Below are 57671 nucleotides of genomic sequence, written 5' to 3' on the forward strand. Positions count from 1 at the left end.
TCACGATCCCCGGCTACAAGCCGGGCGGCTGGAACTACCGGCTCTACACCTCGTCGGGCTTCTACGACCCGGACAAGCCGATCCGCGCGTACACCGAGAAGGAACTGCACGACTTCCTTCACCGGGAGCCGACCCGGATGAAGATCGAGGGCATCAACATGACCTACGAGGGGCTGATCCCCCGGGTCCGTAAGTCGTACCTCGCCAAGGACCGGGCGGCGATGCAGCCGCACATCCGGGCGTTCGTGGACCGGGCGGTCACCTTCACCTCGTGCCCGGAGTGCGACGGCACCCGGCTCAGCGAGGCGGCCCGGTCGTCGCGGATCGACGGGACCAACATCGCCGAGGCCTGCGCGATGCAGATCAGCGACCTGGCCGAGTGGATCCGTGGCATCGAGGAGCCGTCGGCGGCGCCGCTCCTCGCGACCCTGCGGCGGACGCTCGACTCGTTCGTGGAGATCGGGCTGGGCTATCTCTCGCTCGACCGGCCGGCGGGCACGCTGTCGGGCGGCGAGGCCCAGCGCGTCAAGATGATCCGCCATCTCGGCTCCTCGCTCACCGATGTCACCTACGTCTTCGACGAGCCCACCACGGGCCTGCACCCCCATGACATCCAGCGGATGAACGACCTGCTGCTGCGGCTGCGGGACAAGGGCAACACGGTGCTCGTCGTGGAGCACAAGCCGGAGACGATCACGATCGCCGACCATGTCGTCGACCTCGGCCCCGGCGCCGGTACGGCGGGCGGCGCGGTCTGCTTCGAGGGCACCGTCGAGGGGCTGCGGGCGAGCGGCACCCTCACCGGGCGGCACTTCGACGACCGGGCCGCCCTCAAGGAGACCGTACGGACCCCCGCCGGCGTGCTTCCGGTCCGCGGCGCCACCTCCCACAACCTGCGCGACGTCGACGTGGACATCCCGCTCGGCGTGCTCTGCGTCGTCACCGGAGTCGCGGGCTCCGGCAAGAGCTCGCTCGTGCACGGATCGATCCCCTCCGGTGCCGGCGTGATCTCGGTGGACCAGGCGCCGATCCGCGGCTCGCGGCGGAGCAACCCGGCGACGTACACCGGGCTGCTCGACCCGATACGCAAGGCGTTCGGCAAGGCCAACGGCGTGAAGCCGGCGCTGTTCAGCGCGAACTCCGAGGGCGCGTGCCCCAACTGCAACGGCGCCGGTGTCGTCTTCACCGACCTGGCGATGATGGCCGGCGTCGCGACCCCCTGCGAGGAGTGCGAGGGGAAGCGGTTCCAGGCGTCGGTGCTGGACCACCACCTCGGCGGCCGGGACATCAGCGAGGTGCTGGCGATGCCGGTGGCAGAGGCCGAGGAGTTCTTCGCGGCCGGCGAGGCGCGCACCCCGGCCGCGCACAAGATCCTCGGTCGGCTCGTCGACGTCGGGCTCGGCTACCTCACCCTCGGCCAGCCGCTCACCACGCTGTCCGGCGGCGAGCGCCAGCGCCTCAAGCTGGCCACCCACATGGGCGAGAAGGGCGGCGACCGCTCCGTCTACGTACTCGACGAACCGACCGCCGGCCTGCACCTCGCCGACGTCGAGCAGCTGCTCGGCCTGCTCGACCGGCTGGTCGACTCGGGGAAGTCGGTCATCGTCGTCGAGCACCACCAGGCGGTCATGGCCCACGCGGACTGGATCATCGACCTCGGCCCGGGCGCCGGCCACGACGGCGGCCGGATCGTCTTCGAGGGCACCCCCGCCGACCTCGTCGCCGCCCGCTCCACCCTCACCGGCGAGCACCTCGCGGCGTACGTCGGCAGGTGACGCGGGTGCGGTCGGACACCCTCGACCGCCGGCCCCGGCCCCCGGCCGCACTGCTGAGGCCGGGGCCGTAGCGCCACAGGGTCGTAGAGCCGCACGCTGTGGCGGGCCGCACGCCGAGCGGCCCGTACGCCGAATGAGCCGTACGCCGAATGAGCCGTACGCCGAGCGGACCGTACACCGAGCGGGCCGTCCCGGCCGGTCGGACGGCCGGTGCAACGCCGCCTTCGGCAGTCAGCCCTCGCCCCTCCCGTCGGCACCCGGACCCTCGGCACCCGGCCTCTCGACACCGAACCCCTCGGCACCGACCGGATTCAGCAGCGGCTCGATCCCCGCGCGCAGGTACGGCAGCAGCACGCTGTCCGGCGCCGAGGACAGCCCCGGCGACTGAACGGCCAGGCGCAGCAGCGAGATGCCCATCACCCAAGCCGCCAGCAGCTCCGCGCGCACCTGGGCGTCGGGGCCCTCCAGTCGCTGGGCGAAGGTTTCCGAGAAGACGGCCGTGACATCGTCGCGCAGGCGGCCGACCGCCTCCTCCCGGCTGGAGGAACGCAGGATCGTCAGCAGCGGATGCGGCATGTGGTCCTCACCGGGCCCGCTGGACACGAAGTCGCAGACCCACTCCGGGATCCCGTCGAGCTCCAGGCACCGCAGCGGCTCGAACAGGACGCTGCCCTTCGAAACCGCCTCGAACAGCGCTTGCTTTGAGCCGAAGTAGCGGTAGACCAGAGCGGCGTCCACCCCGGCGTCCCTGGCGATGTCCCGGACACTGGTTCCGTCGTAGCCGTATTGGGCGAAACGCCCGAGGGCGGCGCCCAACAGAGCCCGCCGCGTGCCCGCCGCGTCGTATTTGCGGGCCCGTTGGGGACATGCCCCGCCGGACTCGATGTCCTCTGGTTTGTCCATGTGTCACGCCTCCGCCTGTAGCCCCCGCCGGGCCCGTGCCGTACATGCTCACAGTTCAGCCTCTTCAGCCGAAAATCAACGGTCGTTGTCAGCACTTGTTGACGTGCCCTCGGATCATCGCGTTAATTTTGTCAACGAGCGGTGACATTGGCCGCCGCTCCGCAGCTGCTCCGACCGGACGACGGTGTCTGGTCCGTGTTCTGTCCTCGAAAACGGCCGATGGACCGGTCCACGCGCGCCTCGCTTCCGACCCAGCAGAAGTGGTGATCCGCCTTGTCCAACCGATCGTCCGACCGCTCGTCCAACGGCTCCTCCGGCCGCTCCTCCGACCGCTCCTCCGATCCCTCGTCCGGCCATCCTGTCGCGCCCGTTTCACCTGTCGCGCACGCCGCGACCGCCTCACGCGTCACCGTCATCGGAACCGGATACGTGGGACTGACCACCGGCGCCTGCCTGGCCTCCCTCGGCCACCACGTGGTGTGCGCGGACGCCGACCCCCACAAGGTCGACCGGCTCCGACGGGGGGAGGTCGACATCCTGGAGCCCCGCCTGCCGGAACTCGTCCGGGACGGACAGGCGTCCGGCCACCTGGAGTTCACCCAGGACACCAAGGCCTCCGTGGCCGGTGCCGAGGTGGTGTTCTTCTGCCTGCCCACCCCGATGGGGGTCGGCGGAGCCGCCGACCTCGCCGCCGTCGAGGCCGTCTCGGACGAGATCCGTACGGCGCTCCCCCACGGGTGCGTGGTGGTCAACAAGTCCACCGTGCCCGTGGGGACCGCCGAGCGCGTCGCCGCGCTGCTCGGCCGGCCCGACATCACCGTGGTGAGCAATCCGGAGTTCCTCCGGGAGGGCCACGCCGTGCACGACTTCCTCCACCCCGACCGCATCGTCATCGGCGCCGCCGAGCAGGAGGCGGCCCGGCGCGTCGCCGGCCTGTACGCCCCGCTCGACGCACCGGTGGTGCTGACGGACACCGCGAGCGCGGAGATCGCCAAGTACGCGGCGAACTTCTTCCTCGCCATGAAGCTGTCCTTCGTCAACAACCTCGCCACGCTGTGCGAACACTTCACCGCCGACGTGGACGACGTGGTCGCCGCCCTCGGCCACGACCCCCGGATCGGCCCGGCCTTCCTCAAGCCGGGACCGGGCTGGGGCGGTTCCTGCCTGCCCAAGGACACCCACGCGCTCCTGACCGTGTGCGAGGAGTCGGGCGTGGAATTCCCGCTGCTGCGCGCCACGATCGACACCAACGTCGAGCACCAGAGCCGGCTCGTGGAGCGGGTGGTGGCCGAGTGCTCGCCGGGGGCCGGCGCTCCGCACGACGCGCGGCCCGGGACCCTGCCCGGAGCACAGCCAGGGGCGCGGCCCGGCGCCCTGTCCGACGGGTCCGGCGGCCCGGCGCACGGCTCACTGCACGGCGTGACGCTGGCCCTGCTCGGCCTGACCTTCAAGGCCGGCACCTCCGACCTGCGCGACTCACCGGCCCTGGCCATCGCCCGCCGGCTACGCGAACGGGGCGCCGAACTGCGCGCCTACGACCCTGCCCTGAGCAAGACCCGCCCCGACCTCAGCGACCTGCTGACGATCGTCGACACTCCGGAGAAGGCGGTGGAGGGGGCCCGCGCCTGCGTCGTCCTCACCGAGTGGCCGCAGTTCCGCGACCTCGACTGGGAAGCCGTCGCGGGGCTGCTCACGGCCCCGGTCGTCTACGACTTCCGCAACCTCCTCGACCCCGACCGGCTGGCGCGCGCCGGCCTGTCCTGGCAGGGCATCGGCCGTTCCCTGGCCATGGTGAGCTGACCGGTCCGGGCGCCCCCTCCTCACCCGGCAGCCCGAGAACCCACCGACAGAACCGACAGCACCGACAGCACTGACAGCACTGACAGCACTGACAGAAGCGACAGAACTGACAGAGAGGCCCCATCGTGCGGGTACTGATCACCACGCTCGGCAGCCCCTCCCACGGGCGCGCCCAACTGCCCCTGGCCCGGGCGCTCGCGGCGGCCGGCCACGAGGTACGGGTGGCCACCACCCAGAAGCTCGCCCCGGTCTTCGAGCAGGACGACGTCCAGGTGACCACGTGCATAGAGGACTTCGATCCGAGCGAGGCCATCAAGCCCCACCTGGCCGAACTCGCCGAGCTGGCGGACGCGGGCGCCGAGGAGCGGCAGGCGTTCATGACGCGCCTGATCACGCAGGCCGTCTCCGGCCCCATGGCGCGGTCGGTCCTCGACGCCGTACGTCCCGTGGCACGGGAGTTCCGGCCCGACCTCATCCTCCGCGACGGCATGGACGTGAGCGCCATCGTGATCGCCGAACAGCTCGGCGTCCCGTGCCTGACCACCCCGTCCGGCGCCGTCAACGTCCTCGACCCCGCCGCGGTACTGCCCGGCCTCAACGCCCTGCGGGAGGAGAACGGGCTGCCCGCCGACGAGGATCCGCGCTCGGTCGTACGGCACGGCCGCGTCGACTACGTTCCGCCCGCCTTCACCTTCGCCCGGCACCTGCCCGCGTCGCCGCTGGCATACCGTCAGACCGTCGACGTGGACCGCCATTCCGTCCTGCCGGCGTGGGTGGCGGAACTGCCGGCCGACCGGCCCCTCGTGTTCGCGGCCATCGGCACCGCGCTCCCCGTGTTCGGCGCCAAGAAGGACGCCGAGAAGGACAAGGACGCGGCCCCGCCGGTTCCGATCCCCCTGCCGGACCCCGCCGCGACGCTGCGGGACATCATCGGGGCGGCACGACTGCTGGACGAGTGCACGGTCGTCGTGTCGACCTCGGGGGTCGCCGTGGACACCGACGACATACCGGCGCACGTGCACATCACCGAGCACCTGCCGCAGCCCCTGCTGCTGGAGTCCGTCGACCTGTTCCTCACCCACGGCGGTTTCAACAGCATCCGGGAGTCGCTGCGTACGGGTACGCCGCTGGCGGTCCTGCCCCAGTTCGCCGACCAGTACGACAACGCGCGGCGCGCCCAGGAACTCGGGATCGGCCGGGAGATCACCGACCGCACGCCGGAGGGCATCGCCGCGGTCTGCCGTGAGGTGCTGGCCGACCCCCGCAGCCGGGCGAGGGCCCGTCAGGCGCACCTGGCGATGCTGACGCTGCCGGACGTCGACAGCGCGGTGCCCGATCTGGAGAAGATCGCCGGACAGGCGGCGGCGTCGGCGAGCTGACACGCTGAGCGGCGACGTCGCCAGGCCGGTGGCGGGCCGTGACGGGAGCGGGCCTTGACCGGGGCGAGCCGTGACCGGGGCGAGCCGTGACCGGCCTGGCGCCGTCGCCCGCGGCCCGGCGCCGTCGCCGCCCCGAGCCCCGTGTGCCGACTGCCCCGCGGGCGCGGGCCGGGCCCGGTGCTGACCGGGCCCGGCCGGACCGGCCGGCCCGTCCCGACCACCCCCTCCACTGGGTTCCGGCCGCGGCCGACGGGGTAGCCCGAACGGGAGCCGTACGCCCGCGGCCGGGCCCACACGCCACCACCCACCGCGACACCGCGGCATGAGCGGGAGAAACGAAGTGACCTCCTCGGACGCGATCCCACGAGAGTCGGCGGACGGTCCGCGCGACGAGCCGGACGCACCACCCGCACGACTGACGCATCGTCAGGTCGTGACCGTACTGTCCGGGCTCATGCTCGGCATGTTCCTCGCCGCGCTCGACCAGACGGTCGTCTCGTCCGCGCTGCGCACCATCGCCGACGACCTCCACGGACTGACCGCTCAGGCCTGGGTCACGACCGCCTATCTCGTCACCGGCACCATCGCGACCCCGCTGTACGGAAAGCTCTCCGACATCTACGGCCGCCGGCCGGTCTACCTGTGGGCGATCGCGCTGTTCACCGTCGGTTCGCTGCTGTGCGGATTCGCCACGTCGATCCACCAGCTCGCGGCCTTCCGGGCGGTCCAGGGCCTCGGCGGCGGCGGGCTGATGTCCCTCGCCATGACGATCATCGCCGACATCACCTCGCCCCGTGAACGCGGCCGTTACCAGGGCTACATCACGGCGGTCTTCGGTGGTTCCAGCGTGGTCGGCCCCCTCGTCGGCGGCGTCTTCGCGGGCCGGGACAGCCTGCTCGGGATCGACGGCTGGCGGTGGATCTTCCTGGTCAACGTCCCCCTGGCGGCCCTGGCCGTCGTCGTGATCCTGCGCGTGCTGCACGTACCGCACCAGCCCGTGCGGCACCGCCTGGACTTCGGCGGGGCGGCGACGCTCGCGATCAGCATCGTGCCCCTGCTCGTCGTCGCCGAACAGGGGCGGAGCTGGGGCTGGACCTCTCCCCTGGCGCTGGCCATGTACGGCGTCGGGCTGGTCGGGCTGGTCGCCTTCGTCACGCTGGAACGGCGCGTGGGGGACGCCGCCCTGCTGCCGCTCAAGCTGTTCCGGATCAAGGCGTTCCGGCTCGGCACCCTCCTGCACTTCGTCGTCGGCATCGGCATGTTCGGGGCGATGACGACGCTTCCGCTGTACCTGCAACTGGCCAAGGGCATGAGCCCCATGGACGCGGGCCTCGCCACGCTGCCCACCATGGCCGCGAACGTGACGGTGACCCTGGTGGTCGGCCGGCTGATGGCGCGGACGGGGAGGTTCAAGGTCCATCTGGTGGCGGGGATCGGCTCCTTCACCGTGGCCATGGTGGTGTTCTCGACGCTCGATGTGGACAGCCCGCTGTGGTACGTCGCCGTCGGGATGCTGTTCATGGGCGCGGGCCTCGGCGCCTCGATGCAGACCATCACCACGCTGGCCCAGTCCGAGGTGGACCGGCGGGACATGGGCGCGGCGACCGCGTCGGCGAACTTCTTCCGTTCCAACGGCGGCACGGTGGGCGCCGCCGCGTTCCTCTCCATCCTCTTCTCGCTCGCCGGTACGCGGATCACGGACCGGCTGACCGCCGCCTTCGAGGACCAGCCGTTCCGCCGGCTCGCGGAGGAGCCGGCGAACGCGGCCGCGCTGGACGGCGTGCTACGGCCCGACGGCGGCCTGAACCTGGAGGACTCGGCCTTCCTCCAGGCCCTCGATCCACGGGTGGCGCTGCCGTTCCTCGAAGGCTATGTCAGCGCCATGCAGGCGGTGTTCCTCACCGGCGCGGCCGTGAGTCTGCTCGCCTTCGTGATCGCCGCCTGGCGCGTGCCGAACACCAGGCTCTCCGCCGACTGACGCTGATGTCCGGTGGCCGTCGTGACCGGTGACGCGAGTTCGTCCAGGGCGCCGTCGACGGCGCCCGAGTCCCGCCTCAGCCACCGTCGGACGCCGCGGTGTCCGCCTCGGTACGGCGCCGCCCGCGGACCACGAACGCCGCCGCCCCCGCCACGGCGAGCGCGCCCGCCCCGATCGCCGCGTACGTCCACGCGCCGGGCGGGGACGATGACGGCGGGGCCGCCGCGTCGGCCGGGGCCGGGGACGAGCCGTCCGGGCCACCGGTGTCCGCCGCGTCCGCCGTGGCTCCCGGCCGTGCCGGAGTCTTGGCATCGCTGCCGAGGTCGGGCAGGGCCGGCAGCCGCGCGCCCGCGCCGACGACGACGGCGAGGGAGAGGGGATCCATCTCCGTACCGGGGGCGTAGCGGGTGCCGAAGGTCCTGGCGCCCTGTGACGTGAGCTTCGTGGGGACTTCGGTGAGCGCGGTCAGACCGTTCTTCGGGGTGAAGTCCTCCGCCTCGAACGTGACGACGGGCACGGCGTCGCGCGGTGGACTGCCCTCGGCCGAGTCGACCACATCGGCGTACAGCGTGCCCTTGCCGTCCGCCACCTCGACCCTGACCCCGCTCAGGGTCAGGTCGAGGCCGGTGCCGGTGAAGCGGACGCGCCCGGCGAAGCCCGCGTCGAGCGTGGCCTTCCCGACGTCGTACGAGCCCTTGCCCCGAGGGAAACGGAACAGCGCGCCACCGTCCAGCGCGCCGTCGCTCAGCGTCCACCCGCCCTGGGCCACGGGCCCGGTGACGTACTCGCGGTAGGCGCGGCGCACACCCCAGTCGACGGCCGCGTCCCGGATGCCTCCCTCGTCGGCGCGCCGTCCGGAGCCCTGTCGGGAGTCCTGTCGGGAGTCCTGTCCGGAGTCCTGTCCGGGCCGCCCCGAGCGCTCCGGTGTCGCCTCCCGCGGCTTCCCGGGCGCGTCCGGCGCGTCGTCCACCGCCGCGACGTCGACGGACAGGCTGACGGGATCGAGCGGCGTCCCGGCCGGGTAGTACCCCGCGAAGGCGGTGGCGCCCCGCGCCGTGAGGGTCGCCGGAACGCCCGTGAGGGAAACCGGGCCGCCCCCGACCGTCACGTCGGTCCCGGACAGGTCGAGCGTGGCCAGCGGGACCTGGGAGGCCGTCGTGAACGTGCCGGATCCCCTCGTCCTGCTGGTCATGTCGGCGTGGAGGGTGCCGCTGCCGCTGTTGCCGCCGCCGATCCGCACGGTGGGGCGGGCGATGGTCAGGTCCAGTCCATGGCTGCCGTCGGCCTTCCGGTGGCCCACGAAGCGCACCCCGCCGGAGAAGGCGGCCCGGAAGGCTCCTGCCCCCGGGTCGTAGGAACCGGTGGCCGAGTGGAACCGGAACTGGCTGCCCGTCGTGGCCGCGCCCCCGGTCAGCGCCCAGCTCCCCTGCGCGACGGGCCCGGTGACATAGCTCAGGAACGAGGACTTCACGCCCCAGTCGAGCCTGCCGCCCTGCACCGTACGCCCCGCCGCCCGCGCGTCCGGGACGGGCGGCAACAGGGCCGCCGCCAGCGCCACGAGCAGCGCGAGAACGAACGTACGCACAGGTCTGAGGGACAGCATGAGGTCACTCCCGGGGCCGGCCGGCGAGGCTGACCTGTTCTATACCCGGGTTTTCGCCGGAACTCCCGGACGTCCGGCCACCGTCCGCGTCCTCGGCGGGCCACGGAGACCGGCGCGCTCGCCGCCCGGACGTACTCCAGGTGTGGATCCGGTGCCTGTGTCCGGTCCCGGTTCTCGCGCTCTTCCCGGCCCCGGTAGGGTTCGGACGGTCAGTGGCGGTCAAGGAGCAGAAGGCGACCGATGAGCAGGCTGAGAAGGCCGATTCGGGCAGCGGCGGGGCTCGCGACAGCGGTGGCGCTGTCCCTGACGGCGAGCGGATGCGTGACGGTGCACGGCGAGCTGGCGGTCCTCCCGGCGGCGAAACCGAGTGAGGCCGAGAAGGCGCTCGAGGACTTCACCGACGCGTACAACGCGGCGGACAAGGCGTACGACCCGGCGCTCGACGCGGACCGGGTGACCGGCGCGCTGGGCGAGATCAACCAGGCCGGCCTCAAGGCGGGCAGCGTCGTCAGCCCGAACGGCAACACACGCCACCAGCCGCTGGAACTGACGGACGCGAAGTACACGATCCCGAAGAAGGCGGGCTGGCCGCGCTGGTTCATCGCGGACACCACGAGCAACAGGAACCGGCCGGACGGGCCGAAGTTCCGCTGGGTGCTCGCCTTCGTGCGCAACGCGCCGGAGGAGCCGTGGAAATGCGCGTATCTGACGATCCTCCGCCCGGGCGACGTCCCGGAGTTCAAGAAGGACGCGGACGGTTTCGCCGAGTCGGTCGAGCCGGACAGCGAGGCGCTGGCGGTGGCCCCGGGGGATCTGAGCGAGGAGTACGCCTCCTTCCTCAAGAGCGGCAGCCCGGAGCACTTCGCGGACGGACCGCACACGGACAAGTGGCGGGAGAGCCGGGAGGAGAACGGGCGGCTGCCGGGGCTCACCACGCAGTACGTCGACGAGCCGCTGGGCGAAGGGGACTTCGCGCCGCTGGCGATGCGGACGGCGGACGGCGGCGCGATGGCGTTCTTCGCGACGCGGATCTACGAGCGGCAGACGGGCGCGAAGGGTGTGCGGCCGGAGGTGAGCGCGGATGTGAAGGCGCTGATGAAGGGCGAGGTGAAGAACTCGCTCACCAAGAACTGGATCTCCTCCCAGGCCGCCCTGGTCGCGCCGAACGGCGGTGGCGGCGCGGGCGGCGGCGGTACGGACACGCCGGCGGTGGACGTGAAGGGCCGGCTCCAGGGGGTCACGGGGGCGACCGGATCGTAGGCCGACGGGGTTCGTACCCCGATTTACGTCGGCCGGCGCCGATCGCGCCCGCTCTGCACCTCGGGGGCAGGGCCGGGCAACTCAGCACCTCCGCCGGGGCAGGGGCCGGGCGTCGGCCGGACGCCGATCAGCGGCCCAGGGGCCAGGCCACCGCGTGCGGGTCCAGTTCGCCGGTCTCACCCGCGTACCGCGCGCACGCGTCGGTCAGCGTCTCCAGCAGCGTCAGCGGGTCCGGCAGCGGGTACTCGGGGCCGCGCACCCAGCGCACCGTCAGGTCGCCGGGCAACCGGGCGGGGGGCACGAGCACATAGCTGCCCCGGCAGTGCCAGCGCAGCCCCGGGTGCTCGTCCATCGTCTCGGGGTGGCAGTCCAGCTCGCACGGCCACCACTCGTCCTCGTCCTCCGGGGTGCCCCGGGTCGCGGTGAAGAAGAGCATCCGGTCCCCGCCGGACTCGGCCACCGGGCCGACCTCGATGCCCTGCTCCAGCAGGCGCTCCAGCGCGCGGCTGCCCGCTTCGAGGGGCACGTCCAGGACGTCGTGGACCATGCCGGTCGCGGTGATGAAGTTGGCCTGCGGGTCGTTGCGGGCCCAGCGCTCGATCTGCGCGCGGTCGGTCGTGGACTGGGTCTGCCAGGCGAACGAGACGGGGTGCCTGGCCGGGGTCGGACATCCGATGCGTTCACAGGAACATCGGTAGCCGACGGGGTGCGCGGCGGGCGAGACGGGCATACCGGCCTCGGCGACGGCGAGCAACAGGGCCTCTCGGCCGGCCGCGCCCGCTTCGAGCGCGGCGGCACCGGCACTCCTCTTCGGGCGCCTGCGCAGCCACTGGGGAATCCTGCTCTCCGTGCCGCGGTAGCGGCCGAAACTGTCGCCCATCTATCCCCTCACACTTCACGCTCGCCCCTGCGGACTCTCCCATGGTCGCACCATCCTGCTCCTCACGGGACCGGGGTCCCCAACCGGGGTACGGCCACCCAGGGCCTGCCGCACACATCAATGAGGTGATATGAGCCGATATGAGGCCGCGATCGAGGCCCTGTGAACCGGTGGCGTTCACCACATCCGCCCCGTGTGCCTCCACGCGCCCCCACGCGCCCCCCTCTGGCCGCGCGTTCTTCCCCGGTGGCCGAGGGGCCTGGCACTCGGTGCCGCGCGCCGCACGGGACCGCGCCGTGCAGAGCCGCGCCGTGCAGAGCCGCGCCGCACAGGGCCGCGCCGCGCAGGCCCGTTCACGACCGGGCGGTCATTCCGTACAGGGCGTATTCGACGACGGCGTCCGCGTAGTCGTGCGTCAGCGGGAGCGTCCGCAGCAGCCAGCGGTGGGCCAGGGGACCGACCAGCAGTTCCAGGGCGACCCGGAGGTCGAGGCCGTGCCGTAGCGCACCCGCGCCGCCCGCCCCCGCCGACCGCGCCGCGCGCAGGCGCTCCACGTACAGCCTCAGCTGCGGCTCCAGAAGCCTGCGGGTGAACTCGGCACCCAGGGCCGGATCGACGATCCCCTCGGCGGCGAGGGCGCGGTAGGGAATGTCGTAGGCGGGGTTGTTCAGCTCGTCCACCGTGGCGCGCAGCACCGTCTTGAGGTCGGCCTCCAGATCACCGGTGTCGGGGATCTCGTACACCGCCTCCTCGGCGCCCGCCTCCCGGGCCGCCCGCTCGCCGAGGTCGAGGAACGCCTCCAGCAGCACGGCGCCCTTCGAGGGCCACCAGCGATAGATCGTCTGCTTGCCGACCCCGGCGCGGGCCGCGATGCCCTCGATGGTCGTCCGCGCGTAACCCACCTCGCCCACCATGGTGAGGGCGGCGTCGTAGATCGCGCGGCGCGACCGCTCGCTGCGCCGTGCGGAATCGGGGGCCTTGCCGCCGTCTGTGCTCTGAGCCATGGCAGCCAATCTACCCGTCGGACAAGTCGATACGTCTCGTCTCGCGGCGCGGGCAGGGGCGCGCCCCGAGAGGCTCCACACACCGCGCGATCACCCACGATCACCCCTGGTCACCTGCGGTCATCCGCAATCACCCGGACGGATTCCAGCGCGTCTCCGCGCGGAGAAACGGTCGAAGCGGATATTGGCTCTTGCGCCCCGCCGCGCTCGCCGTACGGGACGCGCCTCCCGCACCCGTGCCCGGGTCCGTCGCGGGCCGGCGGTCGACGGTCACCGTCGTCGGCCGTCCGTCGCGGGCGGCGGGTCGTCCGCGGCCGTGTGCCGCCGGCCGACCGCCCGTCCGCACGTCCGCCCGCCCGCGCCGGCCGCCGTGCACACGGTGCGCACCACCGCTCGTGAGGAGCCGACCTTGCCTCGTGACGCATCCCCCCGCAGCTATCTCATGTGCCCGCCGCACCACTTCCGGGTCACCTACTCGATCAACCCCTGGATGGACCCGGCCAAACCCGTGGACCTGCGGCTGGCGCTCGCCCAGTGGGAGGTCCTGCGCGACCGCTACACCGCCCTCGGCCACACCGTCCGGCTGCTGGACCCGCTGCCCGGCCTGCCCGACATGGTCTTCGCCGCGAACGGCGCCACGGTCATCGACGGCCGGGTGCTGGGCGCCCGCTTCGCCCATCCGGAGCGCCACCGGGAGGCGGCGGCGCACCTGGAGTGGTTCCGTGCCCACGGCTACCCGGACGTCCGGGAACCCACCCACGTCAACGAGGGCGAGGGCGACTTCGCCGTCACCGCCTCCTGTCTGCTGGCGGGACGCGGCTTCCGGTCGAGTCCGCTCTCCCACGACGAGGCGCAGGAGTTCTTCGGCCGGCCGGTGATCGGGCTGGACCTGGTCGACCCGCGCTACTACCACCTGGACACGGCCCTGTGCGTCCTGGACGACAGGGCCGACGAGATCATGTACTTCCCGGACGCCTTCTCCCCCGGCAGCCGGTCCGTCCTCGCCCGGCTCTTCCCCGACGCGCTGATCGCGACGGAGACGGACGCGGCGGCGCTCGGCCTGAACGCGGTGAGCGACGGCCGGCACGTCCTGCTCCCCCAGGCCGCGGCCGGCCTGTTCGCACCGCTGCGCGACCGCGGCTTCGAACCGATCGGCATGGATCTGGGCGAGTTGCTCAAGGGCGGCGGCGCGGTGAAGTGCTGCACGCAGGAGCTGCGGGCGTAACCGGTCCCTCCCCGTCAGCCCCGTCAACCCCTGTCCGCCCCGTCAACCGCTGCCCGCCCCGTCAACCGCTGCCCGCCCCGTTCCGGGCCACGCGTCCGGCGGGGGCCAGGCGTCGCCCCACGCCGTGTCCCGGGCCGCCCGGTAGAGGGCGCCGTGGCGCTTGGTGACCGTCTCCCGCGTGAGCCCGTCACCGCTGCCACCGTCGCCGCTGCCGCCGCCGTTCCCGCCGGCGTTCCCGCCGCCGCCCCCGCCGCCCCCGCCCGTCGTGCAGAGGTCGAGCAGCACCTGCCCCTTGCGGATCTGCGGCTTGCGGGTCACCCGGGCGGGTGCCGGGCGGGCGTCGAAGCGCACCGCGGCCACGTACGCGAACTTCTCGTCCTCGTACGGCAGCGAGCCGCCCTTCACCTGCCGGTGCAGCGAGGAACGGCTGACCCGGGCCGCGAAGTGGCACCAGTCGGCGCCCGGGGCGATCGGGCAGGCACCGCTGTGCGGGCAGGGCGCGGCGACGCTCAGCCCCGCCGCGACCAGCCGCTCCCGGGCGTCGATGATCCGCAGGTGGCCGTCGGGGGTGCCCGGCTCCACGACCACCACGGCCCGCGCGGCGCGGGCCGCCTCGGTGACGAGCGCGGCGCGGTCCGGTCCGGTGAGTTCCTTCAGCACGTACGAGACGGTCACCAGGTCGCAGTCGGGGAGGGCCAGCGCGGTGCCGATCCTGGCCTGCCGCCACGCGGCGGCGGTCAGCGCGGGGGCGGCGGAGGCGGCGGCCAGTTCGCGGCCGACGGCGAGCGCGGGTTCGGCCCAGTCCAGGACGGTGGTGGTACGGGTCCCGGTGTCTCCGCCGTCCCCTCCCCGGTCGCCCCAGGTCGCGTCCGCCGCCCACACCGCGGCGCCCGTGCCGCCCCCGACATCGACATGGCTGGCCGGCGCCCAGTCCGGCGCGGCGGCGGCGAGCCCCGCCAGCGCCGCCCGTACGGCCTCGAAGGTCGCGGGCATGCGGTACGCGGCGTAGGCGACGACGTCCGACCGGTCACGGAGGACGGGCGCGTCGGTCGGGGTGGTGCCCCGGTAGTTGGCGATCAGCCGCTCGACGGCCTGCCCGGCCCGGCCCGGCTCCAGCCCGTCCAGCAGTTCCGCGAGCGCCGTCCGCAGTGTGTCCCTGGAATTCACCACCGACATTCTAGGCGCGGTGCCGCCCCGAACGTGCGGCACGGGTGCGGGCGACGGTGCGGCACGCGTGCGGGGCGCATATACGCGACGGACCTACGCCGACCTGGCTCTTCCCGGCTACTCTGCGGTACGGGCGGTGAACTGCAAATCCCATAAACCGAGTTGCTAGGCTGACGGCCCTTGTCATGCGGTGACACTCCTTCCTCGGGGGGACCATGAGACTGCCCTTCAACAGGGTGAGCATGAGACAACCCTTCCGCAGAGTGCCCGGGAGGCAACCCGTACCTCAGGCGTTTCACACGGTCACGGTGCGACAGCGGATCGTGCGCCTCACCCTGGTGGGCGGTCTGACACTGCTGGCGCTGCTGCTCCTGCTCACCACCCTCGATGTGAAGAGGAAGAAGGCGGACACGGCCGAGGAACGGCCGAAGAAGGCCGTGTCGCGCACCGTGCCGTCGGTACCGCGCCTGAACGTCCCCCCGGCGTACGACACGACGCGCGGCTGGGAGATCACCGGCGTCTCGCCCGACCACGCGGTCGCCGTGGACACGGACCGGGTCGCCTACGTGGAGCGGGTCGACGACGAACGCTTCCGGGTCCGGACGCTGGACGCCACGACCGGGGAACGGACGTGGGACGGCGCGCCCTGGTGGCCGCTGTTCCCCGGCGACCGCTACCCCCGCCTGCTCTCGGTCGCCAAGGACGGCGAGGAGTACTTCGTCGCCTGGTCGTACGGCAGGCCCGACACCGAGGAGCGCAAGCCGCCGCAGCCACTGATCTCCCTGGACATCTACAAGGCGGGCGACGGCACCCGGCGGCGGGTCGAACTCCCATGGCCGAACGCACCGGTCGTCCGGGGCTCGGGCCCCGGCATCGTGGTCAGCGACGGCAAGGCCACGAGCGCGGTGGTGGACCCGGCGACCGGCGACGTGGTGAAGGCCGGAACCGGATCGCTCGGTTACCCGAAGGGCTGTGAGAACTGCCGGAAGCTGACCGAGGTCCACGGGCTGACGGACAAGGGCCTGCTGGTCGGCGGGGCGAGGGAGTTCTGGGTACGGGGCGGCTGGTACAGCCGGAAGACCGCGCCGAAGGGCACCGACGCCGCCTCGGGCGTACCGGCCTCGCTGGCGCGCGGCCACCTCCTCGCGAGGTGGCAGCCGAAGAAGGGCGCCAAGGACGCGCGGACGCACCAGGTGTGGGCGCTGCACGACACCGCGAACGGCAAGGCCGTGGCCCAGGTCCGGTGCCGCAAGCCGGCGATCGTGCCGAGCGAGGACCCGCAGCTCGTCGCCTCGCCCAACGGCCGCTACCTGGTCGCGGGGCGGCTCGCCTTCGACCTGGAGGAGAAGAAGGGGTACTGCTTCGAGGAACCGGACGGCACGGATCCGCTCACGCTCACGACGGTGACGAACGACGGGGTGGCGTACGGGGCGACGAGCGCGCGCAACGTGACGGACGCGCTCACACGCGGCGGGGAGCCGGTCCAGGTGGACCTGACGACGGGTGTGCCGGATCCGCTGCCGGACAATGTGCGGCTGGCGAGCGGCGAGGGGACGTCGACGGGACTGTTCCGCTGGACGGACGCGAAGGACGTGCCGCACCTGATCGGGTACGCGCGGCGCGGCGGCGGCTGACCGACCGCCGTACAGACGATCCGTACGCGCGGCGGGCCCGTGCTCGTACCCCGGACGAAGGGGCCGGCCCGGGCCCGCCGCGCCGGCATCGCCGGGGTCGGCGGTGTGCAGATGGGCACCCCGGGCGGGCTGTCCCTCCGAGCCCGCGGTGACGTCGGCTCAGGCCGACGTGTCCGTCCGCCGCCCGCGCTCCGGTGCGCGGTGCGGCTGCCACGGCCGTACGAGGCCCAGGAAGCAGGCCAGCGATCCGAGCGCGCTGACCACCTGCACCAGCGCCATCGGCACCGCCGTCCCCTCGCCCGCGATCCCGACGAGCGGTGAGGCGATCGCGCCGATCAGGAACGACGCCGTACCCACCAGCGCGGACGCCGACCCCGCGGCGTGCGGCGCGCGCAGCAGCGCCGAGGCGTTGGTGTTGGGCATCGCCAGCCCCATCGCGGACATCAGCACGAACAGCGCCACGGCGATCGGGAGGAGCCCCACCCGGCCGAACACCCCGGTCGTCATCAGCAGCAGCGCCACCCCGGCGAGGGTGATGACGCAGAGCCCGAAGCCGAGCACCCGGTCCATGCTGACCCGGCCGACGAGGATCTTGCCGTTGATCTGGCCGACGGCGATCAGACCGATCGAGTTGACGCCGAAGAGCAGGCTGAACGTCTGCGGGGAGGCGCCGTAGATCTCCTGGACGACGAACGGCGACGCCGAGATGTACGCGAACAGCGCGGCGAACGCGAGGCCGCCCGCCAGCAGGTAGCCGGTGAAGACCCGGTCGGCGACCAGTCCGCGCATCGTGCGCAGCGCCTCGCCGACCCCGCCGCTGTGCCGCTCCTCCTCCGGCAGCGTCTCGTGCAGCCACTTCCAGACGACGAACGTCAGGACGGCGCCGATCCCGGTGAGCAGGACGAAGATGCCCCGCCAGTCGGTCAGGCGCAGCACCTGCCCGCCGATCAGGGGCGCGACGACCGGCGCGACGCCGGAGATCAGCATCAGGGTGGAGAAGAAGCGCGCCATCTCCACGCCGTCGTACAGGTCGCGCACCACCGCCCGGGCGATCACGATGCCCGCCGCGCCGGCGAGACCCTGCAGGAGACGGAAGCCGATGAGGAGTTCGGTGGTGGGGGCCAGGGCGCAGAGGGCGGTGGCGGCGACATACACGGCCATGCCGAGCAGCAGCGGCCGGCGCCGTCCCCATCTGTCGCTCATGGGGCCGACCACGATCTGGCCGAGCGCCATGCCGGCGAGACAGGCGGTGAGGGTGATCTGGACGGTCGCGGCCGGTGAGCCGAGCGAGCGGGTGACCTCCGGGAGGGCCGGGAGGTACATGTCCATGGAGAGCGGCGGCAACGCGGTGAGCCCGCCGAGTATGAGTGTGACGAGCAGCCCGGCGCGACGCGCGACGACGACAGCGGCGGGGGCCGGTACAGGAGCGGAAGTGGTGGGCGGTGCTTGGCGCTGTTCGGGAACCGGACCAGCCGTCAGGTCGTGGATACGGCCGGGCGCGAGGCCACGCGTACGGTCGTCCGTCCGGCCTGGTCCCCGCGTGGGCCCCGAGCCGCGCCCTTCGGGCGGTATATGTCCTTTACGTCCTTCGGTGGTCTGGCCGCCGTCCGGCATTCCTGTCTCCATTATTGTCGAATCCTTACCTATGCTCTCAGCTCAGCCGGACTGGTCGACACCGTTTATGGGGGCAGCTATGGCAGCGGGAGCGGTTCAGGGAGCGCACGGCGAGCCCGTCGTGCGCTGGGGCGTGCTGGCGACGGGGGGCATAGCCGCGCGGTTCACGGCCGACGTCAGGGAACTGCCGGACGCCGAGATCGTGGCGGTGGCCTCGCGGAGCGAGGCGGCGGCGCGGGAGTTCGCGGAGCGGTTCCAGATCCCCCGCGCGTACGGCTCCTGGGCCGGACTGTTCGCCGATGCCGAGGTGGACGTGGTGTACGTCGCGACGCCGCACTCCGCGCACCGGGCCGCCGCCGGCGCGGCCCTGGCGGCGGGAAAGCCGGTGCTGTGCGAGAAGGCGTTCACGCTGGACGCCCGGCAGGCCGGGGAGTTGGTGGAACTGGCCCGGGAGCGAGGGCTGTTCCTGATGGAGGCCATGTGGATGTACTGCGATCCGGTCGTCCGGCGGCTGGTGGAGCTGGTGCGGGACGGGGCGATCGGCGACGTCCGCACGGTCCAGGCGGACTTCGGCCTCGAGGGCCCCTTCGACCCGTACCACCGGCTGCGCGACCCGGCGCTCGGGGGCGGTGCGCTGCTGGACCTCGGTGTGTATCCGGTGTCGTTCGCGCATCTGCTGCTGGGCGAGCCCGACCGCGTCCAGGCCGACGCCCTGCTCTCGCCCGAGGGCGTCGACCTGAACACCGGGATCCTGCTGGGCTGGGACTCGGGCGCGACCGCGCTGCTGAGCTGCTCGCTCACGGCCGGTACGCCGAGGACGGCGACGGTGACGGGCACGAAGGGGCGGATCGAGGTGCCGGCGGGCTTCTTCGCCCCGGAACGGTTCACACTGCACCGGGCCGGTGCCGAACCCGAGGAGTTCACGGCGGCCGGGGTCGCGGGCGGGCCGCGGGTCCTGCACGGCTTGCAGCACGAGGCGGCGGAGGCGATGCGCTGCCTGCGGGCCGGCGAGACCCAGTCGCCGCTCGTCCCCCTGGAGGGAACGCTCGCGGTGATGCGCACGCTCGACGCGGTACGGGACCGCGTCGGCGTCCACTACCCCACGGACCGTGACCCCGCGGACCGTCCGGCCGGGTTTCGCCCGTGAGGCGGATGTCGACACCGACGAGGCCCGCACCATCCGCTCCCGGTCTTCGGAGTCAGTCACTCGTTCATCCACGCAGGGCACTTGTTGTGCGGCTGGTTGCGGCAGAAGGCGTTGATGACACCAATCGTCTGCCCGCTGCCGGCGTCATGCCGCTTGTCCTACATCGGAGCGACGCCGCATGTCCGCGCTGCTCACGAGCAACGGCATCGTGAAGTCCCCGTGGCTGCGCGGAGCCCTTGAGACCGTGCCGCGCGAGCAGTTCCTCCATCCCGGCGTCTTCCTCGACGAGGGGCGGGTATGGCGGCCCGTCACCGCCCACGGCACCGCCTAGGCCGAGTGGTTGAAGGTCGCCTACGGCGTCGACACTCTCACCACTCAGCTCGACGGGCACCTCACCGCCGATCAGATCGGTGAACCCGTCGCGGGCGTGCCCACGTCGTCCTCGACCGACCCGACCACGGTCGTCGGCATGATCGAGGACTTGGACCTCAAGGCGGGACACCGCGTCCTCGGGATCGGCACGGGCACCGGCTACTCCACGGCTCTGATGTGCCACTACCTCGGCGAGGACAACGTCACCACCGTGGAGGTGGACCCGGAGGTCGCGGCACGCGCCGATGCGGCCTTGGAGGCCGTCGGCTACTCGACGTGGACGGTGACGGGCGACGGGCCCCTCGGCCATCCGTACCGGGCACCGTACGACAGGGCCATCGCCACCTGCGCGGTGCGTCGCATCCCATACGCGTGGGTTCGGCAGACGAAGACCGGTGGAATCATCCTCGGCACGGTCGGCTCCTGGCCCTGGGGAACCGGTCTCGCCAGGGTCACCGTCGGCGATGACGGTACCGCCGAGGGCGCGAGCATCGGACGCTCCTCTTTCATGCAGGTGCGCGCCCGGGCGGTGACACCCCTCGCGGGAGAGCTCTCCGCACGCACCGCCTCCGCGGAGTCCTGCCGCTACCTCGATTCGCCGGGCCTTCACCATGTGGTGGCAGTGGTGGCGCGAAGCTGCTGTGCAACCCGGTTCCGGCCACGCGATGATTGCCCGTCACCGGCGGACTCCACTACGCTGTGCTTCAGAACGAACACCACTCTGCGACCGGGCTCCGCTCGGCGTGGAACCTCCTATGGCCGTCCCCCAAGGATTTGGGGCCGGCCATAGCTGTTTGTACACCGGGGGGACGGTCTTGCACCTGTGTTATCTCGATGAGTCCGGGACCGGGCAGGTCCTCAACCCCGGTGTTGCCGACTCCGTTCCGGTCATGGTGATCGGCGGATTCACTGTGCCGGAGGCCCAGATCAAGGGCCTCGCCTGGGACTTCATCGCCCTCAAGAAGCGGTTCCGGCCGGAACTGCGCAAGGTGCCCGCCTTGAGTCAGGTCGTCCACCATGAGATCAAGGGCGAGACGATACGCAAGTCCTTCCGTCGGCCGGGGCGCAACCAACGGCGTATGGCGCACGGCTTCCTCGATCATCTTCTGACGATCCTGGAACGTCGCGACTGCAGGGTCATGGCTCGTGTCTGGGTGAAGCAGGACGGCGTCGTCAACGACGACACGGCCATGTACGCGGCTTCCGTGACCGCTCTGTGCGCGAACTTCGAGCACTACCTCGCTGAGCGCTCCAGCAGCGGTATCGCGGTGCTGGACAGCCGCAATCCCAGCGACAACGTCGGCAACGTGCACTGTGTGACAACCCGGAAGTTCGCCAAGGGCGGCGACCCGATGCCCCACCTTCCCGAGTCTCCGGTCTTCGGCCACAGTGACACGCACTTGGGTCTGCAGATCGCCGATCTTCTGGTGAGCGCCGTACTGGCTCCGTCGGCCGCCGTGACCTACGCCGGTGACCTGACCGGCAATGTCCACTGCCACCCGGGGTTCGTCGAGGTACGGGACCGGCACTGCCCCCGCCTCGGAAAGCTCCAGCACCGCTATCAGGCGCCGACGGGCAAGTGGACAGGCGGGATCGTCGTCTCCGATGCGCGCGGACATCGGTCAGCGGGCAAGCTGTTCGCGCCGACGGTCACGGCCGAGACCGCGCCCGTCGTAGGCCTCCCCGGGCAGGGTTCTCCTCTCGACCTGGCCACCGCTGCCACGGCCCCCGCGCCGGCCTCTCCCGCGATGTAGCGTTCATGTGGCGTAGCCGCTGTTCAGTCGGCCATGGTGCTGAACCGGACCGGTTCCTTGAGTACCGCGGCGGCCCCTTCCAGGTCGGCCAGCCTCGCCGCCAGCGTCGCTTCGGCGAGGCGGCGTGGCAAGGCCGTGCTGAACTTGAGTCCCTTCAGGGCCTGTTCATGGACCGCTGGAAGGCAGAGCCGGGATGCGGCGTCAGCCACCGTCTGCTTCCATACCGGCGGAGTCAGGTCCGGGCTCAGTCGGATCCAGCAGTCATTGATGCGTTGAGCCGGGTCCGCGAGGTTTCCGAGCGTTGCGGCCAGGGTCGCGTTCGCGCGGTGGCCGGCCCATGTCCACCAACGAACATCGTCGTTCGGCTCGCGCACGATGAGCGTGCCGGCGGGACGCACGTACTCCAGGAGACGGTGACGTGCCTCGGTGAGGCAGCCTCGTGACCGACCGGTCAGCTGTACCTGCGGATCCGTGCCGAGCAGCACGTCTCGTGCGGCGCGGGTCAATGCGTACGACGTCGGCCGGATGAAGCCCACGCCGCTCCACTTCGCCTTGCCACCGCTGTCCACCGGCTCGACGAAGCAGCGGCGCCTGTTCCAGTCGATGTACGTGACCTGCCAGCTGCGGCCGGCCAGCAGGAGTCTGCGGGGCCCCTGAACGCTCTCGGTCAGCAGACTCGGATCGGTCCTGCCGATCTCGGTCAGTCCGCTCAGGACGGTGAACTCGGGGGCCGCGGTGAACACCGCGGTGAGGTTCATGAAGTGCCGGTGTCCGAAGCGTCGTTCCGCCTCGGGACCGATGAAGAGCATGCCGCCGTCCTGGTCGAGGTAGCCCTCGTCCACCAGGTGCCGCACGATCGGCTCGGCGGACTGCCCGAACGGGGCGAGGCCCGCCCACCATTCCTGCCACAGCCGGTCCCCGACCTGGTGCTCCTGCAGGCACAGCGCGAGGATCTGCTGGGCGACGATGTGCCGGGGTTCGGGCGGTGCCACCACCGGCTCGACCCAGCCGCGTGACCACTGGAGCAACAAGGCGGCAGCGGCCAGCAGTCCGCTTTCGTCGAGAGTGAGGAACAGGCAGTTGCGTGTCGAGCCCGCGCGCCGTCCGGTGCGGCCGAGGCGCTGGAGGAAGGACGCCACCGTGGCGGGAGCGTCGATCTGGATGACCCGGTCGAGGTCGCCGACGTCGATGCCCAGCTCAAGGGTGCTGGTGGACACGATGACGCAGTCCCTGGCTTCGGCGAAGGCTTCCTCGGCCCGGCGCCGTTCGTCCGCCGAGAGCGAGGCGTGCGAGAGGAAGGTCGTGACGCCCTTGGCGCGTAGCTTCTCCCCCAGTTCTTCGACGAGCCGCCGCGACTCGCAGAAGACCAGACGCTTCTCTCCGCGGTGCAGAGCCGCGATCACCGTGGCCGCGTTCTCCAGCGAGCCCACGTAGTCGAGCTGGATGTCGCCGGGGGGCACGGAGGCCGATCCGCTCACCGGCCGGTCACCGAGATGCGGAGCGACCACCCGGGCCGGACGCCTGCCCGCCTCTGCCCCCTGCAGCCAGTGCAGCAGTTCGGCCGGGTTTCCCACCGTTGCGGAGAGGCCGACCCGCTGAATGGGGCGGCCGACGATTCGCCGCATCCGTTCGAGTACGGCAAGCAGGTGCCAGCCTCGGTCGTCACCGGCGAACGCGTGCACCTCGTCCACGACGACGGCCTTGAGTCCGGCGAAGAAGGAGCGGTGGTCGACATTCGCGCTCACCAGCATCGCTTCCAGCGACTCGGGGGTGGTGAGCAGGATGTCCGGGCGCCCGGTGAGGATCCTTTTGCGTGCGGTGGCCTTGATGTCGCCGTGCCACAGCGCCGCCGTGCGACCGAGCCAGCCGGTGTACGTCTCCAGGCGCGGCAGCAGGTTGTTGAGCAGCGCTTTGAGGGGACACACGTACAGCACGGAGGTGCCGCTCCAGCGCTCGGCCGCCATCCTCGACAGCAACGGGAACGAGGCGGCCTCGGTCTTGCCGCCCGCCGTGGGAGCCAGCAGAACCGCGTCCTCTCCGGCGAGCAGGGGATCGATCGCCCGCTCCTGAAGTGGCCGAAGGCCCGGCCAGCCAAGCGTGTTGACGATGTGATGGATCAGAACCGGGTCCAGGTCGTCGATGCCGCTCACGTACGTTCCCGTCCGGAGCCGGTCATGCCGTTCACGGCAGTTCCAGTTCGATGTCGTCGGCATCGCCCGGGGCGGCCGCGGCGTTGCGCTCGACCTCGTTGAGTTCCGTGCCGGAGACGGTCAGCGCGTAGTGCAGACGGGGGTCGAAGTCGGCGAACTCGTCGACCCGGTCCAGGACGTCGGCGACCAGCTTGCGCAGGAACAGCCGTGGCGCCACCCCCACCTTCCCGCCGAGTCCGCCGGTGACGGCGGTGGCCAGTTCGCCGAGGTAGGTGTCGTCCACGCGTTGCGTGATCCGTTCGGGGTGCCGCGCCGCGGCCGCGAACAGGTCGCGTACAGTGCGTCCGAGTTCGCCCAGTCGCTCCAGGTCGAAGCCTGCCAGCCGCAGTTGTACGGCGCGGGGCGAGTCGAAGCGTGGGTCCGTGGTGAAGTCCGTGGCCAGACGCTGGGCCAGCGGGGGCAGGCGCTGGACGCCCTGCTGACCGTCGTAGAAGGCCGGTGTGCCGGTGATGACGAGGAACAGTCCGGGGAAGCGTCCGGTGTCGATCTCGTCGAGGAGTTGTCGCAGCGCGTTGAGTCCCTTTTCCCGTACGTCGCCGCGTACCCGCTGGAGTGTCTCGGTCTCGTCGAGCACGAGCAGCAGCCCGGGGTGCCCGCAGTCGCGCAGCACGGTGAGCAGTCCCTGGAGGAACCCGAGCGCGGCGAAATGGTCGAGGTCTCCGCGTACCCCGGCCGCCCGGCGAGCGGACGCGGCCACCGACTTCTGTCCGCCGATCCAGGCGATGAGGGCTTCGGCCGTGGCGCTGTCGCCCGCCGCGACGGCCTGCCGGTAGCCGCGCAGGGCCGCCGAGAAGGCGGGGGTGGTTCGTGCCACGTCGGCGAGCCGTCGCTCCATCAGTTCGTCGACGGCCTTCGCCAGTGCCTCGGCGTCGCCCTCTGCCACGTTTCCCGCGTCGAGGACCTCGTCCTCCAGGCCGTAGAACCACGAGTCGATGATCGCCCGCAGCGCGCTGGCCTGGTGGGTGGCGGTGGTCAGGCGCTCGGTGAGCCGTCGGTAGACGGTCTCGAGCCGGTGGAGGGGTGTTTCGGTCTCCGAAATCTGTACTTCGGCCGTGGCAAGCCCCGCCCTCTTGGCGCGTTCTGCCAGCCAGCGGGCGAAGAACGTCTTGCCGGAGCCGTATTCGCCGCGAATGGCGTGGAAGGCGGCGCCGCCGCCCTTGACCGTCTCCAGGTCGTCGTCGAGTGCGGCCGTGAACCGGTCGAGTCCTACGGCGAACAGGTCGAGCCCCGCCTGTGGCACGGTACCCCGCCTCAGCGCGTCGACGACTTCTCGACGACGGGCCGCACTCACGGGGGGCTGTGCGCTGATCACGTCCGGCTTCCTTCCACGGTCACGTTCCGTATCCTTCCACGGTCACGTCCGTCTCTTCTCCAGCTGGAACTGCGTACGCAGCAGGTGGACATCGAGCCGGACGGTGTGCCCCGAGTCGATGAGGCCGAGCACCGGGTATCCCTCGACGTTCAGCAGCCGCTGCAGGGTGGCGATGAAGCCGTCCATGTTGCGCCTGACGCGGTCGCCGGCGGACACGGCGGCGGCGAGGGCCGCGGGGGACATGGTCTCGCCTGCCTCGGCGAGTGCGTCGATGACGGCGGCGACGACGGGCCGGTCGGGTTTCCTGCGGACGTACTCGGCCTGTGCCGCGTACACGTCACTGGCCACGACCTGGGCACCCAGCGTCGCGGGGGCCGGCGGGGGCTGGGACGTGGACGGCTCGCGTTCGACCTCGGCCGGGGTGAAGAGGCCCTCACCCGCCTGTGCCGCCCGTTTCCTGGCGGTCCTGGCCTTCGCCACCGGAGCGGGTGCGGAAAGCGTGACGGGCTCCGGCCAGGTCTCCTCCGGTACCCGGCCCTGGACCCACCACGAGGGTGTCGCCCCTTCCCTCGGGAGAACTTCCCAGCCCTTGGGCAGGACATCCAGGGCGGGCAGCAGCACCAGCAGAGGCACTGTCACCTCGGCCAGCGACGCACCGCCGTGGTAGCCGGCCTTCCGCGGCGTGTACCGGATGTCCTCCCGCCAGGGAGCGACGATCGTGCCCCCGCCTTCCAGAACGCGCGGTCCCGAGAGGACGGTCTCCCCGTCCTCGGCGCTGCTCCCGGTGCGCCAGCGGGACGACTCCGCCCCACTCGCCCTGGCGGGTCCGGGACGCGCGCCGCGTTCCAGCACATGGCCGTGATCCGCGACCAGCAGGACAGGACGCCCGTAGCCTTTGGCCGCGGCCAGCAGCTCGCGCATGAAGGTGATGTCGTTGATCCGCCACTGCGTGCGCTCACCCTGCTGTCCATGGTCGAGGGCGTCGTCGATGGTGTTGAGGACGACCCCGACCACCGCGGTCGAGGCGAGGGCGGAGACCAGCTCCTCGGCCAGCCGATGTCCGGACGGGCCGCCTATCGTCGCCTTGTGGAACAGCACGCCGACGGCGCTTCGCTGCTTCCAGAACTCGGCGAAGCCGGCCGTCTCCTTGGACTGCCCACCCGTGTCTGCCTTGCCGGTGAGCAGTGAGGTCCGGCTGATCCTGGTCACCGAGGGCAGCATGGAAACCGCCGCGTCGCGCTGCGCCGACCGCCCGGCGGGCGGGGCCGGCACCGCTTCGATCCACCCCTCGCGCTCCGCCTCTTCCCCGAGTTGCACGGCTGCCGCACTGCTCATGCCGTCGATCAGCAGAATCAGCGGACTCGTCGACCGCGAGTGAAGGCGGGCGGCGCGTTCGGTCAGCACGTTCTCGACGAGCAGGCAGCCGCCCGGGTTCTGCTGGACGGCGGTCCGGGTCCAGCCCGCGAGGCGCTGTGCGAACTGTTCGTCGAGCACGTCCCTGCGGGCACGGGCGGTGTCGTGCAGCGTGCGATACGCCTGGCCCGCTACCACGTCCCCGACCGGGTCACCCGACCACAGGACGTTCAACGCCCGGTCCACCCAGCCCCACTCGGCGAGATGCCGGCGGACCCCGGAGGCGACGGACTCGACGCGGGGCTCTTCGGTGGACAGCCAGCGCGCGACACGTACAGCCATCTCGGCGACGGCGACACGGTCCGCGTTCAGCGCCGCCAACGCGTGTTCGCGCAGGTCGGCGAGGGCCGCTTCGGCCTGCCCGGGAGAGACGGCCAAGGCCGCCGCGAAGGACCGCAGTTGAGCGGTGAAGCTGGTCAGCAGAAAGCGGCTGCCGCGCAATGCCCGGGTCAGGCCGGCTTCCTCGGCGAGACGGTCGGCGCGGTCGATGACGGAGAACACCCGTTGTCCGGCGGCCTCGTTGTGCCGTGCCTCGCCGATCCACCGGGTGAGGGTGCCCGCCACCGCGTCACTGAAGGCGAGAATGTCGGGCCGACGTACCTGGCCGAAGAGCCCGCCGACGGCGAACACGGTGTCCGGCTCGGTGGCCGGGTCGGCCATCGCCGCCGCGAGCAGCCCGCGGGCCATGGCGTCCTGTCCCCGCCCGTCCTCGACGAGTGACATCAGGACGGGCACAGCCGCCCCGGCTGTTTCGCCGAGCCATTCCTTGATCTTTCCCCGCTCCACGGCATCCAGTTCGAGGAACCGGGTGGGCCCGGCCGACGTGCGGGACCAGGCGAGCATGGCGTCGGCGTCGATGGCGAGGCCGGCGGTGCTCTCCCCCTCGACGACGCGGTCCAGCCCGAGGCGCGCGACGACCAGTGCCTTGACCGCCGCGTCCCGGGTGAGCAGGGACCCGGAACGCGGCCAGCCCTCGTGGGGTTCCGCGTCCAACAGCGCTTCGAGCAGCCACGGTTCGCCGTACAGCCGGGAGTCGAGTTCGCGCACGCCGAAGCGCTGCTTCACGATCTCTGCCTTCTCGACCGTGAGGGTGCGCCGTTTCACGGCGTGTCCGCGCACGTCCCAGCCGAGCTGCTCGTCACCGATCCCGGTGGTCACCACGAGTACGTCGGCGTCGCGGGCCCGGTCGGACCGGTGCTGTTGCCAGGCGTCCACGATGCCCAGCACGGATGTCTGGTCGCTGACATGGACCCGGCGGGGCTCGCCGCCGATCTTGGCGGTGAAGACGTCGGGCGCCGTGTCGGGGTAGCGCCCGTGCACCAGCATCAGGCGCCGGTCGCGCAGACCGGCCGCGTACGTGTCGAGGAGTGCCTCGATGGTGAGCCGGTTGACCTGCGGCGGGGGTGTGGACATCAGCGGGCGGCTTCCTCGTCCGCTGTGCCCTGCCCCTCGGCGGGCACGGGCCGCCAGGCGATCTCGATGCGCACGCCGGGATGCGCGGCGGCGTACGAGCGGATCTCGTCCCGCACATCGGCGATCGCGTCGGTCAGCGCCGACTCGAGGCCGGTGGGGCGCGTCGTGTCCACGACGTGCGGCGCGCTCGGGCCGCGTACCGGAGCGACCGCCGGGGAAGCCTCCGGTCCCGGCTCGTCGAATCCCAGCTGGGGCGGCGGGTCGGACGGCACCGCGGGCCGGCCGTGCCGGGTCAGGCTGATGTCCTCCGGACCCGGCTCCGGCTTCGGCGGCAGCACGACGGGCGGGTGGGCGACCGTCGCAAGCCTCGCCGCCTCCGTGACCAGCGCCACCGACTCGTCCTGCAGCCGGCTCAGCACCGGTACGAGCGATCTGGCCTGCTCGTGATCGTTCACGGTGTCGTGGAGCGCGGTGATCAGCCGCTCGGCCTTGTCGCCGACGCCGTCGTTCCGCTCGGCGAAGCCGCGCACGCTCCTCAGCAGAGGCCAGTTGGTGTCGTCGAGCGCCGCCAGCACCGCGGGTGCCTGCTTGATCGCGGCGCTCAACTCCCGGTCGGTCACGTCGTACGCGACCGCCGCGAGTTCCCTGACCAGACAAGTCCCGTCGCCGGTACGGGAGAGCCGGGCGATCAGGTCGGCAGCGGCCCGCATGGAACGCATCCGGTCCGCGTCCGGGCCGGTGACGCCGAGGTCCGCGGCATGCTTGTCCAGAGAGCGTCGGACTCCCACGACGGCCGCCTCATGAGCGGCCGCGACAGCCCGTACCCCGGACTCCAACGAGGCGACGTTGCGGGCGAAGAGCACCGGCTGAGCGGAGACGCCGAAGATCGCCCCGGCTCGGACGCGAGCGGCGGCGAACTCCTCCTCGCTGGGCAGTTCGACCGCGCGCAGTCCGTATCCCGGTCCGATCCGCTCCAGGTCGGGGGCGGGCACGGGAGTCGTCTGGTGCACCCAGGTGCGGTCGTCCAGCAGCGCGTAGGTGGCGATGATCAGGCTGGAGATGTTCTTGTCGAGGCCCTCGAAGCCCAGCTCGGCGATCCAGCGCCGGATCTCCTCGACGGCGAGCTCCGGCCCGGCCTTGGCGTCGGCGGCCTTCTGGTTGATCTTCAGACGCCAGTCGTTGAGAAGGTTCAGCGGTCCGTCGTGCACTTCGCCCAGTCCGAGCGGGTGCACGATCTTCCTGACGACGGCCAGGTGGTGCCGATCGACCACGGCCCGTCGCGAGCCGTCCTTCATCGCGTTACCGATCCACTCCAACGCCGTCTTGAGTTCCCTGGTGGTCACCGCCTTACGGGTCAGCCCGGGGTCGAAGTCCGGATGCTTCGGGTAGAGGGCGGCGAACATGCCGTCGGCGAGCGCGTACAGGTTCTGCTCGAAGCTGAGCCCGGCCTGCGGCCTGGGCCGGGAGTACCTGGGTTCGAGCGACCACACGTGCTGGTTGTCCGGCACCTCGGCACCGACGCTGCCGGGGTCGGGCTTGCTGATCCCGTACAACTGCTGCAGTACGGCGATCAGTTGTGAGGTCAGGTTCTCGCTCTGCGCCTTGAGCTGGTGGCGGATCTGGATCCGCTCGTCCTCGGACTTGGTGGCGGTGTGGTCGTCGAGGCGGTCCCGTTCCAGCAGGTAGTTGATCTTCAGAAGGCGGCCGAGCTGGCCGGACTTCTGCTCGGAGAAGAAGTCGGGCAGCCAGATGACGGTGCGGGCGTACTTGCCCTCCTGCTTCATCTTCTCGATGCGGCGGACATCGTCACTCGGGAAGTGCTTGTCGTCGAAGGGGTAGTCGAGGACGAACCGGATGTTCCCCTCGGTCATCGGCCGGAACTGCTCGTCGGGCAGATGCGGGTCGCAGACGTTGCCGAAGACGAACTCGGCGGTGCGTTTCGTGCCGCGCCAGACGATCTCGCGCTCGCTGACGAAGCCCTGGGCGTCGCCGATCCCCAGCTCCGTCCACAGCTTGTCCTTGATCCACTGCCGTCGCTTGCCGGGGTTGTCCTCGCTGCCGACCTCGTCGAGCAGCGGCTCGATGTCGAGGTCGGACAGGTGGAGGTGGAAGACCGGGTCGGCGCTGCCCTCGCTGCGCAACTCGCCGAACTCTCCCTGGAGTTCCTTGAGCCGCTTGGCCGCCGCGGTGCCGGCCGAGCCGAGCCGCACCTTGATCGACCCGTGGTTGAGCGCGGCGAGCCGCTCTCCGGTGAGCCGGGCCAGGGCGGGGACGTTGGGCGCGAGGGCGGCGAGCAGCAGCGTCTTGATGAGCCGCTCGTCCCCCTTGAACAGAGGGCTGTCGGCCGAGCCGTACTTCTCCGACAGATAGGCCACCACGCGCGCGTGGAAACGTTTGGCGGTCTCGGCCTCCTTGCGCAGGCGCGCGGTGAACGCCTCGCCGGTGCCGTCCAGGATGACGTCCCACAGGTCTCCCAGCGGGATGAGTTCGCCGAGCTTCAGGTCGTCGCGGCGCCGGGACAGAGCCTCCTGGACGAGCTTCAGGCCGGTGCGCTCGCGCTGGAGCGCGCCCGCGAGTTCGACCAGGACATTGAGGAAGGCGGGCGAGAGGGGGTAGACCTCCCGGAAGTCGTCCCACGAGGCCTCGGTACGCCCATGGGCGTCGAGCAGAACCTGCCGCACCTCGTCCTTGGAGGACTCGACCGCCGCGAAAGCCTCGTCGCGCGCGCCTTCCATGCCGGCTCTCGGAGCGAGCACCCGGTGCTTGATGATCTCGATGAGGTTGCTGTCCTCGAGGTCGACGACATCGATGCGGCCGGCGAGGTACTCGACCTGCTGTTCCAGGTTCTGCACCTCGGCCCCGGCCACGTCCGAGCCGATCAGCTGGGAAAGGTCACGCTGGCGGGAGATGAAGGAGATGATCGGCACGGGCCGGTCGCTGTCCCCGGACTCGATCAGCTTGACCAGCTTCTGCACCTGGTCGCGTACGAAGTCCTGCTCCCCCATGTGGGCCTGGAGCCAGAGGATCAGCTCGTCCAGGAACAGCACGATCCCGTCGTACCCGAGCATCCGGGCATGGCGGGAGACGACCGCGAGCCCGTTCTCCAGCGGAACGAAGGCATCCTTGTCGCCCCGCGCCCCGGTGCCGTACGAGGCCATGGGGCCGGAGAGGAGCGCGGAGACCAGGGCGTCGCGATGCGGGTCCCCGGCGGGTGCGGCGAAGGCGCGGTCGAGGTCGGCGGTGGTCCACGTGGCGGGCGATGCCATGCTCGCGGCGGCTTCGAGGCCGCTGGTGTCCAGGTCGCTCGTGTCGAGGTCGTCCTCGTCGTCGGCCGCGGCCACGGCACCACTCGGAGCGACGACCACGTCCCCCGACCCGAGCCATTGCGTGAACTTGCCGTCGTCCGCGAGGAACGCGCGCTGCTTGCGGGCGTCCGCCAGCGCGGCGTCCGCCCGGTAGACGGCGGGCGTCGGCTCGTCGGGGTGCAGCTTGCGTACGGTCGCCACGTACCCGCCGAGCAGCGCCGAGTCCAGGTCTGCCGAACCGACCAGGTGGTAGGGCACCATCAGGAACTTCTTCCGGCGCAGCCAGTCGTCGTGCGGGGCGATGACTTCCTGGAGCCGCTCCTTGCGCCGGGCGGCGGGATGGTTGTTGAGCACCGCGTGCAGCACGGTCAGGAAGTGGCTCTTACCGGCGCCGAACGATCCGTGCAGATAGGCGGCGTGCGAATTGCCGGTGCGGACGGCCGCCCCGACGAGACTGAGCGCCTGCTTGAACGCCTCCTGGAGCTGGTCCGTGACGACGTACTCCGCCACCCGGGCGTCGGTCTCGGTGAAGCCTCCGGAGAGCTCCACCTTGAAGTCGCCGGCATGGACGTCTTCCTTGATGTCGATGACATCCCGCAGGAAGAGATCGCTCGTGGGCATCAGGGCTCTCGTTCCCTCACTCGGCTGCAGTCGGGCCCCGTCCGCACACGGAGCAAGGTCCCATCTTGCCAGTCCAGCGGCGATACGGACCGGGCAGGAGTCAATCTCCGCGACGGCCCGACCACGGTGCGTACACATCCACTTCACCTTCATCACCTTCCGTAACAATTTGCTGGATATGACCGAGTCGCGCCCTACCCGCACGCGCCACCCACTGCTGCACTGGAGCTGACGATGGCCGGATCGGGGGAGGCGGGCGGCATGGGTACGTCCACGCGCTGGGAAGGACCGCGCTGGTCCGGTCTGTACAGCCGCCTCGCGCGTTGGGACCCGGACCGCTCCGACACCGGCGCGACGGCCACCGCCGCGATAGCCGCGCTCCAAGGCGCCTGCCGTGCCGACCCGTCGGCGTTAGGGCTGCGGGATGCCGCGTGTGCGGCCGGGGTGCGGCTGGCCGACGCGATGGAGGCCCTGGGGGCGTCGGGCCCGAGCGGCCTGCTGAACAAGGGTCCGGCTCACGAGGATCTCGGGTCCGAGGAAGAGGGGCCGGTACTCGACTGGCGGGACCCGGCTGACGCGTTCGTCGCCGAGCTCACTCGTCGCGTCGGCGGCGAGGGTGGCACGGTGGTGGACGCGGCCCTGCGCCGTGCCGTCGCCGCGTCGGCTCGGCGACTGCTCACCACGCACCCCGAGATCCGGGAGTCCCTCTCCGCCCCGGACGGGCCGAGCCAGGGCAGGGGCCTGGCAGGCGACCTGCTCTGCCTCCTCTACCGGTGGTTCTTCGCGGACCTCGTCACCGAGTTCCTGCGCGCGGTCATCGCCGAGAAGATCAGACTCACGGTTCCCGTGCTCGACGTCCTCGACTCGGAGGGCCGGATCGCCGACGGTGTCGCCGAGCGGATCATCGCGCTGATCCCCGATCCCTGCGAGGAGGCCGAGGCACAGGCGGCGGACGCCGCGAAGGCCGCCCTGTCCGCGCACGACGCCTCGGCGGACGTGGACGTCCCGCTCTCCGACGTGGCCAGGCGCCTGGTCCCGGGCGTGGTCGGCAAGATCCTCGGCTTCGCCGTCGACGCCCACGGCGAAGAAGGGGTTCCCGTATGACACCGGCTCCCGGTCCGTTCCACTTCTGGTGGCGCTCGTACGACACCGAGTCGCCCGCGGGGCCCGAGTGGCACTCGATCGGTGTCAGCGGCATCCAGGAACGCGAGGAACGCCTCACAGGTCACCATCTCCTGTACGGCCCGGCGCCCGCCTGGGCCGACGACCTGCTGCGCATCTCCCGCGCCGTCTTCCTGGCGGACAAGCACGCCGCCCGGAGCCGGAGCGAGGACCGCTGGACCCGCGCATTCCGGCTCTCGGTGCCCGTCTCGGATCCGGACCTGTGGGCGCCGGCGGCTTCCGGCCCGCTGCCCGCCCTGCTCCAGACGTTGACCGCCGACGTGTGGGACGTGTCCCTCCGCCGGATGCGGGCGGCCCCGCAGCAGGGCGCGTTCCCGGCCGGCGAGGACTGGCGGGCCCGGGAGGTGGCCCTGTTCTCCGGCGGCCTCGACTCGTTGAGCTGGGCGGCGACGCGTGCCGCTGTGCCCGGTCAGGGGATGCTGCTCCTGGTGACGTACGCCGAGAAGAACGTCGAGGACGTACAGCGGGAGGCCTACGCCGCCGTGAAGGAGCTGGGCAAGCGATCCGGCCGCCGACTGTGGCAGATCACCGCCGGCCAGACTTCCGGTGGTCGGGACGGCACGGTGGTGGAACACACCTCCCGTCCACGCGGCCTGCTCTACACGTCCACCGCCGTGCGGTTTGCGGCAGCCGACGGCGTCGCCACCGTCCAGGTCCCGGAGAACGGTCAGATCGCCCTCAACCCGCCGTTGAGCGCGGCGCGTTCAGCGGCGCTGTCCACCCGATCCGTACACCCTCGGACTCTCCATCTCCTCAACAAGGTGATCGAATCCGTGGGTGGCCGGGTCAGGGTCGAGAATCCCCTGGCCGGCCATACGAAGGGCGACGTCTGTCGCGCCGCGATCAAGGCCTGCCTCCCGGAGGCCTCCCTGGAACGCACCCTGAGCTGCGGCGCCTCGCCCCGGCGCCTCCGCGGCCTCCCCCACGTCAACTGCGGCACCTGTTACCCCTGCCTGATACGCCGGGCGGGCCTGCTCAGCGCCATGGACTCGGACGACACTCCGTACGAGACCGCCCCCTGGCGCCCCGGCCTCAGCGATGACCGGATCCGGCACTGGCGCGCGCTTCAGGGTTGGCTGGCCCGGGAGTACTCCGCTCTCGACCTGATCGGTGACCTGCCGCTGCCGCCGGGGAGCCGTACGGGAGAGTGGCTGAGCGTCGTGCAGCGGGGGCGGGTTGAACTGCGCGCGCTGGTCGAGTCGGCGTCAGGGGCGAGGGACGTGGCGTGAGGAGTCCGTCGCGGGCTCGCCCTGGGCGAGCAGATCGGGAGAGCCGGTCAAGTGGGCTGTCGGCAGCGGCACTCCGGTCAAGTGGGCCGCCGACAGCGGCACTTCCGCCCAGATGGTCTTGCCGATACTCCGCTCGGTGATCCCCCACGCCTGTGACAGTGCCTGCACGAGGAGCAGGCCGCGCCCGGACTCCGATTCGGGGGACGGCCGCTCGACCTGTCCGGGCGTGGGTGGCCGGCGTTCGGTGCGGGTGTCGGTGACTTCGATGCGGAGAGTGTCGGCGCTGAGCCGGAGACGCAGTTGGAAGTCCCGCCCTGGTACGTGACCGTGGGTGACGGCGTTGGCGGCCAGCTCGGCAACGACGTGGGCGACGGTGTCGGATACATCACTGCCGTACGGGATTCCCCATGCGTCGAGCTGATGGAGCGCCAGCCGCCGGGCGAGGCGGGCGCCACGCCGGGTAGCCGAGAGGCGTTGGGTGAAGTCACATAGAAGGGTGGAGATTTCGGCGTTCATGTAACAAAGCGTGTCCGAACGACTCTAGGGTGACCAGTAACGACGTCGGTACGCAGCGTGATCTGTCCGGGCGCGGTGACAGCGTGTCCGGGTGGCCGGGCGTGACATGAGCGATGGGGACGTCGTTGGGTACGGGCAGGCGGGCAGGCGTGCGGTCGGAGGTGGCGGACATGACGGTCGGGGCGGGTCAGTCGGGCAGTGGAACCGAGGACCAGGACTGGGAGGTCGACGAGGGCTCTGCGGATGTCCTCAAAATGGTGGGCAAGCAGGTCAAGCTGTGGCGCGAGCGGGCGGGCCGGACGCAGGCCGAGCTGGGCGCGGCCATCGGGTATGGCGAGGAGCAGGTGTCTTCGGTGGAGCGGGGGCGCCGGGTTCCGAAGCCGGAGTTTCTGGACGCGGCAGATGACGTGCTGGGCGCGGGTGGGATGTTGGCCGCGTTCAAGGAAGATGTGGAGCGGGCTCGGTATCCGAAGAAGGTTCGGGACTTGGCCAGGCTGGAGGCGGATGCGGTTGGGTTGGGCGCGTACGGCAACTCCGTCGTCCACGGGCTGCTGCAGACTGAGGACTACACTCGGGCACTCTTCCGCATGAGGCGGCCACTTCTCGACGAGGAGACGATCGAGCGTAATGTGACCGCCCGCATGGCCCGCCAGGAGATCTTCAACCGTTGGCCTGCACCGATCCTGAGTTTTGTCCAGGAAGAGGTCACGCTGCGCCGCCCACTTGGTGGCAGGATGGTGCTGCGAGGACAGCTCGAACGACTGTTGGAAATTGGACAGTTGCGCAACGTCGAGATCCAGGTGATGCCAACCGATCGCGATGATCACGCGGGGATCGGCGGCTCGTTCCAACTCCTGGAGCCCAGGCAAGGCCCGAAGGCTGCACACGCCGAAGTTCAACAGATCAGTCGAGTGATCGTCGACCGGAAAGAAGTCAGCGAACTTGAAGCCCGCTATGGGATCATCCGGGCCCAGGCGCTCACTCCGCGAGAGTCGTTGGCGTTCATTGAGAAAATGCTGGGAGAGACATGAAGACCAAGCCCTCGACCGACCGCAACGCCGACCTTGTGTGGCACAAGAGCAGCTACAGCACCAACGAGGGACCAGAGTGCGTCGAAATAGCGGCCTCCCTTGACACCGTCCACGTCCGGGACTCGAAGAACCAGCAGGGCCCCCGGCTCGCCTTCGGCCAGGCCGAGTGGTCGGCGTTCATCCCGTACGCGGCCAACGGCGGCTGATGTGGCAGAGGTGGCCCCGAGCGAGCCGCAGCCACCTCTGCATTGAATTCCTACTCGCCGAGGGCCGACTGCCCGGCGGAGACCGTCTCCTTGGGGGCGGTCTTCTTCTTGGCCCGCGTCTTCTCCGGCCGCCAGGCCCGCAGGTCCGCCTCGCTCACCTGGTGCTTGGCGCACAGCTCCTCGAAGTACGCCTGGTAATCGTCGGCGGGCACGCCCTCCCACTCCTCGTCGTACTCCCCGTGCCACTGCCGCACCCACGGCATGACTTCGAGCAGCCCTGCGAGCAGCGGCTTGATGCGATCGGTGTCCCAACCCGCCTGCTTCGTACGGTCGTCGACCAGGTTGAACAGCGCCTGAGCCTGGTCCTTGTGGTCCCAGCCGGCCCAACCGAGCAGGATGGTCGGATCAGCGTCCGGGCTCGCCCCCAGGTAGGAGATAAAGCGCTCCTTGGGAACATCGAGCTTTCCGCGGTTGGACCAGTACGACTGCTTGAGGAAGTCGGATCCCTTGTACTTCGGCGGCACGGGGATATCGAGCCGCTGGCCCGTCCGATCCTCCTCGCGCTGCAGCTCCCAGACCTGCTCCCACTGTTCGCGATTACGGAGCCCGGAGTCCTTGTAGCGGAGGGCTGCGAGGTACGGGACATGCTCGGCGTCGACGACCTCAGCGAGCACGTCCGCGAGGGGCAGGTCCGGCTTGCCCATGTGGTCGGCTGCGTAGAGCTGGGCGACAGAGTTGAAGTCCGCGTCATCACGCAGTGCGTCGGCGAGCTGGCTGACGGTCAGCGTGCGCGGCTGCTTGATCCCGTCCCGGAGGGCGTACCAGAGACTCGGCTCCTCGATGCGGTCCAAAAGCCACGTCCGCAGGGCCGCCCTCTCCTTCTTCTCCCACGGATCACCAGCCCAGCGCCGCTTGTACTCCGGGCGCTCGATGAGGGCGATGTCCTTGCGGGAGTTGATGATGTCGATGCGGGCTTGAACGATGTCTCGGTACCAGTCGGGCCAGCGGGCCGGGAGCTCTGCGACGGGAGACGAGCCATGCCGCGCAAACCACTGTTCCACCGCTTCGTCGGCTGCCACTTTCTCGGCAATCACAAGCTCGAAGGCCCGCTCCCCGAGATGGACTTCTGGCATAGCGGTCGTCACGGGCGATGGGATGGTAGTCCGGGCGATCTCTGCATCGGACAGCAACCCGTACAACCCATACACACGCCAATCCAGTTCCTCTTGGAGAGCGATCATGTGCTGATAGATTCGCGCATTTTCAGTTCGCGCAGCGTTGAGATTTGCGCGGGAGGGTGTGCCACTATCACCGACGGCCAAGGGCTCCACCTTAACCAGTTCCCGCGCCAAGGCATCAAGCAGACGCCCCAGAGTCAAGGGCAACTGCGCAGGCAGGGGAAATTCCTGAAGCTTAGCTCCGGTGAACTCATAGTAACTCTCCCACGCAAATCTGCCGGTCGACCTCTCACCTCCTCGATTCCCCTTATCTTGACTAACTTGCTTCAGCCAGAAACAAGCCACCGAAGAATTAAGCGTTCCCAGCAGCCCAAGAAAATCTTCCTCAGTCGACCCGACCGGTAGCTTGATCACTGGGGCATGCGCATCGAACACTTTCCCTCCACGATCAAGCGTGAAGTGAAGGTGTGTCGCGACATTGGCAAATGTAATCGAGAGGGGGGTATCATACGCCGATTTCGTATGCTGCATGTACTCCCACCATGCACGTCCGGCATCTTCCATCACCCCTTGAAACGTTCGACGTGCAGCAAGGAGCGTCCTCATGGGCCAAAGTTCCGCTTGCATCCCGTCGCGCACGGCCCCATCTTCGGCGTATGGATACCAGGTGAAGTCGAGGTCACTCAACCCCCAGTCTCTGACATTCTCCCCACGCACAATGGGGCGCATCATTTCGACATCAGAATCTTTATGCAGGGTGTGGCGCCGAGATCGCGAAAAAGCATCGTCAGATCCAGCCCTAATGGCGCGACCAATAGGCGATTCAATTTTCTCCCTGAGCCTCCCTGATCCAGCCTCAATCATTCCCTTTACTTCAGCTTTTCCACCCCCGCCGAGACTCCACGGATGACAAGAAAATCGCGACCTTTCCACATCATCGACTGAGATCCAGTCCGAATCACTCCCCGGGGTGTCAAATTGTCGAGAGATCGCCTTCCAGACAAGTCCCTCCGCAGGAACGGAAGGCTCTACAGGTTCACCGCGATTACTCAGCACGGCGCGGACCTTCGAGCTAGCGGACGGGAGCCTGTTCCTCCCCACAAGCATTACGGTTGGCGTCCCATGCCCGGGGATGTATGCGGCCGAGGTGTCGATAATACGCAGGAGGTCGATCCCGGTTCGCTCCCCTGTAAAGAATCCCTCGATCAGCTTCTTACCAAATTCACGCTTCATAAATGAGTTAGCTGTGATCTGACCGACGAAGCCACCACCTCCTGAAGCGCCGCCGGCTCCACGTAGCGCCAGCTCGAACAACCGCTGCGCAAACGGAACCGACAACGCATATGTGCCCGCACATGCATCAAACGCAGCCCGATAATTCGCGTTCTCCTGCTTGTCCTTCACCGTGATGTACGGCGGGTTCCCCACCACTACGTGATACGAGGCCCGCCCCAGCAGATTCACCCGCCCCGCGAACTCCCCCACATCCTCCGTCGCGTACTGGAACGCCGCCCCGTCACCGCCCCCCTCCTCGGCGAGCAGCGTGTGCAGATCGGTCTGGATACCCGTCGCCCCCCGCCCATGCAGCAGCGAATCCCCCACCGCCACATTGATCGGGAACGCCGGCGCCTCAGCCAGCCGCCGCGCACCCGCCTCCTTCATCGCCGCGACCAGCAGCCGGAACCGGGCGATCGAGGCCGCGAACGGGTTCTTGTCGCACCCGTGCACCGACTCCAGCGCCCGCCGTACCAGCGCCCACTCGTCCGTCCCCGGCTCGGCGGCCCGCCACTTCTCCACCAGGCGACCGAAGATCCCCAGCAGGAAGTGCCCCGACCCACACGCAGGGTCGATCGTCCGCAGCCCGCCCTCCGGGGACAGCCCGAACTCCTCGATCGCCGGCTCAAGCGTGAGGTCGAGGATGAACTCCTCCACGAACTCCGGGGTCTGCAGCAGCGCGTACGTCTTGCGGGCGTGCTCGCTCAGGTCCTGGTACAGGTCGCCCAGGAAACGCGTGTCCCACTCCGGGTCCGTGAAGTCGTACAGGATCTCGCCGTCCGCGCCCCTGCGCCGCCAGAAGGACAGCAGCTCAGTCGCCGCCTCATAGCTCGGCGTGAGACCCCACAGCGGGTTGTGCGCGCGGTCGAACAGGCCGGCCGCCGTCTCGTTCGAGTCGGCCAGGTGCTGGAAAGCCTCCTCCAGCCAGTCCCGGTTGTTGAGGTGCGGCTTCTCCCGGAAGAACGCCTCGTGACGCTCCTCCGCGTCCCGAAGCCGGTCCCCCGGCCCCGCCAGGTACGGCCACTCGATCAGCCGGTTGTCCTCGCAGAACCGTACGAAGACGCAGCCCAGCACCCACGCCGCAGCGGCCTGCGTGACCCGCTCGTCGCGCCACGCGCCGTACGTCGCCGCGGTCCGCTTCCCCTCGCGGGCTCGCGCGTACTCGGCCTCAAGCCTGGTGCGGAAGTCCTCGACGGACTCGCTGCGCTCCCGCAGATCGTCTTCCAGGGCCGTGACCTGCTTCTTCAGGTCCTTGAGCAGGGCCGCCCCGCTCACACCCGCACCCGCACCCGCACCCGCACCCGCACCCGCGACAGTCGTCACTCTTCGCATCCCTCTCGCACCGCAGCGCCACCCACCGCAGACCGGCAGCTCAGCTCTCCATCCTGCCAGCCCCATCAGCACCTCAGTCCGCGAACGACATCCGAGCAGTCGCGGAATCGAGCACCGGGCGTGCCACTCGCCCATCTCGCCTCCCGCCCCCAGCACCGCTGGTGTCGCGACGCAGCGCCCTGGACGAGAACGCGGATGACGCCTCACGGGCCCGCTACCGCCTGGATGCCCGGCTCGAAGAGCACGTCCGCCATGCCCAGTGGCTCATTGCCCACCGGTTCCTGTCTCCGCCGGAGCTGGATCCATCACTCAAGCGAAGCGCCTCAGATGCCGACCCGGTCGCCCTCGCGGGCGCCGCGCGCAGAGCGCTGGGGACCCCTTCCGGACCACTCGGCTCGCTTGCCGATGTCGTTGAACACCTAGGGTCCGTTGCGAAAGCGGATCTTGTTCGTTGGTGATCACGTCCTGTGGGACGTGATCATCGTCGAGGAAGACCATGCCCCGAGGGCAGCCATGCTCGATCTGGCGGCCTCCTATCGGATGTCCTGGAGTGCGGTAGTACGCAGGGCACGCCGCCTGGAGCTGATCGACAAAGCAGAAGCACAGCGGCAGCAGGCGGATACGCCGGTCCGGGGCGACTTCCTGGCGGCACACGGCAGTCAGCCGGTTCCCGATCTCGAGATCGGAGCCACGGGTACCGAGTGGCGAAAGGCGGCTCTCTCCGCCTGGGCCCAAGGAGCCGTCGCAGCCCCCCGCACCGTCGAGCTGCTCTACGGCGCGGGGGGCGAAGACGAACTCCCCAGCCGAAACTTGGAGGAATGCCTGTCGTGACCGGGGCCCCGCCTCCGGCATGAACTCCGGCCTGGGCGGCCTACTCCCCTGACCTCAGCGTCTCGACGAACGCGCTGTCCAGGTGCGTGCGCTCCCCGTCGCTGCCGATGTACTCGACCGTCCTGCCGTCCAGATGCGGGTCCTGGCCGCGCGTTTCCACCGGGCACAGCAGCCACAGCCCGTGCGGCGCCTCGGCCGGCAGGCGGGCCGCGTGCTGGAGCTTGACCAGCAGGTCGCGTCCGCCCTCGTCCCAGTAGCGGGCGAGCAGGCCGGCGTCGTAGAGGAAGAGGACCGTGCGCGGGGCGGCGGCCCGCTCCAGGAGTGAGTCCTCGATACGAGCCCACACCGTGCGCACGTAGGCCGCCAGGCCCTTGGAGATCCGGCCGCTGGTGGAGAAGCGGGCGTCGACGCCGAGCACCTTGTCCCAGGCCTGGACCTTCTCGTCCGCCAACCGGCGGAATTCGGCCAGGAATTCGCTGTTCAGATCGACCGGTTCGACCCGGTATCGGGTGGCTACCGCCTCTGCCACACCCGGCAGCCGCGTTCCCCTGACCGTCAGCGCGAGGAAGCCGCCACGGCGCACGGCGGCGTCCAGGCGGGCCCTGACCGTGGCGTGCGGGTCCTGGGGCGCCGGACGGCCGCCGGCGAGACGAGGCATCAGGCTCGTGGCGTCGCCGGTCGACGTCCAGGCGGCCTCGGCCACCACTCGGGGCGGGAAGAACCTGCCCCGCTCGGTGTCGTATTCGAGGGAGAAGCGCGCTTCGCGCAGGGCCTCTTCCAGTTCGGGATGCGTGGGCTCCGTACGGGCCGTGAGAAGGGACAGGTCGGGGAACCGTGCGCGCAGGCGGTTGTTCAGCTCCTCGGGGGTGATGCCGTTCTCACGGCGGACTCCGGCACCGGCCTGCGAGATGCGCAGCGCCCGCTCCAGGGTCAGGTCCCGGGGGTACAGCTCCAGACGCGGGCTCGCCTGGGCCGTGGGGGCGACCGCCGCGGCCAGTGCCACGAGACGGGTGTCGGCGAGCGGGGCGAGGCCGTCCGGAGCCGGCACGCTCCGCAGGGCGCGGATGACCGCGGCCCGGCCCGGCAGGGGGTCCTCGTGTGCCAGGCGCTCCGCTTCCTTGCCCAACGCGGCCGCGTAGTCGGCCAGTTCGCTGGGGGTGGGATCGGCGGTACCGGGGAGGGACTCGGCGGCGACGAGAACGGCGTCCTCCCGCCGGTGCCAGGCGAGGCGGGGCTCGTGGGGCTTGGCTGCCTCGGGATCGCCCTCGCCCGCCTCGGCCTCCACCGCCGCCCGTACGACCGCGAGGGCTTTGGCGAGGGTGCGCTCCTCGGTGTCCTCGCCCGCGCCGTGCTTTATGCGCAGTTCGACGGCGAGTTCCTGGGCGGTCATCACACGGCCCGCCGCTTCGACGACCTCGACGAGGGTCGCACGGACCGGGGTCAGCCACTTGGTGTCGTACCACTCCCTGATCGCGTTGCGGTGATGGCGGGAGACCGGTGGCTGCTGGATGCCGATCCGGTCCGCGACACGTTTCTGCACCGGCCAGGGGCCCAGCGGGGGCAGCCCGCCGTCCTCGGGCGGGAGGCCCAGGGTGAGGCGGATGACCTCACCGCGGTGGGAGTTCTTGCGTCCGGGGGCGGGAGTGAGCCGCGCGGCCATCTCATCCACCGAGAGCACCGCATCCGCCTCGGCGGGTACCGGCCCGGAATCCGATGCACGGCGTGCTGGGGGTGCGGCGGGGGCGGCGGGCTGCCGCAGGCTCGCGGCCCACTGCTTGCGGCGCCGGTTGAGTTCCTTGCGTACGAGCGCTCCGGCGCCCCTCGCCTTGGAGATGATGTACGGCGGGACGTCCAGGAGCCCTTCGACGTCGGTGGCGCCGAGGCCGCCCGCCACCGAGATCGCCCGCTCGGAGAGCCCGGCCGCCACCAGCGGAGTCTTCAGCCCGGCCGCTCTCGCCGCGGCATCGAGACTGTTCTCACCCGCGTCCGAGACCGTGTCGACCGTGGCGGGTGTCGTGACGGGCTTGGCCGCGTCCGCCTCGCGGAAGATCTCGTACCAGGCGTCGCGCATCTGCCGCAGGGTGTCGAAGCGGTGCTCGGTGTCCCGGTGCAGAGCCCGCTTGAAGAAACGGGTCAGTCCGTCACTGAGGGCGTCCTCGAACAGCTCGGTGGCGACGGAGAGTTCGGCCTTGTCATTGGCGACCGGGTCGACCTGGCCCTCGCCCCACAGCGGGCGTTCACCGCTGGCCATCTCGTGCAGGGTGACGGCTGCCGCGTATCTCTCGGCGTGATCGTCGTAGTGTCCTCGGCGCACCGAGTCCAGGAACGGATCGAGGTAGCCGCGGGTGCCCGCCTTGATGTCGCGGTCGGAGGCGTCGGCGAGCGAGAAGTCGAAGAGCATCAGCTGCCAGGTGCGGTCGCTGCGCCGGTACAGACCGAGGTTGTCCGGCTTGATGTCCCGGTGACGTACGCCCTTCGCGGCGAGCTGGTCGAGGGCGGTGAACAGGTCGCTGCCGTACCGCTCCAGTTCGTGGTACGACAGCTTGCCGTCGGCGCGCAGCCGGGCGCCGAGGGTGCGCTCCCCCGCATATTCCAGCTCGAGAACCGTCTTCCCGGCCAGCTCGCGCGGACCGCCCTTGAGCTGGACCACGGTGCCGCCGCCGACCAGTTCGAGGGCGCGGGCCTCGGCCCGCAGCCGCTGCGCCTTCTCCTGGTCGAGAGCGACCTTGAAGACCCGCTCCTCGGTGTACGACTCGCCGTCCTCGTCCTCCACGACCCGCTCGACGAGCAGCGCGCGGGCCGTCGCGCCGGTACCCAGGGCACGGCGTACGGACCATTCACCGTCCAGGGACTGGCCGGGGAGAGCGGACAGCGGGTCGAGTTCGGCCACCGGCGGCTGCTCGGGGACCGCGTTCTCCTCCTCGGCCTCGTCGAGGAGGTCGAGGAACCGGTCGACGGGTGCGAGCCGGTGATCGGGGTCGGGATGGGTGGCCTGTCGGATGAGCTGGTCGAGTTCCTCGGAGAGCCCGTCGGCGACCGCGATGAGCCGCAGTCCGGAGTCGGTGCGCAGCCGTTCGCGCAGAGCACTGCGCCGGTCGGCCGGCGGCTGCCCGGTCAGGATGAGATACGAGACCGCGCCCAGGCCGAACATGTCGAGGTCGGCCGGATCCGCGTAGGGCTGCTCGCTCTCCGGGGCGAGGTAGACCTGTGCGGCGTCCTCGATGAGGCCCACGTCGAGAGCCGCGTTGCCGAGGGAACGCAGCAGGGTCGCGTTCGTGTCGAAGTCCCGGGCCGCGGTCTGCCAGTCGGTGATCCGCAGCTCGGGACGGGAGCCGTCCTGCCGGGCGCTGACGTAGACGGAGCGTGCGGCGAGCGCGCGATGGTAGAGCGAGCGGCTGTGCGCGTGGCGTACGGCCTCCGCCAGCTGCCGTACCAGGTCCAGACGCATCTCGGGGGTGAGTCGGCCGCCGTGCGTGGCCAGGTACTGGTCGAGACGTAGGTCGGTCTTGCGGTGGCGGAAGAGGATCGCCGGACCCGCCTCGTGGTCGCGGATCTCGACCGCCGCCGAGATGCCGCGGTGCGTGATGCCCTGGAGCACCTGGTACTCGCGGCGCGCGGCGCGCTCGGTCGCCCGCTTCGCCGACTCGTCGGCCTGCTGGCCGACCAGGTAGATCCGGACCCGGCCCTCCTCCCGCACCAGTCCGTCGACCCGCTCGGCCAGCCGGTCCTCCCAGGAGGTGCCGGCGTCCAGCGGGTGCGGCCGCATCCGCCAGGCGTCACCGAACCTGAGGTGCGCGGTCGACTGCCGGATACCGATGGTCTTGAGCAGCCGAGGCAGGTGCTGGTGCGAGAACTCCTGGGTGATGCGGCGCTCCGGCCGGTCCGGCGGCAGTCCCAGGAAGTCCTGCCAGATACGTGGCAGCCCGCTCGCGCCGTCGTCCCTGCCGAAGACCCGGATGCGCTGGACGTCGTCGAGGTGGCTCTCGAGATCCGGGGAGGAGAGGAAGACCGCCGGTTCGATGCGCGGCAACGGGCCCGGGAAGCGCAGTTTCCGTGCGGCCCACTGCAGCTGGCTTTTGAGGTCCTTGGACTTGGCGTCGTTGAAGTGCAGCGGATTGTTGATCGTCCTGGTGCGGTCGGTGCCGTGGAAGTTCCAGGTCGAGCCGGAGTTCTCCAGGCGGCCCGGATGGCTCTTGATCTCGACGAGGTAGAGCCCGGCGGGGACCGCGATGAGCAGGTCGCACTCGTTGATGCGGCCGGACTGGGCGGTGAAGGAGAACGTCGCCCAGGCACGGTAGGGCTCGGCCGGCGGCATGAGGCGCCGCACGTGGTCGAGGGCGTCCTGCTCCCACGCGTACGGGGACGGCCGCTCCTGGTTCCACTGGTTCGCGGGCCGCGGCGGGGGGCCCGGCTTGGGTGCCGGGGGTGTGCCTGGCGCCGTCACAGTCCGACCTCCGCGGTGTCCTTCCGTTCCCGTACAAGCAGGCAGGCACAGGAAGCATTCGCTCAAAAATCTTCCGGTCGACCCTACCCCGCGGCGATTGTCTCCCTCCCGTACTTACCGGGAACTCCTGGCTTGATCGTGCACACGCGACTCCGTATCGAGCTAACGTTGCACGCTGTCATCGCGGCCCGCCAGGCTTCCGGCTCCCAGGACACGCCTCCACCCGCAAGGGATTCGGCGTGCCGTGAGGGAAGCCCTTGTCGTCCTATCTGCTCCGGGAGTCTGCCGCCTCGTTGGCCGAAGAGGTCAGGCGCCAACCTGGAATGGCCCGTCGTCCGCTGACCGAACGGCTGATCCTGGCCTACAAGGACAGGCACAAGCGGAAGAAGGGCAAGAACCAGGAGGGGACGCCTCCGGGGAGCGGTCTTGTCGAGGCATGGGAGAACAGTCTTCCTCCGGTGATCAACGCCCTCGTCGAGCGGGACCTTGGTCAGGTGGAGGTGTTCATAGAGTTCGGGCTTCCGCACACCAACGCCGATGTGGACGTGCTCCTGGCCGGCGTGCACCCGGGCAGCGGCGCACCCTCGTACGTGCTGATCGAACTGAAGCAGCAACGTTCCGCCACCGTGCACCCGGAACGGTCGGTCGCTGTCGATCTCGGCTTCGCCGACTGGAAACTGCACCCGGTCCGGCAGGTGCAGAAGTACTGCGACTACCTGGTCCAGTACAAAGCCGCCCTGCGCGGCAAGCCCGAGAGCGTCGTCGGAGCGGTGCTGATGCACAACGCTCACGACGACGACGTGCGAGAGCTGTTCAGGCTCCCGGAGAGCGAGCACGGGCGGCTCTACACCATGGACCGGTTCGAGCGGTTCCGGAAGCTGCTGGGTGCGCGACTGGCCGCGCTGCCGGGTGGGGAGGCCGCCCAGATACTGATCGACTCCCCTGAGTACGACTCTCCGAAGATCGCCGACGTCAACCTTCCCACGCGTCTGGGGCCGCCGGAGCGCTTCCAACTGCTGGACGAGCAGGAGCTGGCGCACCAGGACGTACACGAAGCGGTACGACGGGTCCGTGAGGGCGGCACCAAGGAAGTCATCATCGTCCGGGGCGGGCCGGGCAGCGGCAAGAGCGCGATCGCGCTCGAACTCCGGCGTACTCTCGACCAGGCCGGCTGGAACGTCGTGCACGCGTCGGGGGCCAAGGCGCTCACCCTGACCCTTCGCGAGACCTACGCGCGGAACGCGCCGCGCGGCATGAAGGGAAAACTGAAGAAGGAAGCCACCCGGCTGTTCACCTACTTCAACCAGTTGAAGAAGCTGCCGCCGGACAGCTGTGACGTGGTCATCTGCGACGAGGCACACCGCGTTCGCCGCCACTCCGTCGACCGGTACACCCCGCGCGAGGAGCGGGAGAACGCACGGCCTCAGGCCGACGAAATCATAGAAGCGGCACAAGTCCCCGTCTTCCTGCTCGACGACTGGCAGTCCCTTCGCCCCGGCGAGGTCGGCACGGCCGAGTACCTCATCGAACGCACGAAGGCGCTGGGGCTTCGGCACACCCTCATCGACCTCGGTGGCATGTTCCGGGCCCAGGGAAGCGCCTACTACCGTGACTGGGTGTTGAGGCTGCTCAGCGTGGGCGTGCACACCCCTCAGGTCTGGGTGCCCGACGGGCGGATGCAGGTTCACCTCGCCGACTCTCCGCAGGAAATGACGGACTTCCTCGAAGAGCAACGGCTCACAGGGGCGAGCACCCGAACCGTCGCCGGTTTCTGCTGGCCGTGGAGTGCTCCGGACGAGCACGGCAAGCTGATCCCGGACGTCACCATCGACGGTTGGCAGCGGCCCTGGAACGTGAAGAGCGGCCATGCCGTGGAGGGCGCGCCCGATGCCGACTTCTGGGCCACCGACCCGCGGGGCACCGGGCAGGTCGGTTGCGTCTACACCGCCCAGACCTTCGAGTTCGATTGGGTAGGCGTGATCATCGGCCCCGATCTCGTCTGGCGCGAGGGCCGGTTCGTCATCGACCGGACCGCCACCCATGACCCGGAGCTGCGGCCCAGGACCATCGACGAGGCCGATGTCGACCGATGCGTCCGTAACGCTTACCACGTCCTGTTGACCCGCGGAATCATGGGCGTGGTGATCTACTCGACGGACGAAGACACACGGGACGCTCTGCGCGGGCATGTGATCACCTCGGTACAGAATGCGCTGCCCAAACCGATGCGTAAGATCGCCGGTCCGTGACGGCGCTGTTCCGCCAGTCGGCCCCGCACACCGTTCGGTAGCATTCGATCAATCGTCAACGCGGCCCGCCGGGCTTCCGCCTCAGGACATGCCCCCACCCGCACGAGTTGTTTCGTGCTGCCTGGGGGCCCCTCTTGCTGTTCCGCGACTCCGCCACCGCGGTCGCCGCCCGCCGCCTCGAAGGGTCGCTGGGCCTGTACCTCACCGAGCAGTTCACTCGGGTGCACGGGTACGGGCCGAGCATGGCGGAAGCGCGCTCCTGGGAGCGGAGCATCCCGGCTCTCACCGACGCGCTGCTCGACGCCGGGCTCGGTCAGGTGGAGGTGCTGCTGGAGTATGGGCTGCCGTTGACCAGCAAGCGGGCCGATGCGGTGCTCGCCGGAGTCCATCCCCGGACCGGTGAGCCCTCGTATGTCGTCGTCGAGCTCAAGCAGTGGAGCCAGGCGCATCCCGACGACGATGATCCCCTGCTGTGTTTCGTCCCCGACTACGCCCGTGCGGTTCTCCATCCCGTCGAGCAGGTCCGTGGTTACTGCGACTACCTCGTCGCCTTCAACGGGGCGCTGGCCCGGCATCCCGAGCGGATCTCGGGCGTCGCCTACCTGCACAACGCGACCGCGTCCGGCGTGTCCGGCCTCGACGAGGTCGAAGTCAGTGAGCGTGGCCGCATGTTCACGGCGGACCGGCGCGGGGACTTCCTCGCGTACCTGCGGTCGAAGCTGAGCGCCGCTTCCGGAGCCAAGGCGGCCGACGAGTTGTTGCTCGCCAAGGTCCAGCCCTCGAAGCAGCTGATGGCCGTCGCGGCGCAGGAGGTACGTGAGCGTGAGCAGTTCGTGCTTCTCGACGAGCAGCGTGTGGCGTACGAGACCGTGCTGAAGGCCGTCGAGCGGGCGCACGCGGCTGATCAGAAAGAGGTTGTGATCATCACGGGCGGGCCGGGAACCGGCAAGAGTGTGATCGCCCTGTCGCTCCTCGGCGAACTGTACCGGCGTGGAGTTCCCGCTCTGCACGCGACCGGGTCGCAGTCGTTCACGAAGACCATGCGCAAGGTGGCCGGCGCGCGGAAGCCCGACGTGCGGGAGCTCTTCAAGTACTTCAACAGTTTCGTGACCGCCGGGCGGAACAGCCTGGACGTGCTGGTGTGCGACGAAGCCCATCGCGTGCGGGAGACGTCCGCCAGCCGCTTCACTCCGGCGGCGCGACGCACCGGTAAGCGGCAGCTCGAGGAGCTGATCGATGCGGCGCGTGTGCCGGTGTTCCTCCTGGACCAGCACCAGGTGGTACGCCCCGGGGAAACGGGCACCGTCGAGGAGATCGAGGCAGCGGCCGCGCGGAAGGACCTGAAGTGTCGTGTGGTGGAGCTGGACAGCCAGTTCCGCTGTGGTGGGAGCGACGCCTACCTGCGGTGGGTCGTACGGCTGCTGGGGCTGGAGGGCGACGAGGCCGTCGTATGGGAGCCCGATGGCCGGATGCAACTCGACGTCGTCGATTCTCCGGAGGAGTTGGAAGCCCTTTTGGACGACAAGCGGTCGAAGGGGTACGGGGCCAGGTTGTCGGCCGGGTTCTGTTGGCGCTGGTCGGACGCCAAGCCCGGTGAGCCGCTTCCCGCCGATGTTCGGATCGGCGACTGGAGCCGGCCGTGGAACCTCAAGGGTGAGCGGTCGATCATGGGTGCACCGCCATCAGCGCTCTGGGCCACCGACCCCGCGGGCTTCGGCCAAGTCGGCTGCGTCTACACGGCGCAGGGCTTCGAGTACGACTGGAGCGGCGTGATCATCGGACCCGACCTCGTCTGGCGGGAGAACGGCTGGGTCGTCGACCGGGCCGCTTCGAAGGACCCCGCCCTGCGGAAGGGAAACGGCAACACCGCGGCATCGGACATCGACGTGGACCGGTTGATCCGCAATACGTACAAGGTGCTCCTGACCCGTGGCATGGTCGGCACGGCCGTCTACTCCACGGATCCGGAGACTCGGGCGAAACTGCGTGAGCTGGTGAAACCGGGGAGAGCGACTGCCACGGCTGTCGGCGCGCGGTAGTGCCGCCAGGGCGTGTTGCGAAAGCCCCGCCTGGTCGCCGACGCCCGGCACTCGCGCTCGCCGCGTTGCCGGAAACGTCCAAGTACGTCCAGTACGAGGTGATCATCCGTCTTGCGATCGCACGCACCAGACGCCGCCGGCTCCGCCCTTCGGGCGGACGGCGCTGCTTCCGCAACCCGAGCATCACGCCACTGCGCCAAGTGCCGGACCATCACCAGCAGTACATCCACACGCTCGCCTGGTTCGCATTCAGGAATGGCTAAAAGTCGAAGTCTCACCGCACAAGATCAGGCCACGACTAAAAGTGACCGTTGATCTCTTAGAGGGATTGGTCATACAGTCGCCCCTGTTTGGCATGTGACAGGGACATGAGGCCCTGATTGGCAGGCATGCCGCCCCGCGAGGAGAGGCACCCCTCTTTCGCGCGCTCGGTTTCAACTCGCACAATCAGAAAGGGACTACTGTGAGATCTCTCTACGTGCGTTCAACTGCCCTGCATGCATCGATTCGTCGAATCGCAGTGGTGCTGTTCAGTGCCGTGACCGTTGTCGGCATATTCAGCGCCCCTGCGCAGGCGGGCAGTTACACCAGCTCCTTAAGTGGGGTAGCTGCGGGTTTTGAGTCCACCCGCTGGAACGAGACGTCTTCTGCCACGACGACGACCATCAAGTTCACTGGCTGCAGCGGCGGCAACACCGTCGTGAACGTCACGCTGGCGAAGGACATTGCCAACCTTCCCGACACATACTACGTCAAGGCCGCGTTCACGCAGTGCTTCGCGAGCAGCACTGCGACGTCCACAGGTGAGTGGGCTGACCACGGGGCCGGCAAGTACTACTTTATTGTCAACGACGGTGGCGGGGACAGGGTCTCGGTCAGGACGCTGACCGTCTCCTGGTAACTGCACTCTTCCCCTGCTACCTGCACACACGGGTGGCAGGGGCCTGCCCTGTCGATAAGGTTCCCTCCATGCCGTTGCATTACCAGTCCTGCACGTTCCGCTACAACCGCAGGACACGCCCTGTCATCGACAGACTTGACTTACGATTCTCACCGGGTAACACCGTGCTCCTTGGCCCGAACGGAGCGGGCAAAAGTACGCTGCTCGCACTCGGAGCGAGCGCAATCGCCCCCCAGAGCGGAGAGATCCGATTTGGGGAGTTACGAGCGCACAGGAAGAGTCTGTCTGCCTACCGCCGCAAGGTGTCATGGCTCCCTCAGCGCAGCTCCTCCCTCCCGGGACTGACATGCCGGGAACAGGTCGCATATGTCGGATGGCTCAAAGGTATGCGGGAGCGGGACGCCTGGCGAGCCACTCCCGCAGTGATTGAACGCGTCGGGCTGACAGCGAAGATGAATGACAAGGTGAACACCTTGTCCGGAGGCCAGCAGCAGCGATTGGCGATCGCCCAGGCGCTCGTTCACGGCGCGGAACTTCTCCTGCTTGACGAGCCTACGGTCGGTCTCGACCCCACTCAGCGCCGCCGATTCCATGATCTTCTCGTGGAGCTTCGTGGGACGGTGCACGTGATCGTGTCCACCCACGACATTGGCGACCTGGACCAAGCATTTGATGAGGTAGTGGTCTTGGAGGGCGGCGTATCCCGATTCCAAGGGGGCGTAGCCGATTTCGAAAGCCATGCTGCTCCCGAGAGCGTCCCTGGTCGGCGCCTGGAGAGCGCATACTCCGCGCTGCTGGGATCGGTGGAACAGTGATCTCGCTCGGCAATCTGCGCGCCTCATCAGCCCCCTGGCTACTTCTACCGGCCGCCCTCTATATGGGCAGTTACGTCGGCGGGGACAACTTCTGGGGCGTTCACGACTACGGCCCAGCCTCAGGTGAACTCGCCGCCTGGGGAATCACCGTGATCACCCCGGCAGTGGCCGGATCCGCCGCCTGGGAGGCCGGCCGCCAGAAGGTCCTGGGAAGCATCCGAGAAGCCGGCGCACGCAGTGTCGTGCGACAGTGGCTCTGGGCAATCCGACCTGTCATGGCCCTGCATCTCTCCCTCGTGGTCGTCGCACTTGTCCTGGCCAAGTTCACGGTCGGTGTTTGGCCCAGCGGCGCCGGTCTGCTCGCCGTCGCGCACTTGCTGGTACTCCCCTGCGGGTGGATGATCATTGGCTGGGTAACGGGACTGTTGTGTCCCCGGGCTGTCGCAGCACCGGCCGTCGCAGTTGGCAGTTGGGCATGGCTGGCTGTTCCAGCCTCGATGAGTTCCCCTTCGTGGCGCCACCTGGGCGGCTTCGTGATCGAGGGATCCACTCTGACCGACACCCTCGATCCGCTTGCCTACTTCATTCCGTGGCTGGTCACGGCCGGGTTCGCAGGGGCGTTCGTCCTCATGGCCGGTTCACGGCGCAGACCGTGGCTGGTAGCTGCCGGCGCAGCACTCGTCGTAGGAACGCTCGTCGGCGGACGCAGCCTGGTAGCGGACTGGGGATTCAGCCCTCCGACAGACGCTCGCCTCGGACACACCGTCTGCATCGGCAGAGCACCTGCGGTCTGCGTGCCCGAAGAGTACGAAACCGAGGCTGCCGGAATCCGCCGTCATTCCTTGCCCGCTCTGAAGGCCCTGGAAGGTAGCGGGGTACCCCTGCCTGTGACTTTGCGGATGGCCTCTGCTGATCTCCCACCAGAGCACGGGACTTGGCCTCTTTACTGGTCGCCTGACAGCTCCCTCGAGCAACTCAATGTCGACCTCGCCCGGTCAGCAGTCACTGGTACGGCAGCGCTGCATGGAGTGCACGATTGTCGGCAACCATCAATCGCAGCTACTTGGGCTCTGCTGAGGGTAGGGGTGAACGAGAAGGAAGTGCAGGAAAGCACCTCTCCCCAGGAGTGGGCGCAACTGCTGCGCATCCGCGAACTGCCGATCAAACAGCAGGCAGACTGGTTCACAGCGACGGTCCAGGACCAAACACACTGCATGGCAGGCCTGACATGAAGCTCTACTTCAACGTCATGCGGCGCTGGTGGACCGTGCTGGTGGCCACCGCGCTGCTCGGCCTGGTCTGCTGGAGCCTCGGTGGGACCGAAATCCCTGTGCCTGGCTTCATAGGCGGCATGGTCAGCATGCGCGTTGAGTACTTCGCTCCCCTCCTGGTCGTCGTCGCTGTCCTGTACTGCCTCGAACGTCGGCTGGAGGCCCCGGAGAGTACGGCGGTCGTGCGCCTGCGACGCTGGGATCTGGCAGTGGTTTCCCTCACAGCGGTCCTCGGTCACCTGCTGGGTCTCTTCGCGGGCATGGACGTACCTCGGAACCTGATGCTTCTCCTCGCCGTCGCTCTGGTCGTTCGACGGTTCAGCAACGAGGCGGCAGCCGGCGGCGCCTGCCTGCTGCTCCTGCTCGCCACTGCCAGCCTCGGCCGCGACTATGAGCCCTCGGGCCGGCTGACAGGCCAATGGTGGGCCATTCCCCTCTACCCGCCCGAGAGTCTGAGCGCTTGGGCTGTGGCTCTTGCCCTCTTCGGCTGCGGGCTGCTGTCATCCGGTCGGAGCAGAGGATTCCGCTGATCCCCGAGGCTCAATTGGGGTCTGTCAAAATCACGAGCGGCTCTGTCCCGTAAACCCCTGAAAGACCGGAAAGGGCCTCCGACGCAGGTCAGAGGCCCTTTCCGAGGCAAAGCCGCAGGGGGCGGCAGACGAGTCGGGCTGTACGCCGGGTTCTGTCGCCCGGTCGCCTCGCGGCGGCCGGGGAGACGGCCATCCATCTAGGGCCGGCGTTGCCGCCGGCCTCGTGCGGTCCACCCGCGGACTCGGGCGGGCAGCCCTCGGTCGTCCGCGCAGGGCCATCAGCCGATGGGCCCCTCTTGACCTTGCTCCGGGTGGGGTTTACCTAGCCGTCCGAGTCACCTCGGACGCTGGTGGTCTCTTACACCACCGTTTCACCCTTACCGGAGACCGAAGTCCCCGGCGGTCTGTTTTCTGTGGCACTGTCCCGCGGGTCACCCCGGGTGGGCGTTACCCACCACCCTGCCGTGTGGAGCCCGGACGTTCCTCGGCAAGATCGGAGATCTTGACGCGGCCGTCCGCCCGGCTCGTCTGCCGTGCTGACCATGGTACCCGGGCGGGCGGTACCGGCCGTCCCGCCCCCGACCGGGGCGCCCTGGCGCGGGGCGCCGGTCGCCTACCCTGGCGCGGGGGCCGTGCCCGCCGCCCGTATAACCCGTTACCCGTCGTACGCCGTCGAGGAGAACCACCGTGCTCGTGCTGTTGCCGCCGTCGGAGGGGAAGGCCGCCTCCGGGCGCGGTGCCCCGCTCAAGCCGGAGTCGCTCTCCCTGCCGGGCCTCGCCGAGGCGAGGGCCGCCGTGCTGGACGAGCTCGTGGAGCTGTGTGCCGCCGACGAGGAGAAGGCGCGGACGGTGCTCGGGCTGAGCGAGGGGCTGCGGGGCGAGATCGCGAAGAACGCCCGGCTGCGCACCGCCGGTACGCGTCCCGCCGGGGAGATCTACACCGGCGTGCTCTACGACGCGCTGGACCTGGCCACCCTCTCCCCCGCCGCCCGGCGCCGGGCGGCGGCCTCGCTGCTGGTCTTCTCCGGGCTGTGGGGGGCGGTACGGATGGGCGACCGCATCCCCTCCTACCGCTGCTCCATGGGGGTCAGGCTGCCGGGGCTCGGCGCGCTGGGCGCCTTCTGGCGTACGCCGATGGCGTCCGTCCTGCCGGAGGCGGCGGGCCGGGGGCTCGTGCTGGACCTGCGCTCGGCCGCGTACGCCGCCGCCTGGAAGCCGAAGGGCGAACTGGCCGCGCGGACCACGACCGTACGGGTGCTGCAGGCGCGGACCGACCCGGTGACCGGCGTGGAGAAGCGGTCCGTGGTCAGCCACTTCAACAAGGCGACGAAGGGCCGACTGGTACGGGACCTGCTGACCACGGGCGTCCGGCCGAAGGACCCGGCGGAGCTGGTGGAGGCGCTGCGGGACCTGGGGTACGTGGTGGAGGCGACGGCTCCGGCGAAGGCGGGCCGCACCTGGGCGCTGGACGTGGTGGTCACCGAGATCCACTAGTGGCGCGACCGGCGCGAGGTCCGGGGTGTCAGCCGACCGCGTCCACCAGGAACTCCTGGTCGGCCCCGCCCGTGCAGCGCTCCTGCGTGATCTCGGCGCCGGACGTCGTGCCGTCGCCCAGGATGCCGAGGCACAGCCCGCTGCCCGCCACCCGCACCCGGTAGCCGCCCGCGACGGGGGTGTCGACCGGCTCGAAACGGAACTGCTGGGTGGTGCGGTCCGGCTCGCAGGTGGGCCAGGGTTCGAGGAGGTTCCTGACGGCGTGGTTCTCGGCCGTCAGGACCGTGAGGCATCCCTTGCCGTTCTTGGGGTGGTGCCACTGGATGTAGTTCAGCCCGTCACCGACGCGTTCCAGATAGGTGTGCGGCGGAGTGGCGCCGGAGCAGCTCCGCTGGACGGCGACCGCGCTCTGGTACCGGCCCTCGCGGTCCCGGCCCTCGGTGACGCACAGCGAGGGCGCCCCGGCGGGGCGTATCCGGGACCAGCCCTCGGCGGGGGCCCGCTCGGCGGGGGCCCGGGAGGCGGCGTCCCCGGGAGTCTCCGGCAGCAGGATCCACGCTCCGAGGAAGACCAGGGCGAGCACCGGCAGCGATACGAGCAGTACCCGGCGCGAGCCGGGGCGACGTCCGCCGGTCCGCACCGGCGCGACCCCTGACTCCGCGCCCGTGGCCGGCAGCGCGGGAGCGGCCTCGGAACCCGGGTCCGTACCGGGAGGTTCGGGAGGGCCGGCCGGATCGGGACCGGGAGAGGCGGCGGGCGCCGTGGGGACGGCCGGTCCGGGCGGCTCCGGAGCGGCGGCCACGCGTTCCCTGGCCGCCAGCCACACGGGCACCTCGTCCGCGTACCCGCAGGCACGGACGAACGCCGCGACCACCTCCGGGCGCGGCAGCGACCGGCGGCGCAGGACGTCGGCCAGGGTGCTGCGCGCCAGCACCTCACCGCGGTCCGCCGCGCGCTCCTCCAGCTGCCGGTACGTCAGACCGGAACGTTCCTTGAGCCGCACCATGCGCGCGACGAATTCCGTGGCGTCTTCCACCCCGTCCGGTGACACGCCCCCCGAGCCCCCCGGCTTCCCCATGCCGGGCATCATGACGGCGCCCGGCGCGGAGGACAACGCGCAAACCCGCCAACCTCGGCGCTCCGGACGCGGATCCGGACAACCGCTGTGACCAGGCCGGACAGTCGGGCCGCTGTCCGGGACAACCCGTTCGTGTTGCGACCGCCCGGGAGTCTCTCGAAGAGTCTTCGGTGGCCCCGGCAGGCCCGTTCGCCCCGCCGCCCGGCCGATGTCCGCAGACACCCGTCAGCCGCGCCATATGCCGCGATGCCCGCAGAAGGAGGGGTCACGCTGTTCCCCACCATGTTCCGAGGCGAGGACGTGCCCACACCGGAGAGTGAGGAATTTCCGGTGGCGTCACGCACCCTGATCCTCGGTGCCGTGACGTTGACCGTCCCGCCGTCCTCGCCGGTGTCGGAACGGCAGTCCCCGCCACCGGCGGCCCGGTCCGGCCCGGCGTCGTACCACGTGGCTCTGTACTCCGGCGAGCTGGCCATCCACGACAGCTCCATGGCCTGGGCGGCGGCCACCGGACGGGAGGGCTGCTTCCTCGCCCACGTCCGCCTCCCGAAAACCCTGCTGCCGCTGCCCAGGAAGAGAGCCGACAGACTCGTCGGCAGACGGCTGCCCGCGGGCGAGGGCATCGCAGCCCTCGTCGCCAACGTCCTCATCGCCCTCTCCTCCGACAGCCGCCCGTCGAGGCCCGCGGACGCCGCCCGGTTGGGCACCGTCGTACTCGAACTGGTCACCGCGCTGTTCGCCCACGAGCTGGAGCTGGAGCTGGAGGACGAATCCGGGCGTCCGCCCGCCCGGGGGTCGTTGCTGCCACGGGTCCAGGACTTCGTCCGGAGCCGTCTGGGCGATCCGGGGCTCTGCCCCGACAGCGTCGCGGCGGCGCACGGGATCTCCACCCGCCATCTCCACAAGGTCTTCCAGGAACAGGGGCTGACGGTCGCCGCCTGGATCCGCCAGAGCCGTCTGGAGCGCTGCCGTCGTGACCTGGGCGATCCGGCGCAGTGCTCCCGGCCGGTCCACGCCGTCGCCGCCCGCTGGGGGTTCGCGGACGGCGCGCACTTCAGCCGGGCTTTCCGGGCGGCGTACGGGATGCCGCCCCAGGAGTACCGGCTCCGGACCCACGGGCACATCGACCGGCGGACGTGCCACGACTCCCGGCCGCCCGCCGTCCCCGGAAACCGGCCGGATGCGGAAAGGGTCAACAACCGTGCGGGAATCGCCAACGACACCCCCGCGCGCGACCGGAAGGCTCGGACCCGCAGCACGGCGGACCCGCTTCACCAACCGTGAAGCGACCGCCTCACACAACGGGAGGAAGCTCATGCGTATGCGCCATGCCCTGACGGGCGCCGCGGTGGGAGCCGCGCTCGTCCTGGCGGGAACGCCCGCCACGGCGGCACCGGCCACCGTCTCCGGGGAGTCCGCGGTCACCTGCGGCAACGCCTACTGGCCGCATCAGCCCAAGGACGGAACCGTCGGCCGGATCACCAAGTCCGGCAGCGCGGCCGCCCACACCGGTCCCTACGGCGACTGCACCATCACCGGTTACATCGCGTCCGGCACGTCCGTCGAGTACGACTGCTATGTCGTCAACGACTACGGGAACACCTGGACCTGGGTCCGCGTGCCGAACGGCGGCGGCAGCCTCGGCTGGGTCTACGACGCGTACCTGTCGGGCGGGGGCTCCAGCGAGCCCTGCAGCAGGTGACGGAGCGCCGTTCGCGCTGACCACGTGACGGTCGAGGGGGAAGGGAGACCGTCACGGGTCCTCCGCGCGGCCCGTTCGGGGGGACGGGTCGCGCGGCTCACCCATGTCCCGTTGCACAGTACGCAACGGACGTTGCGCAGTGTGGCGCCGCGCGGCAGGATGACGCCATGACCTCCTCCCTCCTGGACCTCGCCCCCGTCATCCCCGTCGTCGTGCTGGACGACGCTTCCGACGCCGTCCCCCTCGCCCGCGCCCTGGTCGCGGGCGGCCTGCCCGCCATCGAGATCACGCTGCGTACGCCCACCGCGCTCGACGCGATCCGGGCGGTCGCGGCGGAGGTGCCGGAGGCCATGGTCGGCGCGGGCACGGTGATCACGCCGGAGGCCGTGACCGATTCGGTACGGGCGGGTGCGCGCTTCCTGGTCAGCCCGGGGTGGACCGACACGCTGCTGAGCGCGATGCGGGACTCGGGCGTACCGTTCCTGCCCGGGGTCTCCACGACGTCGGAGGTCGTGGCGCTGCTGGAGCGCGGGGTCACGGAGATGAAGTTCTTCCCGGCCGAGGCCGCGGGCGGTATCGGGTACCTCAAGTCCCTCGCG

The 57671-nt window shown here is 70.2% G+C and carries 38 protein-coding genes, 1 other RNA gene and 1 pseudogene (2 of these 40 cut by a window edge); 25 read left to right on the plus strand and 15 right to left on the minus strand.

Going from position 1 to position 57671, the window contains the following annotated elements:
- Positions 1 to 1775: the 3' portion of an excinuclease ABC subunit UvrA gene (locus ACU6P3_RS09090; RefSeq protein ID WP_447196680.1), read on the plus strand. It extends 634 nt beyond the left edge of the window; 1775 of the gene's 2409 nt are visible here — the last part of the coding sequence; its start codon lies beyond the left edge, outside the window; its stop codon occupies positions 1773 to 1775.
- A 231-nt stretch (positions 1776 to 2006) separates the two neighbouring features.
- Here the strand turns inward: ACU6P3_RS09090 and ACU6P3_RS09095 are convergent, their stop codons facing one another.
- On the minus strand, positions 2007 to 2678 hold the full coding sequence (locus ACU6P3_RS09095) for a TetR/AcrR family transcriptional regulator (RefSeq protein WP_447196681.1): 672 nt from the start codon (positions 2676 to 2678) through the stop codon (positions 2007 to 2009).
- Between the two features lie 414 nt (positions 2679 to 3092).
- Between ACU6P3_RS09095 and ACU6P3_RS09100 the strand changes: the two genes are divergently transcribed.
- The 3 genes from ACU6P3_RS09100 (at position 3093) to ACU6P3_RS09110 (ending at position 7835) form a co-directional block, all read left to right on the plus strand.
- Complete coding sequence (locus ACU6P3_RS09100; protein ID WP_447197817.1) at positions 3093 to 4478, plus strand: UDP-glucose dehydrogenase family protein; 1386 nt, start codon at positions 3093 to 3095, stop codon at positions 4476 to 4478.
- Between the two features lie 125 nt (positions 4479 to 4603).
- Positions 4604 to 5857, plus strand: a complete 1254-nt coding sequence (locus ACU6P3_RS09105) for a glycosyltransferase (protein ID WP_447196682.1) — start codon at positions 4604 to 4606, stop codon at positions 5855 to 5857.
- A 433-nt stretch (positions 5858 to 6290) separates the two neighbouring features.
- On the plus strand, positions 6291 to 7835 hold the full coding sequence (locus ACU6P3_RS09110) for an MDR family MFS transporter (protein WP_447196683.1): 1545 nt from the start codon (positions 6291 to 6293) through the stop codon (positions 7833 to 7835).
- A 76-nt stretch (positions 7836 to 7911) separates the two neighbouring features.
- Here the strand turns inward: ACU6P3_RS09110 and ACU6P3_RS09115 are convergent, their stop codons facing one another.
- Complete coding sequence (locus ACU6P3_RS09115) at positions 7912 to 9438, minus strand: HtaA domain-containing protein (protein ID WP_447196684.1); 1527 nt, start codon at positions 9436 to 9438, stop codon at positions 7912 to 7914.
- A 240-nt stretch (positions 9439 to 9678) separates the two neighbouring features.
- Here ACU6P3_RS09115 and ACU6P3_RS09120 point away from each other — a divergent pair, with 240 nt between their 5' ends.
- Positions 9679 to 10698: an SCO2278 family lipoprotein gene (locus ACU6P3_RS09120; protein ID WP_447196685.1), complete on the plus strand. Its 1020-nt coding sequence runs from the start codon at positions 9679 to 9681 to the stop codon at positions 10696 to 10698.
- A gap of 127 nt (positions 10699 to 10825) precedes the next feature.
- Here the strand turns inward: ACU6P3_RS09120 and ACU6P3_RS09125 are convergent, their stop codons facing one another.
- Together ACU6P3_RS09125 and ACU6P3_RS09130 are read right to left on the minus strand one after the other, a co-directional pair.
- Positions 10826 to 11578 carry a bifunctional DNA primase/polymerase gene (locus ACU6P3_RS09125; RefSeq protein ID WP_030746481.1) on the minus strand — a complete coding sequence of 251 codons (753 nt, stop codon included), beginning with the start codon at positions 11576 to 11578 and terminating at the stop codon, positions 10826 to 10828.
- Between the two features lie 353 nt (positions 11579 to 11931).
- Entirely contained in the window at positions 11932 to 12582 is a 651-nt protein-coding gene (locus tag ACU6P3_RS09130) for a TetR/AcrR family transcriptional regulator (protein WP_447196686.1), read from the minus strand.
- A gap of 379 nt (positions 12583 to 12961) precedes the next feature.
- Here ACU6P3_RS09130 and ddaH point away from each other — a divergent pair, with 379 nt between their 5' ends.
- Positions 12962 to 13807 carry a dimethylargininase gene (gene ddaH / locus ACU6P3_RS09135; RefSeq protein ID WP_344278897.1) on the plus strand — a complete coding sequence of 282 codons (846 nt, stop codon included), beginning with the start codon at positions 12962 to 12964 and terminating at the stop codon, positions 13805 to 13807.
- Between the two features lie 42 nt (positions 13808 to 13849).
- Here ddaH and ACU6P3_RS09140 read toward each other — a convergent pair whose 3' ends face one another.
- The gene (locus tag ACU6P3_RS09140) at positions 13850 to 14983 is read right to left on the minus strand and encodes a small ribosomal subunit Rsm22 family protein (protein WP_447196687.1); all 1134 of its coding nucleotides are present in this window, start codon (positions 14981 to 14983) and stop codon (positions 13850 to 13852) included.
- Positions 14984 to 15282: 299 nt separating this feature from the next.
- Here ACU6P3_RS09140 and ACU6P3_RS09145 point away from each other — a divergent pair, with 299 nt between their 5' ends.
- On the plus strand, positions 15283 to 16608 hold the full coding sequence (locus ACU6P3_RS09145) for a hypothetical protein (RefSeq protein WP_447196688.1): 1326 nt from the start codon (positions 15283 to 15285) through the stop codon (positions 16606 to 16608).
- A 159-nt stretch (positions 16609 to 16767) separates the two neighbouring features.
- On the opposite strand, the gene ACU6P3_RS09150 is transcribed toward ACU6P3_RS09145, so the two are convergent.
- Positions 16768 to 18222 carry a multidrug effflux MFS transporter gene (locus tag ACU6P3_RS09150; protein WP_447197818.1) on the minus strand — a complete coding sequence of 485 codons (1455 nt, stop codon included), beginning with the start codon at positions 18220 to 18222 and terminating at the stop codon, positions 16768 to 16770.
- A gap of 79 nt (positions 18223 to 18301) precedes the next feature.
- Here ACU6P3_RS09150 and ACU6P3_RS09155 point away from each other — a divergent pair, with 79 nt between their 5' ends.
- The 3 genes and pseudogenes from ACU6P3_RS09155 (at position 18302) to ACU6P3_RS09165 (ending at position 21495) form a co-directional block, all read left to right on the plus strand.
- Positions 18302 to 19369 carry a Gfo/Idh/MocA family protein gene (locus ACU6P3_RS09155; RefSeq protein ID WP_447196689.1) on the plus strand — a complete coding sequence of 356 codons (1068 nt, stop codon included), beginning with the start codon at positions 18302 to 18304 and terminating at the stop codon, positions 19367 to 19369.
- A gap of 178 nt (positions 19370 to 19547) precedes the next feature.
- Positions 19548 to 20342, plus strand: a pseudogene (locus ACU6P3_RS09160) (methyltransferase domain-containing protein); the annotation flags it as partial.
- A gap of 154 nt (positions 20343 to 20496) precedes the next feature.
- Positions 20497 to 21495, plus strand: a complete 999-nt coding sequence (locus ACU6P3_RS09165) for a DUF3800 domain-containing protein (protein WP_447196690.1) — start codon at positions 20497 to 20499, stop codon at positions 21493 to 21495.
- 23 nt (positions 21496 to 21518) lie between these two features.
- Here ACU6P3_RS09165 and ACU6P3_RS09170 read toward each other — a convergent pair whose 3' ends face one another.
- From ACU6P3_RS09170 to ACU6P3_RS09185, 4 genes are read right to left on the minus strand one after another with little or no spacing between them, the layout of a single operon-like run.
- A complete protein-coding gene (locus ACU6P3_RS09170; RefSeq protein WP_447196691.1) occupies positions 21519 to 23645 on the minus strand; it encodes a DEAD/DEAH box helicase in 2127 nt (708 codons plus the stop codon).
- Positions 23646 to 23676: 31 nt separating this feature from the next.
- Positions 23677 to 25014 (minus strand): BREX system ATP-binding protein BrxD, encoded by a 1338-nt coding sequence (brxD, locus tag ACU6P3_RS09175; RefSeq protein ID WP_447197819.1) that lies wholly within the window; start codon positions 25012 to 25014, stop codon positions 23677 to 23679.
- A gap of 45 nt (positions 25015 to 25059) precedes the next feature.
- Entirely contained in the window at positions 25060 to 27843 is a 2784-nt protein-coding gene (pglZ, locus tag ACU6P3_RS09180; protein WP_447196692.1) for a BREX-2 system phosphatase PglZ, read from the minus strand.
- Positions 27843 to 31769, minus strand: coding sequence for a DUF6079 family protein (locus ACU6P3_RS09185; protein WP_447196693.1), 3927 nt, complete (start codon positions 31767 to 31769; stop codon positions 27843 to 27845). Before ACU6P3_RS09185 ends, pglZ begins: the two co-directional genes overlap by 1 nt.
- A 261-nt stretch (positions 31770 to 32030) precedes the next feature.
- Between ACU6P3_RS09185 and ACU6P3_RS09190 the strand changes: the two genes are divergently transcribed.
- Positions 32031 to 32873, plus strand: a complete 843-nt coding sequence (locus ACU6P3_RS09190; protein WP_447196694.1) for a hypothetical protein — start codon at positions 32031 to 32033, stop codon at positions 32871 to 32873.
- A complete protein-coding gene (locus tag ACU6P3_RS09195; protein ID WP_447196695.1) occupies positions 32870 to 34180 on the plus strand; it encodes a hypothetical protein in 1311 nt (436 codons plus the stop codon). Before ACU6P3_RS09190 ends, ACU6P3_RS09195 begins: the two co-directional genes overlap by 4 nt.
- On the opposite strand, the gene ACU6P3_RS09200 is transcribed toward ACU6P3_RS09195, so the two are convergent.
- Positions 34157 to 34696: an ATP-binding protein gene (locus ACU6P3_RS09200; RefSeq protein WP_447196696.1), complete on the minus strand. Its 540-nt coding sequence runs from the start codon at positions 34694 to 34696 to the stop codon at positions 34157 to 34159. The genes ACU6P3_RS09195 and ACU6P3_RS09200 overlap by 24 nt on opposite strands.
- Before the next feature lie 170 nt (positions 34697 to 34866).
- Here ACU6P3_RS09200 and ACU6P3_RS09205 point away from each other — a divergent pair, with 170 nt between their 5' ends.
- Both ACU6P3_RS09205 and ACU6P3_RS09210 read left to right on the plus strand, forming a co-directional pair.
- The gene (locus ACU6P3_RS09205; protein WP_447196697.1) at positions 34867 to 35727 is read left to right on the plus strand and encodes a helix-turn-helix domain-containing protein; all 861 of its coding nucleotides are present in this window, start codon (positions 34867 to 34869) and stop codon (positions 35725 to 35727) included.
- Positions 35724 to 35933: a DUF397 domain-containing protein gene (locus ACU6P3_RS09210; RefSeq protein ID WP_344278843.1), complete on the plus strand. Its 210-nt coding sequence runs from the start codon at positions 35724 to 35726 to the stop codon at positions 35931 to 35933. The genes ACU6P3_RS09205 and ACU6P3_RS09210 overlap by 4 nt, the downstream gene beginning before the upstream one ends.
- A 50-nt stretch (positions 35934 to 35983) precedes the next feature.
- Here ACU6P3_RS09210 and pglX read toward each other — a convergent pair whose 3' ends face one another.
- Complete coding sequence (pglX, locus tag ACU6P3_RS09215) at positions 35984 to 39718, minus strand: BREX-2 system adenine-specific DNA-methyltransferase PglX (protein WP_447197820.1); 3735 nt, start codon at positions 39716 to 39718, stop codon at positions 35984 to 35986.
- 474 nt (positions 39719 to 40192) lie between these two features.
- Here pglX and ACU6P3_RS09220 point away from each other — a divergent pair, with 474 nt between their 5' ends.
- On the plus strand, positions 40193 to 40549 hold the full coding sequence (locus ACU6P3_RS09220; protein ID WP_447196698.1) for a hypothetical protein: 357 nt from the start codon (positions 40193 to 40195) through the stop codon (positions 40547 to 40549).
- A gap of 40 nt (positions 40550 to 40589) precedes the next feature.
- Here ACU6P3_RS09220 and pglW read toward each other — a convergent pair whose 3' ends face one another.
- Entirely contained in the window at positions 40590 to 44993 is a 4404-nt protein-coding gene (gene pglW, locus ACU6P3_RS09225; protein ID WP_447196699.1) for a BREX system serine/threonine kinase PglW, read from the minus strand.
- Positions 44994 to 45316: 323 nt separating this feature from the next.
- Between pglW and ACU6P3_RS09230 the strand changes: the two genes are divergently transcribed.
- The 6 genes from ACU6P3_RS09230 (at position 45317) to ACU6P3_RS09255 (ending at position 52798) form a co-directional block, all read left to right on the plus strand.
- Positions 45317 to 47242, plus strand: a complete 1926-nt coding sequence (locus ACU6P3_RS09230) for a DNA/RNA helicase domain-containing protein (protein WP_344278831.1) — start codon at positions 45317 to 45319, stop codon at positions 47240 to 47242.
- A 134-nt stretch (positions 47243 to 47376) separates the two neighbouring features.
- The gene (locus ACU6P3_RS09235) at positions 47377 to 49281 is read left to right on the plus strand and encodes a DNA/RNA helicase domain-containing protein (protein WP_447196700.1); all 1905 of its coding nucleotides are present in this window, start codon (positions 47377 to 47379) and stop codon (positions 49279 to 49281) included.
- A gap of 463 nt (positions 49282 to 49744) precedes the next feature.
- Positions 49745 to 50182: a hypothetical protein gene (locus ACU6P3_RS09240; RefSeq protein ID WP_344278825.1), complete on the plus strand. Its 438-nt coding sequence runs from the start codon at positions 49745 to 49747 to the stop codon at positions 50180 to 50182.
- 68 nt (positions 50183 to 50250) lie between these two features.
- Positions 50251 to 50997: an ABC transporter ATP-binding protein gene (locus ACU6P3_RS09245; RefSeq protein ID WP_344278822.1), complete on the plus strand. Its 747-nt coding sequence runs from the start codon at positions 50251 to 50253 to the stop codon at positions 50995 to 50997.
- Positions 50994 to 52229, plus strand: coding sequence for a DUF7224 domain-containing protein (locus ACU6P3_RS09250; RefSeq protein WP_447196701.1), 1236 nt, complete (start codon positions 50994 to 50996; stop codon positions 52227 to 52229). Before ACU6P3_RS09245 ends, ACU6P3_RS09250 begins: the two co-directional genes overlap by 4 nt.
- Positions 52226 to 52798: a hypothetical protein gene (locus ACU6P3_RS09255; protein WP_344278816.1), complete on the plus strand. Its 573-nt coding sequence runs from the start codon at positions 52226 to 52228 to the stop codon at positions 52796 to 52798. Before ACU6P3_RS09250 ends, ACU6P3_RS09255 begins: the two co-directional genes overlap by 4 nt.
- 125 nt (positions 52799 to 52923) lie before the next feature.
- On the opposite strand, the gene rnpB is transcribed toward ACU6P3_RS09255, so the two are convergent.
- Positions 52924 to 53325, minus strand: an RNA gene (gene rnpB, locus ACU6P3_RS09260) — RNase P RNA component class A.
- Positions 53326 to 53485: 160 nt separating this feature from the next.
- Between rnpB and yaaA the strand changes: the two genes are divergently transcribed.
- Positions 53486 to 54292 (plus strand): peroxide stress protein YaaA, encoded by an 807-nt coding sequence (gene yaaA / locus ACU6P3_RS09265; protein WP_447196702.1) that lies wholly within the window; start codon positions 53486 to 53488, stop codon positions 54290 to 54292.
- 28 nt (positions 54293 to 54320) lie between these two features.
- Here yaaA and ACU6P3_RS09270 read toward each other — a convergent pair whose 3' ends face one another.
- Positions 54321 to 55370 (minus strand): RICIN domain-containing protein, encoded by a 1050-nt coding sequence (locus tag ACU6P3_RS09270; protein ID WP_447196703.1) that lies wholly within the window; start codon positions 55368 to 55370, stop codon positions 54321 to 54323.
- Positions 55371 to 55700: 330 nt separating this feature from the next.
- Here ACU6P3_RS09270 and ACU6P3_RS09275 point away from each other — a divergent pair, with 330 nt between their 5' ends.
- From ACU6P3_RS09275 to ACU6P3_RS09285, 3 genes are all read left to right on the plus strand, one after another.
- Entirely contained in the window at positions 55701 to 56654 is a 954-nt protein-coding gene (locus tag ACU6P3_RS09275) for a helix-turn-helix domain-containing protein (protein ID WP_447196704.1), read from the plus strand.
- A gap of 31 nt (positions 56655 to 56685) precedes the next feature.
- Complete coding sequence (locus tag ACU6P3_RS09280) at positions 56686 to 57072, plus strand: SH3 domain-containing protein (protein WP_447196705.1); 387 nt, start codon at positions 56686 to 56688, stop codon at positions 57070 to 57072.
- Positions 57073 to 57239: 167 nt separating this feature from the next.
- Positions 57240 to 57671, plus strand: partial view of a bifunctional 4-hydroxy-2-oxoglutarate aldolase/2-dehydro-3-deoxy-phosphogluconate aldolase gene (locus tag ACU6P3_RS09285; RefSeq protein ID WP_447196706.1) — the 5' portion only. It continues 201 nt past the right edge of the window; only the first 432 of its 633 coding nucleotides appear in the window; it begins with the start codon at positions 57240 to 57242; its stop codon lies beyond the right edge, outside the window.

It is taken from the genome of Streptomyces hebeiensis, assembly GCF_052983195.1.

Excerpts from the sequence above, each read along its gene's own strand:
- pglZ (WP_447196692.1), bottom strand. The coding sequence starts at position 27,843 with ATGTCCACACCCCCGCCGCAGGTCAACCGGCTCACCATCGAGGCACTC.
- ACU6P3_RS09210 (WP_344278843.1), top strand. The coding sequence starts at position 35,724 with ATGAAGACCAAGCCCTCGACCGACCGCAACGCCGACCTTGTGTGGCAC.
- ACU6P3_RS09140 (WP_447196687.1), bottom strand. The coding sequence starts at position 14,983 with ATGTCGGTGGTGAATTCCAGGGACACACTGCGGACGGCGCTCGCGGAA.
- ACU6P3_RS09120 (WP_447196685.1), top strand. The coding sequence starts at position 9,679 with ATGAGCAGGCTGAGAAGGCCGATTCGGGCAGCGGCGGGGCTCGCGACA.
- ACU6P3_RS09130 (WP_447196686.1), bottom strand. The coding sequence starts at position 12,582 with ATGGCTCAGAGCACAGACGGCGGCAAGGCCCCCGATTCCGCACGGCGC.
- ACU6P3_RS09190 (WP_447196694.1), top strand. The coding sequence starts at position 32,031 with ATGGGTACGTCCACGCGCTGGGAAGGACCGCGCTGGTCCGGTCTGTAC.
- ACU6P3_RS09200 (WP_447196696.1), bottom strand. The coding sequence starts at position 34,696 with ATGAACGCCGAAATCTCCACCCTTCTATGTGACTTCACCCAACGCCTC.
- ACU6P3_RS09125 (WP_030746481.1), bottom strand. The coding sequence starts at position 11,578 with ATGGGCGACAGTTTCGGCCGCTACCGCGGCACGGAGAGCAGGATTCCC.
- ACU6P3_RS09205 (WP_447196697.1), top strand. The coding sequence starts at position 34,867 with ATGACGGTCGGGGCGGGTCAGTCGGGCAGTGGAACCGAGGACCAGGAC.
- ACU6P3_RS09165 (WP_447196690.1), top strand. The coding sequence starts at position 20,497 with ATGGCCGTCCCCCAAGGATTTGGGGCCGGCCATAGCTGTTTGTACACC.
- ACU6P3_RS09095 (WP_447196681.1), bottom strand. The coding sequence starts at position 2,678 with ATGGACAAACCAGAGGACATCGAGTCCGGCGGGGCATGTCCCCAACGG.
- ACU6P3_RS09230 (WP_344278831.1), top strand. The coding sequence starts at position 45,317 with ATGGCCCGTCGTCCGCTGACCGAACGGCTGATCCTGGCCTACAAGGAC.
- ACU6P3_RS09280 (WP_447196705.1), top strand. The coding sequence starts at position 56,686 with ATGCGTATGCGCCATGCCCTGACGGGCGCCGCGGTGGGAGCCGCGCTC.
- ACU6P3_RS09155 (WP_447196689.1), top strand. The coding sequence starts at position 18,302 with ATGGCAGCGGGAGCGGTTCAGGGAGCGCACGGCGAGCCCGTCGTGCGC.
- ACU6P3_RS09270 (WP_447196703.1), bottom strand. The coding sequence starts at position 55,370 with ATGGGGAAGCCGGGGGGCTCGGGGGGCGTGTCACCGGACGGGGTGGAA.
- pglX (WP_447197820.1), bottom strand. The coding sequence starts at position 39,718 with ATGCGAAGAGTGACGACTGTCGCGGGTGCGGGTGCGGGTGCGGGTGCG.
- ACU6P3_RS09245 (WP_344278822.1), top strand. The coding sequence starts at position 50,251 with ATGCCGTTGCATTACCAGTCCTGCACGTTCCGCTACAACCGCAGGACA.
- ACU6P3_RS09150 (WP_447197818.1), bottom strand. The coding sequence starts at position 18,222 with ATGCCGGACGGCGGCCAGACCACCGAAGGACGTAAAGGACATATACCG.
- ACU6P3_RS09115 (WP_447196684.1), bottom strand. The coding sequence starts at position 9,438 with ATGCTGTCCCTCAGACCTGTGCGTACGTTCGTTCTCGCGCTGCTCGTG.
- ACU6P3_RS09195 (WP_447196695.1), top strand. The coding sequence starts at position 32,870 with ATGACACCGGCTCCCGGTCCGTTCCACTTCTGGTGGCGCTCGTACGAC.
- ACU6P3_RS09185 (WP_447196693.1), bottom strand. The coding sequence starts at position 31,769 with ATGCCCACGAGCGATCTCTTCCTGCGGGATGTCATCGACATCAAGGAA.
- ACU6P3_RS09255 (WP_344278816.1), top strand. The coding sequence starts at position 52,226 with ATGAAGCTCTACTTCAACGTCATGCGGCGCTGGTGGACCGTGCTGGTG.